Annotated in this window: 38 protein-coding genes and 1 pseudogene; 15 read left to right on the top strand and 24 right to left on the bottom strand. The window is 66.7% G+C overall.

Going from position 1 to position 56103, the window contains the following annotated elements; all coding sequences use genetic code 11:
* A pseudogene (locus tag NOF53_RS25590) lies at positions 1–119 on the top strand (IS630 family transposase); the annotation flags it as partial.
* 57 nt (positions 120–176) lie between these two features.
* Here the strand turns inward: NOF53_RS25590 and NOF53_RS25595 are convergent.
* The 3 genes from NOF53_RS25595 to NOF53_RS25605 form a co-directional block, all read right to left on the bottom strand.
* Positions 177–1217, bottom strand: a complete 1041-nt coding sequence (locus NOF53_RS25595) for an NAD(P)-dependent alcohol dehydrogenase (protein WP_255974154.1) — start codon at positions 1215–1217, stop codon at positions 177–179.
* Positions 1218–1326: 109 nt separating this feature from the next.
* A complete protein-coding gene (locus NOF53_RS25600) occupies positions 1327–1788 on the bottom strand; it encodes a MerR family transcriptional regulator (protein ID WP_255974156.1) in 462 nt (153 codons plus the stop codon).
* Between the two features lie 725 nt (positions 1789–2513).
* Positions 2514–2852 carry an RNA polymerase-binding protein RbpA gene (locus NOF53_RS25605; protein ID WP_005255751.1) on the bottom strand — a complete coding sequence of 113 codons (339 nt, stop codon included), beginning with the start codon at positions 2850–2852 and terminating at the stop codon, positions 2514–2516.
* A gap of 172 nt (positions 2853–3024) precedes the next feature.
* Between NOF53_RS25605 and NOF53_RS25610 the strand changes: the two genes are divergently transcribed.
* The 7 genes from NOF53_RS25610 to NOF53_RS25640 all read left to right on the top strand — a co-directional run bounded on the left by NOF53_RS25610 (position 3025) and on the right by NOF53_RS25640 (position 36006).
* Positions 3025–3357: a hypothetical protein gene (locus tag NOF53_RS25610; protein WP_255974159.1), complete on the top strand. Its 333-nt coding sequence runs from the start codon at positions 3025–3027 to the stop codon at positions 3355–3357.
* Between the two features lie 225 nt (positions 3358–3582).
* Positions 3583–30390, top strand: coding sequence for a non-ribosomal peptide synthase/polyketide synthase (locus tag NOF53_RS25615; protein WP_255974161.1), 26808 nt, complete (start codon positions 3583–3585; stop codon positions 30388–30390).
* A 130-nt stretch (positions 30391–30520) separates the two neighbouring features.
* Positions 30521–31741: a lipase family protein gene (locus NOF53_RS25620; RefSeq protein ID WP_255974163.1), complete on the top strand. Its 1221-nt coding sequence runs from the start codon at positions 30521–30523 to the stop codon at positions 31739–31741.
* Between the two features lie 108 nt (positions 31742–31849).
* Positions 31850–32539, top strand: coding sequence for an SDR family NAD(P)-dependent oxidoreductase (locus tag NOF53_RS25625; RefSeq protein WP_255974165.1), 690 nt, complete (start codon positions 31850–31852; stop codon positions 32537–32539).
* 83 nt (positions 32540–32622) lie between these two features.
* Positions 32623–34944 (top strand): ATP-binding protein, encoded by a 2322-nt coding sequence (locus NOF53_RS25630; protein WP_255974167.1) that lies wholly within the window; start codon positions 32623–32625, stop codon positions 34942–34944.
* A 339-nt stretch (positions 34945–35283) separates the two neighbouring features.
* Complete coding sequence (locus NOF53_RS25635; RefSeq protein ID WP_255974169.1) at positions 35284–35679, top strand: Zn-ribbon domain-containing OB-fold protein; 396 nt, start codon at positions 35284–35286, stop codon at positions 35677–35679.
* Between the two features lie 3 nt (positions 35680–35682).
* Complete coding sequence (locus tag NOF53_RS25640) at positions 35683–36006, top strand: hypothetical protein (protein ID WP_255974171.1); 324 nt, start codon at positions 35683–35685, stop codon at positions 36004–36006.
* An 11-nt stretch (positions 36007–36017) separates the two neighbouring features.
* Here NOF53_RS25640 and NOF53_RS25645 read toward each other — a convergent pair whose 3' ends face one another.
* From NOF53_RS25645 to NOF53_RS25670, 6 genes are read right to left on the bottom strand one after another with little or no spacing between them, the layout of a single operon-like run.
* Positions 36018–38111 carry a xanthine dehydrogenase family protein molybdopterin-binding subunit gene (locus tag NOF53_RS25645; RefSeq protein ID WP_255974173.1) on the bottom strand — a complete coding sequence of 698 codons (2094 nt, stop codon included), beginning with the start codon at positions 38109–38111 and terminating at the stop codon, positions 36018–36020.
* Positions 38111–39100: an FAD binding domain-containing protein gene (locus NOF53_RS25650; protein ID WP_255974175.1), complete on the bottom strand. Its 990-nt coding sequence runs from the start codon at positions 39098–39100 to the stop codon at positions 38111–38113. Before NOF53_RS25650 ends, NOF53_RS25645 begins: the two co-directional genes overlap by 1 nt.
* Positions 39097–39633, bottom strand: a complete 537-nt coding sequence (locus NOF53_RS25655; RefSeq protein ID WP_255974177.1) for a 2Fe-2S iron-sulfur cluster-binding protein — start codon at positions 39631–39633, stop codon at positions 39097–39099. Before NOF53_RS25655 ends, NOF53_RS25650 begins: the two co-directional genes overlap by 4 nt.
* Positions 39634–39678: 45 nt before the next feature.
* A complete protein-coding gene (gene phoU, locus NOF53_RS25660) occupies positions 39679–40329 on the bottom strand; it encodes a phosphate signaling complex protein PhoU (protein ID WP_255974179.1) in 651 nt (216 codons plus the stop codon).
* Positions 40330–40366: 37 nt separating this feature from the next.
* On the bottom strand, positions 40367–40636 hold the full coding sequence (locus NOF53_RS25665) for a DUF4235 domain-containing protein (RefSeq protein ID WP_255974181.1): 270 nt from the start codon (positions 40634–40636) through the stop codon (positions 40367–40369).
* Between the two features lie 53 nt (positions 40637–40689).
* Entirely contained in the window at positions 40690–41151 is a 462-nt protein-coding gene (locus NOF53_RS25670; protein WP_255974183.1) for an SRPBCC family protein, read from the bottom strand.
* Between the two features lie 135 nt (positions 41152–41286).
* Here NOF53_RS25670 and NOF53_RS25675 point away from each other — a divergent pair, with 135 nt between their 5' ends.
* Genes NOF53_RS25675 through NOF53_RS25685 form a run of 3 tightly spaced genes read left to right on the top strand, consistent with a single transcriptional unit; the run spans position 41287 to position 43197 of the window.
* Positions 41287–42609, top strand: coding sequence for an NAD(P)/FAD-dependent oxidoreductase (locus tag NOF53_RS25675; RefSeq protein ID WP_255974184.1), 1323 nt, complete (start codon positions 41287–41289; stop codon positions 42607–42609).
* 44 nt (positions 42610–42653) lie between these two features.
* On the top strand, positions 42654–42980 hold the full coding sequence (locus NOF53_RS25680) for a GNAT family N-acetyltransferase (RefSeq protein WP_255974186.1): 327 nt from the start codon (positions 42654–42656) through the stop codon (positions 42978–42980).
* Positions 42973–43197: a hypothetical protein gene (locus NOF53_RS25685; RefSeq protein WP_255974188.1), complete on the top strand. Its 225-nt coding sequence runs from the start codon at positions 42973–42975 to the stop codon at positions 43195–43197. The genes NOF53_RS25680 and NOF53_RS25685 overlap by 8 nt, the downstream gene beginning before the upstream one ends.
* A 29-nt stretch (positions 43198–43226) precedes the next feature.
* Here the strand turns inward: NOF53_RS25685 and NOF53_RS25690 are convergent, their stop codons facing one another.
* Positions 43227–43919, bottom strand: coding sequence for an HAD family hydrolase (locus tag NOF53_RS25690; RefSeq protein ID WP_255974190.1), 693 nt, complete (start codon positions 43917–43919; stop codon positions 43227–43229).
* A gap of 134 nt (positions 43920–44053) precedes the next feature.
* Here NOF53_RS25690 and NOF53_RS25695 point away from each other — a divergent pair, with 134 nt between their 5' ends.
* A complete protein-coding gene (locus NOF53_RS25695) occupies positions 44054–44500 on the top strand; it encodes an SRPBCC family protein (RefSeq protein WP_308213872.1) in 447 nt (148 codons plus the stop codon).
* A 268-nt stretch (positions 44501–44768) separates the two neighbouring features.
* On the opposite strand, the gene NOF53_RS25700 is transcribed toward NOF53_RS25695, so the two are convergent.
* Together NOF53_RS25700 and NOF53_RS25705 are read right to left on the bottom strand one after the other, a co-directional pair.
* The gene (locus tag NOF53_RS25700) at positions 44769–45011 is read right to left on the bottom strand and encodes an acyl carrier protein (protein ID WP_255974194.1); all 243 of its coding nucleotides are present in this window, start codon (positions 45009–45011) and stop codon (positions 44769–44771) included.
* 75 nt (positions 45012–45086) lie between these two features.
* The gene (locus NOF53_RS25705; protein ID WP_255974225.1) at positions 45087–45530 is read right to left on the bottom strand and encodes a DUF4383 domain-containing protein; all 444 of its coding nucleotides are present in this window, start codon (positions 45528–45530) and stop codon (positions 45087–45089) included.
* A gap of 236 nt (positions 45531–45766) precedes the next feature.
* On the opposite strand from NOF53_RS25705, the gene ctaD reads away from it, so the two are divergent.
* Complete coding sequence (ctaD, locus tag NOF53_RS25710) at positions 45767–47530, top strand: aa3-type cytochrome oxidase subunit I (protein ID WP_255974196.1); 1764 nt, start codon at positions 45767–45769, stop codon at positions 47528–47530.
* A 191-nt stretch (positions 47531–47721) separates the two neighbouring features.
* Here ctaD and NOF53_RS25715 read toward each other — a convergent pair whose 3' ends face one another.
* Positions 47722–48150 (bottom strand): STAS domain-containing protein, encoded by a 429-nt coding sequence (locus NOF53_RS25715; RefSeq protein ID WP_255974198.1) that lies wholly within the window; start codon positions 48148–48150, stop codon positions 47722–47724.
* 174 nt (positions 48151–48324) lie between these two features.
* Here NOF53_RS25715 and NOF53_RS25720 point away from each other — a divergent pair, with 174 nt between their 5' ends.
* A complete protein-coding gene (locus NOF53_RS25720; RefSeq protein ID WP_255974200.1) occupies positions 48325–48759 on the top strand; it encodes an ATP-binding protein in 435 nt (144 codons plus the stop codon).
* A gap of 125 nt (positions 48760–48884) precedes the next feature.
* The gene (locus NOF53_RS25725) at positions 48885–49133 is read left to right on the top strand and encodes a DUF6480 family protein (protein ID WP_255974202.1); all 249 of its coding nucleotides are present in this window, start codon (positions 48885–48887) and stop codon (positions 49131–49133) included.
* Between the two features lie 18 nt (positions 49134–49151).
* Here the strand turns inward: NOF53_RS25725 and NOF53_RS25730 are convergent, their stop codons facing one another.
* The 11 genes from NOF53_RS25730 to NOF53_RS25780 form a co-directional block, all read right to left on the bottom strand.
* Positions 49152–49301, bottom strand: coding sequence for a hypothetical protein (locus NOF53_RS25730; RefSeq protein ID WP_255974204.1), 150 nt, complete (start codon positions 49299–49301; stop codon positions 49152–49154).
* 52 nt (positions 49302–49353) lie between these two features.
* Entirely contained in the window at positions 49354–50418 is a 1065-nt protein-coding gene (locus NOF53_RS25735) for an NAD-dependent epimerase/dehydratase family protein (protein WP_255974206.1), read from the bottom strand.
* Between the two features lie 39 nt (positions 50419–50457).
* Positions 50458–51480 carry an NAD-dependent epimerase/dehydratase family protein gene (locus tag NOF53_RS25740; RefSeq protein WP_255974208.1) on the bottom strand — a complete coding sequence of 341 codons (1023 nt, stop codon included), beginning with the start codon at positions 51478–51480 and terminating at the stop codon, positions 50458–50460.
* A 141-nt stretch (positions 51481–51621) separates the two neighbouring features.
* Positions 51622–51864 carry a microaggregate-binding protein 1 gene (gene mbp1, locus NOF53_RS25745; protein WP_255974210.1) on the bottom strand — a complete coding sequence of 81 codons (243 nt, stop codon included), beginning with the start codon at positions 51862–51864 and terminating at the stop codon, positions 51622–51624.
* A 311-nt stretch (positions 51865–52175) separates the two neighbouring features.
* Positions 52176–52499 (bottom strand): hypothetical protein, encoded by a 324-nt coding sequence (locus NOF53_RS25750; RefSeq protein WP_255974212.1) that lies wholly within the window; start codon positions 52497–52499, stop codon positions 52176–52178.
* A 58-nt stretch (positions 52500–52557) separates the two neighbouring features.
* Entirely contained in the window at positions 52558–52722 is a 165-nt protein-coding gene (locus NOF53_RS25755) for a hypothetical protein (protein WP_255974214.1), read from the bottom strand.
* Positions 52723–52994: 272 nt separating this feature from the next.
* On the bottom strand, positions 52995–53237 hold the full coding sequence (locus tag NOF53_RS25760; protein WP_255974216.1) for a DUF3072 domain-containing protein: 243 nt from the start codon (positions 53235–53237) through the stop codon (positions 52995–52997).
* A 130-nt stretch (positions 53238–53367) separates the two neighbouring features.
* Positions 53368–53871, bottom strand: coding sequence for a DUF6328 family protein (locus tag NOF53_RS25765; RefSeq protein WP_374212672.1), 504 nt, complete (start codon positions 53869–53871; stop codon positions 53368–53370).
* Positions 53872–53906: 35 nt separating this feature from the next.
* Positions 53907–54623, bottom strand: coding sequence for a metallophosphoesterase family protein (locus tag NOF53_RS25770; RefSeq protein WP_255974227.1), 717 nt, complete (start codon positions 54621–54623; stop codon positions 53907–53909).
* Positions 54620–54880, bottom strand: a complete 261-nt coding sequence (locus NOF53_RS25775; protein ID WP_255974220.1) for a BON domain-containing protein — start codon at positions 54878–54880, stop codon at positions 54620–54622. Before NOF53_RS25775 ends, NOF53_RS25770 begins: the two co-directional genes overlap by 4 nt.
* Positions 54877–55467, bottom strand: coding sequence for a nucleotidyltransferase (locus NOF53_RS25780; RefSeq protein WP_255974222.1), 591 nt, complete (start codon positions 55465–55467; stop codon positions 54877–54879). The genes NOF53_RS25775 and NOF53_RS25780 overlap by 4 nt, the downstream gene beginning before the upstream one ends.
* Between the last annotated feature and the right edge of the window lie 636 nt (positions 55468–56103).

The following is a 56103-nucleotide window of genomic DNA, read 5'->3' on the forward strand; positions in this document are numbered from 1 at the left end:
GCAACTGGATCAAGACCTGGAACGACGACCCGAAGCCGTTCGTCTGGCACAAGACCGCCGAGGAGATCCTCGATTCCCTGGCCAAATATATCGCACGAATTTCTGACGCGGGACACTAGGTTGTGGTGGTGGGTGAACGCCCGCCGACCTGTCTCCGACGGGCGTTCACGGTGGGGCTAGTTCAGGGTGGTGGTGTCGACGACGAACCGGTACCGGACGTCCGAGGCGAGGACCCGCTCGTATGCCTGGTTGACCCGGTCGGCGGGGACTACCTCGACTTCGGATCCGATGCCGTGCACGGCACAGAAGTCGAGCATCTCCTGGGTCAGGGCAATGCCGCCGATCATCGATCCGGCGAAGTTGCGGCGACCGCCGATCAGCGACATCACGTTCAGGCTGAGCGGCTCGGCTGGGGCGCCGACGTTGACCAGGGTGCCGTCGACGGCGAGCAGGCCCAGGTAGGCGTTGAGGTCGATGCCGGCGCTGACCGTGTTGATGATGAGGTCGAACCGGCCGGCGAGCTGCTCGAAGGTAGTGGGGTCGGAGGTGGCGTGGTAGGCGTCGGCGCCGAGACGGAGTCCGTCCTCCTGCTTCTTCAGCGACTGGGACAGCACGGTGACCTCGGCGCCCAATGCGTGGGCGATCTTGACGGCCATGTGCCCGAGCCCGCCGAGGCCGACGATGGCGACCTTCTTGCCGGGGCCGGCACCCCAGCGGCGCAGCGGGGCGTAGGTAGTAATGCCGGCGCACAGCAGCGGAGCCGCGGCGGCCGGGTCCAGGCTCTGCGGGACGGACAGGACGTAGTCGGCGTCGACGACGACATGGGTGGAGTAGCCGCCCTGGGTGGTGGTGCCGTCACGGTCGACGCCTGCGTAGGTGGGGACCATGCCTTTGGCGCAGTACTGCTCGTCGCCGCCCTGGCAGTTGGTGCAGTCGCCGCAGGAGTTGACCAGGCAGCCGACGCCGACGCGGTCACCGACCTGGTGGCGTGTGACGTCGGCGCCGACCTCGGCGACGATGCCGACGATCTCGTGGCCGGGCACGACCGGAAAGGGTTGCGGGCCCCAGTCGCCGTTGACGGTGTGGATGTCGGAGTGGCAGATCCCGGCGTACTGGATTTCGATGAGGACGTCGTGGGAGCCGACGTCGCGGCGCTCGATGGTCGTGGGGACCAGCGGCTGGCCCGCGGCGGGAGCGGCGTACGCGTTTACACGCATGGAGGTCTTCCTTACTTCTGGGGTGGTCACTTGGGTAGTGAGTGGGGCAGGGTCGCGTGACCGGTGGCGCATCAGTCGAGGGGCGCACCGGCCGAGGCGGGATTTGGGGTTAGCGCCTCTTGGCGTTCTCGAGGTCGCCAGCTAGTGCGCTCGCCTCGGTCGCGAGGAGCGTGGCACGGGCCTCGTCGCCCGCGTCGATCGCGCGCCAGTAGTCGATCTTCACCTCGACGTAGCGTTGACGGAGTGCGATCTGCTGGGCCTCGCGCGCCAGTTGCTGCCGGCGCTCGGTCAGCAACTCGATCTGCGCGGGGGCGGCTGCGGCCCCGAGTTGTCCGTTGGCGACGTACTCCTTCATGTCGCTGACCGGCATCCCGGTCGCTGCCAGGCACGCGATTGCCAACAGCTGCCCCAGGTCGTTCTCGTCGTAGACCCTGTGTCTACTGCTCTCCCCACGGCTGATCGGCGCGATCACCCCGACCGACTCGTAGTAGCGCAGTGTGCTGGCCGGAAGTCCGGTCAGAGCGGCCGCGTCCTTGATCGTGTAGTCGCGTGGGGTGGTTCGTGCACTCACGTCATTGACGCTAAGAACTTCAAGTACTTGAAGTCAAAGGTCGGATGAGTCACAACCGTGGTCCCGGACCTCACCAGATCAGCGGTCACGACGGAATAGGAACACGAACAGTCAGAAAGCGGCGGAGGAGGAACCTGCGCGCCATCGAGGCGGTGCTCATAGGGCAGTCGTCGCCCGCGGTTAGGCGTGATGGTGCTGTGACCTGGTGATGACATGTTCCCCGGTATGCGATGTGGGGGTCGGCGACCCGGGGGAGTGCCGGCGCCGGGGGTGAGAGTGTCGGTGGAGCGTCCGGGTTCCTGTTTCGCTCGGTTTCGAGACTGTCTGTCTGCGCGGCGCCGGTAACGGTCCGGGCAAACCCCTCCTGCTTGAAATTGAAACCAAACCCTTGACTCCGCCGTACCGAATAGTAGATTGAGAGCGGTCATGTGACCTACCTCTCGAGCTGACGCAAGTCGAGTGGTCGGTCATACGTGGTGTTCTTCGACTGCGTGTTCGGGGCGTGACTCTCGGTTTGTGTGCCCGGAATGTAACGCGCCCTGCGTTCAGCAGATCGGAGTACGTGGATGAGTCCTGTCGCGACCGTTGCCACGCCAATGACCCCCAGTAGCCGGTCCATGCCCAGTTGGGCAGATCCTACTGATTCCACGTCGAAGAGGGAGCAGACGCAGCAAACGCCGCCCCAGCCGAGCCGGGACGGCGTTCGTATGGTGGAGCAGCGTGTATCAGGCTCCGCGTCGTTTGGCCTTCAACAGGTCGAGACGCTCCTTGAGCAGCTCTTCCAACTCTTCCTTGGAACGACGCTCGAGCAGCATGTCCCAGTGGGTGCGCGGCGGCTTGACCTTCTTGGCTTCGGGCGCAGTGCCTTCGACCAGGGTGCCCTCCAGGCCGTTGCGGCACAGCCAGGTGCCCGGGATCTCGGCGTCGTCGGCAAACGGGATGTCGAACACCTCACCGTTGTCGCACCGGTACTTGGCCATCCGGCGGGGTGCGAGGTCGTGGTCACGGTCGGTCTCGTAGCTCACCGCTCCGAGTCGACTCCCTCGAAGTACGCGATCTGCCATGGTTGTGTCCTCTCCTCGATCGTCTCCGCGCGAGCACGCCTGGACAACAGCCAAGCGTTCACACTCATCTACAACGCCACGGCTTCCCGATTGGTTCCCGCACGCCGCGCAGATGCAACCTCGCCATCTTACCGGGCGGGTCTCGAGGGGGCGCGCAGTAAGGTGATGGACCATGACCGGCGCATCCCGCAGACCAGATTCGTGCGTGTGGTGTGGCCGGAAAGTCTCGGAGTCCGGGATGGGTCGACGCCGACGGTATTGCCGCCAATCGTGCCGGCAGCGGGCTTACGAGCAGCGCAACCAGATCAAGGGCACCAGCATTCCGGCGGATGCCGTGGTGCTCACCTCGGAGGAAGCCTCCGCCATGGTCGATCGGATCTTCCAGGTTCGATGTGCCGCCGAGGACGTGGCGACAGCCGTTGCCGAAGGTGCGGCGGCCCATGAGGTGGAATCGTTGTGCGCCGACCTCCTGCACCTTGCACGTGAGGCCGAACGCTTCCGCTGACACCCGGCTACGGGCGGCGGGACGTGCTGCGCACCCTGCTCGATCGGTCCCATCCGGGCCGCCGTCGCAGATCGATGGCGATTCCGGCACGAACATCACGAATCGACGCACACCGGACCCACGCGTGAAGCACGATCAGTACAGCGTGGGGGACCGGCGACGCTCGGTTCGTCCCACGCGCAGGGTCTGCGCATCCACAGTTTTCACACCTGCTGGGGGAACGAGATGACGAGTTTGACTTCGCAGCAGCCGAACGAGCGCGCTGCCGAGGGGAATGTGCCCGAAGGGGCGTTTCCTCTGTCCTCGGTGCAGAGAAGCATGTGGTTCGCGCAACAACTGAGCCCCACGGTTCCCAAGTTCATCGCCCAGTACGTCGAACTGCGCGGCCACATCGACCTGGACCTGCTGAGCGAGGCCGCCGTGCGGGCCGCCCACGAGTTCCAGTCGCCGTTCCTGCGGTTGCTCGATGTCGACGGAGAGCCGTATCAGATGGTCGATTTCACCATCGATCCGTCGATCGGGTTCCGGGACTTTCGCGGTGAGGCCGATCCGATGGCCATCGCGAAGGTGTGGATGGACGAGGACTGCGCGACCCCGCTGCGGCTGACCCGCGACCGCCTCGTCGAGATGACGGTGCTGCAGGTCGGCGAACAGCACTACCTGTGGTACACGCGGATTCACCACGTCGCGCTCGACGGCTACAGCGGCATGACGATGGCCAATCGTGTCGCGGCCCTATACACAGCCCTCGTCGAGGGCACCGAGCCCGCCCCGAACCGTGCGCTCGATCTGCGCGAACTCTACGACCTCGACCAGAAGTACCGGTCCTCCAACAGGTTCGAGAACGACCGCAAGTACTGGGCAGAGCGCATCGTCGGCATCGAGCACGGCAGCACCCTGGCAACCCACGATGCGCCCGCAGCCGCGCAGAGTCGGCTCGAGAGCGCCACGCTCTCCGAGGAGGCCCTCGAACTCCTCGACATCTCGGATCAGCGGGTAGGTGCGACGTCGGCGGCCGTGATGGTCGCCGGGTTCGCCTGCTACCTCTCGCGGATGACGGGTCGAGCGGACGTCTTGATCAACCTGCCGGTGTCGGCGCGCACGACGGCCCCTCTCCAGAGGTCTGGCGGCATGCTCGTCAACGTCGCCCCGCTGCGGATCACCGTTCGTCCTGAGGACACCGTGGCGGAGCTGGTGCAGCGCGTGCAGCTGGAGCTGATGGGCGCACTGCGTCACCAGCGGTGCAGCCTCGAGGACATTCGCCGCGACGCGGGACTGTCCGGGACCGCCGAGGGGCTGGCAGGCCCCATGGTCAACGTCATGCTGTTCCACCAGCAGTTCACGCTGGGTTCGGTGGTGGGTGAATATCACATCGTCACCTCGGGCCCGGTGGACGACCTGCTGGTCAACATCTACCAGGGCGGCGACGGGGAGACCCTCCTCGACTTCCGCGGCAACCCCCACAGGTACGGGCCCGAGGAACTGCGCGCGCATCACCGGCGGTTCGCGGAGATGATCGAGGAATTCGTCACCGCCGACCCACAGACCCGGACGGCTGCCATCCACGCCGAGAGCGCCCGGCTCGCAGCACGGGTGCTCGCACGGAAGGCCGATCTCGACTTCTGGGCCCGCGAGCTGGCCGCGCTACCCGAGGTGACCGCGCTCCCGCTCGATCGGCCGCGACCGGCGAAGCGGGACGGCGCCGGGGACGAGGTCGACTTCGCCGTCGATGCCGACGTGCAGCACCGGGTGCACCAGCTGGCACAGGACGCGGGCACCGGACCCTTCACCGCCGTACACGCGGCGCTCGCGATCCTTCTCGGACGGATCGGGGACACCGACGACGTAGTGATCGGAACCCCGATCGTCGGCCGGGATCCCATCGGTTCCGACGATCCGGACAGCGGCGCGTTCTTCAACAAGGCCGTCCTGCGGTCAGACGTGGACGGAGCGTCGTCCTTCGCCGATCACCTCGCGCGGGTCCGGGACGCCGATCGCGCTGCCTTCACGCACGCGGCGTTGCCGTTCGACGACCTGGTCGCCCGGTTCGTGACCGAGCCGGACCCGTCGCACGCACCGCTGTTCCAGGTGATGCTCGAATTCACCGACGGCGGTCATCCGCACGACACCGCCGGGGATGTGCGCATCAATCCCATTGCGCGCGAACACCGGCCGCTGGGTCTCGACCTCGTTTTCTCGCTCACCGAATCCGAAGCGGGCGGGATCGACGGTCGAGTGCGGTACGCGACGGATGTGTGGGACCGCAGCAGCGCCGAGGCGCTGGCGGGGCGGTTCGTTCGCATCCTGCGGGCCGTGACGACCGATCCGATGGCACCCATCGGGGACGTCACCCTGCTCGAACCGGCCGAATACGCGGAACTGAGTCCTGTTCGCGGGGATGGCTCGGTGGAGCCTCTGACCCTGCCCGCGCTGCTACAGCACGCGGCGGCGACCGGAGGCGACGGTGCGGCGCTGGTCTTCGAAGGTCGTACCCTGACCTATGCGGAACTCGACGAGCAGTCCGACCGTCTTGCGCGCATGCTCATCGGCCGCGGCGTGGGGCCGGGTACGGTTGTGGCGCTGGCGATTGCGCGTTCGATCGAATCGGTGTCGGCCACCTGGGCGGTCGCTAAGTCCGGCGCCGCTTTCGTGCCGGTCGATCCGCACTATCCACCGGACCGCATCGAGCACATGCTGACCGACTCCGGCGCCCTCGTCGGACTGACAGTCAGCGCACATCGCGACGCATTGCCGGAGACGGCACCGTGGTTGGTGATGGACGACGCCGAGTTCGGGCAGGCGCTTGCCGCCGAGTCCGCAGGCACCGTCACCGACGAGGATCGCGTCCGTTCGCTACGGCTGTCCGACCCGGCGTACCTCATCTACACTTCCGGCTCCACCGGCGTCCCCAAGGGTGTCGTCGTCACCCATGTCGGGTTGGCCAACTTCGCTGTCGACGAACGCGAACGTTTCGGTGTCACACCGGACTCCCGGACACTGCACTTCTCGTCGCCGAGTTTCGATGCCTCCATCCTGGAACTCCTGCTGGCGGTCGGTGGCGGAGCGACGATGGTGGTGGCCCCGTCCACGGTGTACGGCGGTACCGAACTCGCGGAACTGCTGCGCCGCGAACAGGTGACGCATGCGTTCGTCACGCCGGCGGCGCTGGCGTCGGTGGATCCCGACGGCCTCGACTCGATCCGGTGTGTCGTCACCGGTGGCGAGAGTTGTCCCCCCGCCCTGGTCGAGCAGTGGGCACCGGGACGGGTCATGTTCAACGCGTACGGGCCCACCGAGGCGACGGTGGTGGCCAGTGTCGCCGGACCGCTCGTCGTGGGGGAGCCTGTCACAATCGGCCGTCCTTCGCGGGGTGTGGCTTTGCTGGTGCTCGACCCACGTCTGCACCCGGTCCCTCGGGGTGTGCCGGGCGAGTTGTACATCACCGGAGACGGTGTGGCACGGGGGTACCACAACCGTCCGATTCCGACCGCGGAACGGTTCGTCGCCGACCCGCACGGAGGTGCGGGACAGCGGATGTACCGTACCGGCGATCTGGCACGGTGGAACTCGAGCGGTCAACTGGAATACCTGGGCCGCACCGACTTCCAGGTGAAGATTCGCGGGTTCCGCATCGAACTCGGTGAGATCGACGCCGTCGTACGCTCGCATCCGGCCGTGGCCTTCGCGACCACGGTCGGGCGTACCGCCCCGTCCGGTGACACAGTGCTGGTGACGTACGTGCTGCCCGGGGACGGGGTCGAACTCGTCGTCAACGACGTCCTCGAACACGCGGCGGCCGCGCTGCCCGCGCACATGGTGCCCGCGCGCATCGTGATGCTCGGCGAGGTCCCACTGACTCCGGCCGGCAAGCTCGACCGGAAAGCGTTGCCGGAACCGCAGTTCGAGGCCACCTCGACGGTGTACCGGGCGCCGGCAACTCACACGGAGATGCGGGTCGCCGAGGTGTTCGCGGACCTGCTGGGTGTCGAACGTGTCGGTGTGGACGACAGCTTCTTCGACTTGGGCGGTGACTCGCTGGTCGCCACGCGGGTGGTCTCTCGGGTCAACACGGCACTCGGCACCGAGATCGGGGTGCTGGACCTGTTCGAGGCGCCGAGCGTGGCGCTACTCAGCGCCCGCGTCGACGCCCTGGGGCCCCGCACGTCGGTCCGGCCCCCGCTGGCGCCGCGCACCACCGCCGGGCCGGTGCCGGTGTCGCTGGCACAGCAGCGGATGTGGTTCATCAACCAACTCGACACTGCGTCCCCGGCCTACAACATTCCCGTGGCCATCCGGTTGCGCGGCACACTCGACGTGGAGGCCTTGCGCGCCGCGGTCCGCGACGTCCTCGACCGGCACGAGTCGTTGCGGACCGTGTTCCCCAACACCCCCAATGGGCCTCTCCAGGTGGTGCTTCCGGTCGCGGACGTCAGCCCGGACCTCGACGCGGTCGAGGTGGCTCCCGACGAACTCGACATCCACCTGCTCGCGGAGGCGGCCACCGGGTTCGACGTGACCGTGCAACCGCCGATCCGCGCCAAGCTGTACCAGACGGCGACAGAGGATCATGCACTCGTCTTCGTGGTCCACCACATTGCGGCCGATGGACTGTCGATGACTCCGTTGACACGGGACGTCATGGTGGCCTACCACGCCCGCGCCGCCGGCGAGGTCCCACAGTGGGCGCCCCTCGAGGTGCAGTACGCCGACTTCTCCGTGTGGCAACGTGAGCTGCTCGGCTCCGCCGACGATCCCACGAGCGTGCTCTCCCGGCAACTGTCGTTCTGGGCCCGCACTCTCGACGGTGCCCCCGAAGTACTGGACCTGCCGACCGATCGCCCGCGCCCGGCGCGACAGTCGATGGTGGGGGGCACAACCGATTTCACCATTCCGGCCCGTCTCCACGCCGCCCTCCTCGGCATCGCCGGCGCCCACGACGCCAGTCTGTTCATGGTTGTGCACGCTGCTCTGGCCGTCCTGCTCTCCCGGTCCAGCGGCTCGTCCGATGTATCCATCGGCTCCCCGGTGTCAGGTCGCGGTGAGCGGCAACTCGACGACGTCGTCGGCATGTTCGTCAACACCGTCGTCCTGCGCACGGAGGTCGATCCGGAGCGCAGCTTCCCCGAAATCCTGACCGGTACCCGGTCCGCAGACCTTGCGGCTTTCAGTAACACCGATCTGCCGTACGAGTTGCTGGTCGACGAGCTGAAGCCGACCCGCTCCGAGGCGCATTCGCCGCTGTTCCAGGTGATGCTCGTGCTCCAGGGCTTTACGGACACCCGGCTCGAGCTTTCGGGGCTCGACGTCGAGGTGCAGGGGCTCGAGACTGGTGCGGCCAAGTTCGACCTGCAGGTGATCCTCACCGAGCACACCGAAAATTCCGGGGAACCCGGCGCGATCGACGCCCAGTTCTCCTACGCCGCGGAATTGTTCGAGCCGTCCACGATGGCCGCCCTCGCGGAACGGTTCCTCACCCTCCTCGACACCGTCACTGCGCGCCCGGAGGTGAAGGTCGGCGACATCGACCTGATCGGACAGGAAGAGAACCGCCGGATCTTGCGGGAGTGGAACGACACCGCCGCGGCGATACCGTCCTCGGCCACCTTGGTGGACCTCTTCGAGGCGCAGGTGAGGCGGACACCGGATGCAGTGGCAGTGGTGTTCGGTGAAGACGAATTGTTGTACGCGGAGTTCGATGCCCGAGCGAACCGGCTCGCCCGCGAACTCCTCGCCCGCGGAGTCGGACCGGAGTCCCGGGTGGCCGTGTCGTTGCGGCGTTCGCTCGAACTGATGATCGCCATCTACGCCGTGGAGAAGGCGGGGGCCGCGTACGTTCCCCTCGATCCCGACCATCCTGCGTCACGGATCGCGTACGTTCTCGACAACTCCTCCCCGACGTGTGTCCTTACCTCATCCCGTGATCGATCCGAGGGGGTGACGAGTGAAGCAGGCAGTGCCGCGATCGAAATCGACACACTCAATCTGTCGGCCAGGGCGAGCACGCCCATTACCGACGCCGAGCGTGGCGGAGCCGTCCATCCCGACTCGACGGCCTACGTGATCTACACCTCTGGTTCCACCGGCAGGCCCAAGGGTGTCGCGATCAGCCACCGGTCGATCGTGAATCGGTTGCTGTGGATGCAGGACACCTATCGCATGGACCACACGGATGTGGTGCTGCAGAAGACGCCCGTCACGTTCGACGTGTCGGTGTGGGAACTGTTCTGGCCGCTCGAAGTCGGTGCCCGGCTGGTGCTCGCGGCGCCGGACGGTCACCGCGACCCGACCTACCTCTCGCACGTGATCGCCGACCACCAGGTGACGACCATGCACTTCGTGCCGTCGATGCTCGCCGTGTTCATTGCGGGTGCCGAGCCCGACCTGTGTGGTTCGCTGCGTCAGGTGTTCTGCAGCGGTGAGGCGCTCCCACCCGCCACCGCCGACGCCTTCCGGGACTTCGGATCGACAGCGCTGCACAATTTGTACGGCCCGACAGAGGCCGCTGTCGACGTCACCTACTGGGAATGCACCGAAGCGGACCGGGTGTCGGTGCCGATCGGCGCCCCGGTATGGAATACCCAACTCTACGTGCTCGACGCTCGCCTGCATCCGGTGCCGGTCGGCGTCCACGGCGAGCTGTACCTGGCGGGTGTCCAACTGGCCCGCGGATACGTCGGGCGTCCCGACCTGACCTCGGATCGCTTCGTGGCCAACCCGTTCGGCGAGCCCGGTCAGCGCATGTACCGCACCGGTGACATCGTCCGGTGGCGCGCGGACGGCAACGTCGAGTACATCGGCCGGCGCGACTTCCAGGTCAAGCTGCGCGGCCAGCGGATCGAACTCGGCGAGGTAGAGGCCGCCTTGCTGGCGCATCCGTCGGTGGCGCAGGCCGTGGTGACCGTGCATCGCAGCGAGGCCACCGGGGAAAGCCTGGTCGGATACGTGATTCCCGGGCCCGGCGTAGAAATCGACACCGCCGACATCCGCGACACCGCGGCGGAGTCGTTGCCCGCGTACATGGTGCCCACCCGCATCATCGTGCTCGATCGCTTCCCCCTCGGCGCCACCGGGAAGCTGGATCGCGGTGCGCTGCCGGAGCCGGAGTTCCTCAGTCCGTCCACCGAATTCGTGACCCCGCGTAATCCGATCGAGGAGATCCTGGCCTCGATTTTCGCGGACCTCCTGAGCGCACCGCGGGTCGGCGTGTACGACAGCTTCTTCGATCTCGGCGGCAACTCCCTCGTGGCCACCCGGTTGGTGGCGCGGGTGAACGCGGCACTGGGCAGCCGCATCGGTGTCCGGGAGATCTTCGACGCCCCGAGCGTGGCCACGCTGGCGACGCGGATCGAGTCCGAGGCCGTCCATAATGCCGAGCGTCCCCCGCTGGTCGCCGGAGTTCAACCGGGCCGGGTGCCGGTGTCGCTGGCTCAGAAGCGCATGTGGTTCATCAACCAGTTCGACATCGATTCACCCGCCTATAACATCGCGCTCGCGGTTCGATTGACCGGTGACCTCGACGACGCCGCGATGCAGGACGCCGTCGCCGACGTCTTGGAACGGCACGAGTCGCTGCGCACCCGGTTCCCGATGGTCGACGGCGAGCCCGTCCAGGTCGTTCACGATACCGAGGACGTGGTTCCGGACCTGACCCCGATCGATACCTCCGAAGATGAACTGCCGCAACACATTGCGCGTCTGGCTGGCGCCGGATTCGACGTGACGGTCGCGGTACCCGTGCGCGCGGCGCTGTTCTGCACCGCGCCCGAGGACCACGTGCTCGTCATCGTCGTGCATCACATCAGTGCGGACGGTTTCTCCATGGCGCCCCTCGCCCGGGACGTGATGACCGCGTACGCCGCCCGCACCGGTGGCCAGGCGCCCGACTGGGCGCCGCTGACCGTGCAGTACGCCGACTTCGCGCTCTGGCAGCACCGGGTGCTCGGTAGTGCCGACGACCCCGACAGTCTGCTGGCCGCCCAGCTCGACTACTGGACCCGCACCCTCGCCGGACTCCCGGAGCTGCTGGCGCTGCCCACGGACCATCCCCGGCCGACCCAGCAGTCCTTCCGCGGTGGTGTCCATTCGTTCAGCATCGACCCCCAGGTGCACAGCCGGTTGATCACCACGGCGCGAGAACACAATTCGAGTGTCTTCATGGCCGTGCACGCCGCACTGGCCGTGCTGCTCGCCCGGCTCGGTGACACCGACGACGTAGCGGTGGGAACGCCGATCGCCGGTCGCGGCGATGCCGCCCTCGACGACATGGTGGGCATGTTCGTCAACACCCTCGTGCTCCGCACCCCGGTGAAGCCGAACTGCTCGTTCTCCGAACTGCTCGCCACGGTGCGGGACACCGACCTCAGCGCGTTCCATCACTCGGACCTTCCGTTCGAACGACTGGTCGATGCGATCTCGCCCGAACGCGCCACGTCCCATTCGCCGCTGTTCCAGGTGGTGCTCGAGTTCCGCAACAACGAGCGGCCCCGTCTGGAGCTGCCCGGTCTGACCGTCACCGGGCTCGACCTCGCCACCGACATCTCCAATTTCGATCTCCAGCTGACCCTCACCGAGGAATTCGGTGTGTCGGGGGAGCCGGCAGGCATCTCGGCCGCGTTCACGTACGCGTCGAGTCTGTTCGACGCTTCGACGATCGCGGGTTTCGCCGATTACCTGCAGCGGATCTTCGACGCTGCGACCACGGATCCGGAGCGGGCCGTCGGTGACATCGAGCTGATGGTGGCCTCCGAGCGCGCCGCGCTCACCCCGGTGATGGACGCACCCGACACCGAGCTGCGCACACTTCCCGAACTGCTCGCGTCGGCGGCCACGGATCCGGAGGCGGCCGCACTGATCTACCAGAGCCGGGAAATGTCGTACCGGGATCTCGATCAGCAGTCGAACCAGCTGGCCAGACTGCTCATCGGGCGAGGCGTCGGCCCCGAATCGGTGGTGGCGCTGGCGATGGGGCGGTCCGTCGAATCGGTGCTGTCCCTATGGGCGGTGGCCAAGGCCGGCGCCGCGTTCGTGCCGGTGGACCCGGATTACCCGACCGACCGCATCGTGCACATGCTCACCGATTCCGGTGCGCAGCTGGCCCTGACGGTGACCGAGTTCCGGTCCGCCCTCCCCGAATGCGTCGACTACCTGGTGGTCGACGCACCCGAGCTCGGTGTCGAGGTGGCTACCCAGTCTTCTTCCGCCGTCACCGACGCAGACCGCAGGTTGCCCCTCGCACTGGAGAACACGGCGTATCTGATCTACACATCGGGATCGACCGGAATGCCGAAGGGCGTCGCCGTCACCCATCGGGGCCTGGCGAATTTCGCCGCGGACGAACGCACCCGATTCGGCATCACCTCGGCCTCGCGCACCCTGCACTTCTCCTCGCCGAGTTTCGACGCCTCGATCCTCGAGTTGCTGCTCGCGGTCGGGTCCGGCGCGACGATGGTCATCGCGCCGTCCACCGTCATCGGCGGCACCGAACTCGCCGATGTGCTCCGTGAGGGCCGGGTCACCCACGCCTTCATCACCCCCGCCGCGATGGCGTCGGTGGAACCCGTGGGCCTTCACCACCTCGAATGTGTTGTCACCGGTGGTGACGTGTGCCCGCCCGAGCTGGTGGCCCAGTGGGTCACGGCGGACCGGCGGATGTTCAACGCCTACGGCCCGACCGAGGCGACCGTGGTGTCGAGCGTGACCGGCCCGATGGTGCCGGGCGATGCCGTCACCATCGGCAGGCCACCACTGGGGACGGGCGAAATGGTGCTCGATTCGCGCCTGCACCCGGTGCCGAACGGTGTGACCGGCGAACTGTATGTCACGGGTTCGGGACTCGCGCGGGGCTACCGGAACCGGGCTGGGACGACGGCCGAACGGTTCGTGGCCAACCCCTACGGCGGCCTCGGCGCCCGGATGTACCGGACCGGCGACCTGGCGCGCTGGAACCGCGACGGGCAACTCGAGTACCTGGGCCGCAGCGACTTCCAGGTGAAGATTCGCGGATTCCGCATCGAGCTCGGCGAAATCGAAACGGCCCTCGCCCGGTATCCGGGCGTGGCCCATTCCGTGGTGTCGGCGCACAAGGGCACCACCGGAGTGAACCGGCTCGTCGGCTACGTCGTCCCGACGAGCGGCACCGTCCTCGACCCGGAGGCCGTCCTCACATTCGTCGGCAGCTTCCTTGCTCCCTATATGGTGCCGTCCACGTTGGTCGTTCTCGACGCGCTGCCGTTGACCCCGGCGGGCAAGCTGGATCGGCGGGCGCTGCCCGAGCCGGACTTCGGTGCCCGGGTGTCGTCGGGGCGCGCACCGGTCTCGGAGATGGAATCGGTACTGGCCGACCTGTTCGCCGAGGTCCTCGGGCTCGAGTCGGTGGGCGTGGACGATTCGTTCTTCGCCCTCGGCGGCGACAGCATCATGTCGATCCAGCTGGTTGCCCGTGCCAAGTCGGCGGGTGTGGTGCTCACCCCGAGGGACGTGTTCGAGGCCAAGACGGTGGCCGGGTTGGCCGCGGTGGCGTCGTGGGCGGGCGACGCGGACGTGGCGGTGCTCGAGGAGCTTCCCGGCGGCGGCGTGGGCGCCATGCCGACCACGCCCATCACGGCGTGGCTTCTCGCGCGCGGGGGCGAGTTCAACCGGATGTCGCAGTCGATGTTGCTCACCGCGCCCCCGAATCTGCGGGCGATCGAGCCGTTGATCGATACGTTCCAAGCCGTACTCGACCGGCACGACATGTTGCGTGCACAGCTGATCGTCGGGGTCGACGAGTCGCATCTCGAGGCCTGCCCGGTCGGCTCGGTGGCGACGCGCAACATCCTGCGGCGGGTGGCCGTGGCCGCTGCGCCCGGAACCGCCGAGTTCGCGAGCGCCGTCATCGCCGAACTCGATGCGGCACTGGACCGGCTCGACCCGGCGGCGGGTGCGATGCTGCAGGTGGTGTGGTTGGACGCCGGTGACGCCGGCGGCCGGCTGCTCGTGGTGGTGCACCACCTTGTGGTCGACGGCGTGTCGTGGCGAATTCTGGTGCCGGATCTCGCGACGGCGTGGGCACAGGTTTCGGCGGGTCAGGAGCCGGCCCTCGAGCCGGTCGGCACTTCGATGCGGCGCTGGGCACACGGCCTGGTGGACCAGGCGGGCGAGCGGTCGGGCGAACTCGACCTCTGGCAGCGAATCCTCGACTGCGAGGACCCGCTCGTCGGTAGCCGCCCCCTCGACCCGGACATCGACGTGAACGCCACGGTCGGCCGGGTCACCGTCGAGTTGCCGGCCGAGGTCAGCGAGGCCCTCCTCACGACCGTGCCGGATGCGATTCACGGCAGTGTGAACGACGGGCTGCTCACCGCCCTCGCGATGGCTGTCACGCAGTGGCGGCGTTCCCGGCTGGTCACCGGTGCCCATGGGCGGCCCGTCGACGGGACACTCGTCAGCCTCGAAGGCCACGGGCGCGAGGACCAGGTGGTCCCGGGCGCCGATCTCGGTCGCACGGTCGGCTGGTTCACCGCGATGTTCCCGGTGCGCCTGGACCTGTCGGGCATCGATCTCGACGACGCGTTCGACGGCGGCCGGGCCGCGGGCTCTGCGATCAAGGCGATCAAGGAACAGCTTCTCGCGATCCCCGACCACGGCATGGGCTACGGCATGCTGCGGTATCTCAACCCCGACACCGCACCTGTGCTCGCGGACCGCTCGCTGCCTCAGATCAGCTTCAACTACCTGGGGCGCTTCGCAGCCGACCTGTCCGAGGCCGCCACCCGCGCCGGCTGGGCACCGACCGGTGAAGTCGACATGGACCGCGCCCAGGACCTCGACACACCCGTCACTTCCGCCATCGATATCAATGCCGTCACCACCGAGGTCGAGGACCGTCCGCAGCTGCGGGCGACGTGGGCCTACGCGGCCGGTGTTCTCGACGCCGCCGAGGTGAGGGAACTTGCCGAACTGTGGGTGCGGGCGCTGACCGCACTCACCGCCTACGCGGCCCGCCCCGACGCCGGCGGTGTCACCCCGTCCGACCTCGACCTGGTCTCCCTCGACCAGGACACGATCGACCGTGTCGAAGCCCGCTTCCCGGCGCTCTCCGACATCTGGTCCCTGTCGCCGTTGCAGTCCGGTCTGCTGTTCCACGCACTCTTGGCGGAAGAGTCGATCGATTCGTACACCGTGCAGATGACCATCGAGCTCCGCGGGGCGGACTCCGCGCGGCTGCGGTTGGCCGGGCAGGCATTGCTCGACCGGCACGCGAATCTGCGTGCGTCGTTCGTCTACGACGAGGGCGGCACCCCGATCCAGGCCATTTCCCGGCACGCGGAGCTGCCGTGGACGGAGATCGACCTGTCGGGCCTCGACGCCGACGCGCGCGCAGCCGAGATGGACCGTATCGCCGACGCCGACCGGCGACGGGGTTTCGACATGTCCACGCCGCCACTCATGCGGTTCATGCTCATTCAGGTGGGGCGGGACGAACAGCACCTGATGGTCACCAACCACCACATCCTCCTCGACGGCTGGTCCATGCCGTTGCTGATCCGCGACCTGCTGACGTTGTATGCCACCGCGGGCGACGCCGACGCGCTGCCCCGGGTGAACCCGTACCGCGACTACCTCGCCTGGATGTCGCATCGCAGTACCGAGGAGTCGCTCGGCGTGTGGACGCGAGCCCTCGCAGGTCTGGAAGGACCCACGCTGCTCGCGCCGGCCGACGCGTCCGCCCAGAGCACGGAGGAGTCGAGTGAACTGGTCGTCGAACTCGACGACCATCGCACCGAACTTCTCAGCGCCCTCGCCCGCGAGCGTGGCATCACGCTCAGCACCCTGATTCGCACGGCGTGGGGAATCGTGTTGGGCGGCTTGACCGGCCGAACCGATGTGGTCTTCGGTGGCACCGTGTCGGGTCGGCCACCGCAGATCCCCGGCATCGAGTCGATGATCGGCTTGTTCATCAACACGCTGCCGGTCCGTGTGGTGCTCGCGCCGTCGGAGACGCTGGGGGAGTTGCTCGAGCGCATCCAGAGTGAGCAGGCATCGCTGCTCGACCACCACTATCTGGGGCTGACCGACATTCAGGGTGTGGCCGGTGGCGGCGCCGTCTTCGACACGCTGACCGTGTTCGAGTCGTATCCGGTGGATCGGGAGGGCCTCACCGAGAACACCGACATTGCCGGTATGAATGTGGTCGACGTGCACGACCGCGCCAACGCCGCGCATTATCCGCTGGCGGTGATCGCGTCCGCGCACGAGCGTCTGCAACTGAAGTTCGAATACGTCCCCACCTTGTTCGACAGTGACACCGTCGCACGCATCGGTGACCGGGTGGTTCGGGCCCTGATGGCGCTCGCCGAGCGGCCGGAGCTGCGGTTGGCACAGTTGCGTCTGCTCACCGAGGCCGAGGAGACCGCGCTGGTTCCGGCCCGGGGCCTGCCGGGTAGTTCCGTGCGGACACTGCCCCAAATGTTCGCGGAGACCGCCGCGGCCGCCGGGGACGCCATCGCCGTCGTCATCGGAAACCGCCGGCTGTCCTATCGTGAACTCGACGAACGGTCCAATCGCATTGCGCGCCTGCTCCTCGACCGCGGCGTCGGACCGGAGGACTTCGTCGCACTGGGAATCTCGCGGTCGCTCGAATCGATCGTCGCAGTATGGGCGATCGCCAAGACGGGGGCGGCGTTCGTGCCGGTCGATCCGAATTACCCGCGTGAGCGAGTCGAACACATGCTCAGCGATTCGGGATGCACGTTCGGCGTGTGCGTGAGTGCGGACCGTAACCGGTTGCCGGCCGATTCGACCACGTGGTTGACGCTCGATGACCCCGAAACCGTTTCTGCCGCAGGCGAAGTTCCTTCTGGTCCAGTCTCGGACGACGAGCGTGTCGTGCCACTGCAATTCGCACACCCGGCGTACATGATCTACACCTCCGGTTCCACCGGTACCCCGAAGGGGGTGGTGGTCAGCCACCGTGGCGTCGACAACTTCGCCGAAGAACAGCGCACGCGTTACGGGACCGACTCGACGTCGAGGACACTCCACTTCTCGTCTCCGAGTTTCGACGCGTCGGTCCTCGACTATCTGATGGCCTTCGCGGTCGGTGCAACCATGGTGATCGTGCCGACGTCCGTGTACGGCGGTGACGAACTGACCGAGCTGATTCGATCCGAGCGCATCACTCACGGATTCATTACCCCGGCGGCGCTGGCGTCGGTGGACCCGGAGGGCCTCGATGTCTTCCGGACCGTGGCTGTCGGCGGCGAGGCCGTCCCACCTGAACTGGTGAGCCGCTGGGCTCCGGGCCGTGAGCTTTTCAACGCCTACGGCCCGACCGAGGCGACGATCGTCGCCAACCTCAGCGACCCCTTGGAGGCCGGCAACCCGGTAACGATCGGGGGGCCAATCCGCGGTAACGCGGAAGTCATCCTCGACGCATGGCTGCGGCCGGTCCCCATGGGTGTCGCAGGGGAGCTGTACATCAGCGGCGAGGGTCTTGCCCGCGGTTACCATGCACGGGCGGGGCTCACCAGTGAACGGTTCGTGGCCGATCCGTACGGTGATCCGGGGGAGCGGATGTACCGTACCGGTGACCTCGCACGCTGGCGTTGGGATCGATCCGTGGAATACCTCGGCCGCAGCGACTTCCAGGTCAAGGTCCGCGGTTTCCGTATCGAACTCGGCGACATCGACACTGCCCTCGCCGGGCATCCTTCGGTGGCGTTCGCCGTCACAGTGGGGCGCCCCGGACCGGCCGGTGACACGGTGCTGGTGTCCTATGTGCTCCCGGAAGCCGAGACGACGCTCGAGCCGCCGGAGCTGAAGCTGTGGACGGCGGAACTGCTGCCGGCCCACATGGTGCCGTCGAGCATCATGATCCTCGACGAAATTCCACTCACCCCGGTGGGCAAGCTCGACCGAGCGGCTCTACCGGAACCGCAGTTCTTGCCGACGACGGACGAATTCCGGCCGCCGTCCACGGTGCTCGAGCACACCATCGCCGATGTCATCACCGCCGTGCTCGGGATCGAGCGGGTAGGCATCGACGACAACTTCTTCGATATCGGCGGAAACTCGCTCATCGCCACCCGTGTCGCCGCCCGGCTCACCGCCGAACTCGACACCGAGATCGGGGTGCGCGCCCTGTTCGAGGCGCCGACGATCCACAGACTCGCCCGCATGATCGAGTCGACGGCGTTCGCCCCGGCCCAGGTTGGCGACCACGCCAGAGTTCCGCTCGGCCCGCGGCCGCGCCCCGCGCACGTGCCGGTGTCGCTCGCGCAGAAGCGCATGTGGTTCCTCAACCAGTTCGACACCTCGTCCGCCGCGTACAATATTCCGCTCGCGGTGCGGCTGGCCGGACGGTTGGACGTGGACGCACTGCGCGCGGCCGTCACCGATGTCTTCGCCCGGCACGAATCGCTGCGCACCGTGTTCCCCTCCCACGACGGGGAACCGACGCAGGTGGTGCTCTCACCCGGACAGTGGACACCGAACCTCGAGATCGCCGAAGTATCGGAGAGTGGACTCCGCGAACACATCGCCACGCTCGCGACCGCAGGTTTCGACGTGACGGCCGACGTGCCGATCCGTTCGGCGCTGTTCGCTCTCGCACCGGACGAGCACGTGCTCGTCATCGTGGTGCACCACATCTGTGCCGACGGTTTCTCGCTCACTCCGCTCGCCAGGGACGTGATGGCCGCGTACGCGGCACGCATTGCGGGCAGCGCTCCGCAGTGGAGTCCCCTGTCGGTGCAGTACCCCGATTACACGCTGTGGCAGCTCGAACAACTGGGCAGCGAAAGCGACTCCGAATCGCTCGTCTCTCAGCAACTGCGGTACTGGACAGAGCAACTCGGGGACCTGCCCGAAATTCTGCAGCTGCCCGCCGATCGGGCCCGGCCCGTCCAGCAGTCGTTCCGCGGCGCCCAGGTCGACTTCGAGATTCCGGCCGAGATGCACCGCGCGCTGTCCGCACTGGCACGCAAACACAACTCCACCATGTTCATGGCCGTGCACGCGGCACTGTCCGTGTTGTTGTCGGCGTTGTCCTCCAGCGAAGACATCGCGGTGGGCACCCCGATCGCCGGCCGCGGTGATGCGGCCCTCGACGAGATGGTCGGCATGTTCGTCAACACCCTGGTCCTTCGGGCCGCCGTCGATCCCGCCGGGGGATTCGGCGAACTGATCGATCAGGTGCGGGCCACCGATCTCGCCGCATTCCATCACTCGGATCTGCCGTTCGAGCGGTTGGTCGACGCGCTGGCACCGGAACGGTCCACCGCGCATTCCCCGCTGTTCCAGGTGTTGCTCGAGTTCCGCAACAACGAGACCCCGCGTCTCGAGCTACCGGAGCTGACCGCAACCGCCGTCGATTTCGATCTCGAGGTCGCAAAATTCGACCTGCAGCTGAGCGTCGAGGAGCGCTTCGAAGAGGACGGGACGGCGTCCGGTATCACCGCGGCGTTCGTCTACGCCACCGATCTGTTCGACGCCGGAAGCGTGCGGATCTTCGCAGACCGATTCCTGCGGGTCCTCGGTGCGGTGACCGCTGATCCGCACGCCCCGGTCGGTGACATCGAGCTCACCGACGCGGCCGAACGGGCCGCGATGGCGAGCGAGTGGAACACAGTCGGCGTCGATGCCGGTACCGACACGCTGGCGGATCGTTTCGCGCAGAGCGTCGCCCGGTTCCCGCAGGCCACCGCAGTCACCTCCGAGGATGTGGCGTACACGTACAGCCAGCTCGACGAGCGGTCGAACCGGCTGGCACGGTTGCTCATCTCTCGCGGAGTCGGGCCGGAAACCCTGGTAGCGGTAGCACTTCCGCGCACCTGTGACCTGATTGTCGCCCTGCTCGCCGTGATCAAGTCGGGTGGTGGATACCTTCCGGTCGACATCACCTACCCGGCGGACCGGCTGGCGTTCGTCTTCGAGGACGCCGCACCGAACTGTGTGATCACGACCGTCGGTGACGCGTCCGCGCTGCCGGAGTCCGGGACGCCCGTCATCCTGCTCGACGACCTCGAGACCGACGCGGACCTCGGTCGGCAGTCACCGGCAGCGATCACCGACGAGGATCGGGTCGCCCCCCTCGATGCGTCGTCGGTGGCCTACGTCATCTACACGTCCGGGTCGACAGGCCGCCCGAAGGGTGTGGTCGTCTCGCACCGCAACGTGCTCACCCTCTTCGCGAACACGCAGCCGCTGTACGGGTTCGACGAGAACGACGTCTGGACGATGTTCCACTCGTATGCCTTCGACTTCTCCGTGTGGGAGTTGTGGGGACCGCTGCTCTACGGCGGGCGACTGGTGGTCGTCGATTACTACACCGCCCGGTCACCGGAAATGTTCCACGAATTGCTGCGCAACGAGCAGGTGACGGTGCTCAACCAGACGCCGACCGCGTTCTACCAACTGGCCGAGACCGACCGGATCGTGTCGGAGATCGACGTGACCGCGGCGGCGTTGGCGCTGCGGTACGTGATCTTCGGCGGAGAGGCCCTCGACCTCGGTCAGCTGGGCCGCTGGTACTCCCGGCACGACGACTCCGCGCCGACGCTGGTGAACATGTACGGCATCACCGAGACCACCGTTCACGTCAGCTACCTGCGGCTCGACCGAGCGTTCGCCGAGTCCGCCTCGGCCAGTGTGATCGGTCGCGCCGTCGCCGGGCTGCGGGTACACGTTCTCGACCGGCGTCTGCATCCTGTGCCGCCGGGCACCATCGGCGAAATGTATGTGTCGGGTGAGCAGGTCACCCGCGGCTACCTCGGCCGTGCAGCGCTCGGCTCCACCCGGTTCGTCGCCGACCCGCTCGGCTCCGGCACACGCATGTACCGGACCGGTGACCTGGCGCGCTGGAATGCCGGGGGCCAACTCGAATACCTCGGGCGCAGTGACTTCCAGGTCAAGATCCGCGGTTTCCGCATCGAACTCGGCGAGATCGAGTCCGCGTTGCTCCGCTACCGCGGAATTGCGCAGGCCGTCGTCCTGACCCGCGACGACGGCCACGGCGGCAACCGGCTGATCGGATACGTGGTGCCCGAGTCGGGTGCCACCGTGGAGGTGTCGTCGGCCCTGGAATTCCTCGGCACCCAGCTCACGTCCTACATGGTGCCTGCGACCCTCGTGGTGCTCGACGCCCTGCCGCTCACCGGCAACGGCAAGCTGGACCGCCGCGCCCTGCCCGAACCGGACTTCGGCGCCCGCGTGTCCGCGAGCCGGGCGCCCACCACCGACATGGAAACCGTGCTGGCCGGGCTGTTCGCCGAGGTCCTCGGACTCGAATCGATGGGGGTGGAGGATTCCTTCTTCGCACTCGGCGGTGACAGCATCATGTCGATCCAGCTGGTGGCCCGCGCCAAGGCTGCGGGTGTGGTGCTCACCCCGAGGGACGTGTTCGAGGCCAAGACCGTGGCCGCCCTGGCCGACGTGGCGTCCTGGGCCGGTGCCGCCGACGTGGTGGTGCTCGAGGAGCTGCCGGGTGGCGGAGTTGGCGATATGCCGACCACACCCATCGCGTCCTGGCTGCTCGAACGCGGCGGCGACTTCCGCCGCTACACCCAGACGGCGCTGCTGTCCCTGCCCCCGTCAGCGGACAGCGCGACCCTCGAACGCACGATCCAGGTGGTCGTCGATCACCACGACATGCTGCGAGCACAGCTGGTCGGAGCGCCGCCGCAGTGGCATATCGACGTGCGCGGTCCCGGGGCCGTCGACGTCCGCGACATCCTTCATCGTGTCGAGGTGCCCACGGTGACCGGCTCGACCTTCGCCGAGATCGCCACTCGCGAACTCGATGCGGCCGCTGGGCGACTGGACCCGGTGGCGGGTGTCATGCTGCAGCTGGTGTGGTTCGACGCCGGGGACGGCGGCGGACGGTTGCTGGTGGTCGCGCACCACCTGGTGGTCGACGGGGTGTCCTGGCGGATCCTCGTTCCCGACCTGGCTACCGTGTGGGCCCAGATCTCGGCGGGGCAGGAACCGGTACTCGAGCCGGTCGGCACGTCGATGCGCCGTTGGTCCCACGGTCTCGCCGGCGCTGCCGTCGACCGCGCCGGCGAACTCGACCTGTGGCGTGGGGTGCTCGGTGGTGACGACCCGCTGATCGGGTCGCGGCCGCTCGACCCGGATGTCGACGTCGCGGGCACCGTGGAGAAGCTGACTGTGGAGGTGCCCACCGACATCACCGACGCCCTCCTCACGACGGTGCCCGAGGCGTACCACGGCGGAGTCAACGACGGCCTGCTGACCGGACTGGCGCTGGCCCTGGCGCGGTGGCGTGCGCAGGCGGCGCAGCGCACACACGGGGAGAGCTTCGCGCAGTCACTGGTCAACCTCGAAGGCCACGGCCGTGAAGATCAGGTCCTGCCGGGTGCCGACCTCGGTCGCACCGTCGGCTGGTTCACCGCGATGTTCCCGGTGCGCCTGGACCTGTCGGGCATCGACCTCGACGATGCGTTCGACGGCGGCCGCGCCGCAGGCTCGGCAATCAAGGCGATCAAGGAACAACTGCTTGCGATCCCCGACCACGGCATCGGCTACGGCATGCTGCGGTATCTCAACCCCGAAACCGCAGACGAGCTGCATGCGCTGCGCCAACCACAGGTCACGTTCAACTACCTCGGACGCTTGGGCGGTGCAAGCTCGACCGATATCCACGGACACCCCTGGGTCCCGGTCAGCGACACCAAGCTCGACGACGTTCCCGCCTCCGACATCCCAGTCGCCTCGGTACTCGACATCAACGCCGTCACCGAAACCGCTGCCGGCGGAAACCGGCTGCGCGCGACGTGGGCGTTCCCGGCCGGTGTCCTGACAGCGGCCGAGGTCCGCGAACTCGCCGAGCTGTGGGTGCAGGCGCTCACCGCGTTGACTGTGCACGTGGCGCGGCCCGACTCGGGCGGTGTGACGCCGTCCGATCTCGACCTCGTCACTCTTGATCAGGCCGCAATCGACGGACTGGAGCACCGCTTCCCGGCCCTGTCGGACATCTGGTCGCTGTCGCCTCTGCAGTCCGGCCTGCTGTTCCACGCGCAATTCTCCGACGCCGCCGTGGATCCGTATATGGTTCAGCTGACACTCGAGCTGCGCGGGGAGGTCGACCCCGACCGGATCCGCCGCGCTGGCCAGGCCCTCCTCGACCGGCATCCCAATTTGCGGGCGGCGTTCGTCCACGACACTGCGGGCGCCTCCGCCCAGATCATTCAGAATCAGGTCGAACTGCCGTGGTCCGAGTTCGACCTCTCTGATCTGGATCCGGCCGAGGCCGAGCAGGAATACGACCGGATCCTGGGGCGGGACCGGTCGGTCAAATTCGACATGTCGCGGGCACCGCTGCTGCGGCTGGCGCTGATTCGGCTGACGGAACAGGACTACCGACTCGTCCTGACCAATCACCACATTTTGCTCGACGGCTGGTCGACGCCGCTGGTCATTCGTGACCTGCTCACCCTGTACGCGACCGATGCGGACGGCAGCTTGCTGCCGCGGGTGCACTCGTACCGCGACTACCTGTCGTGGATGCGACGTCACGACATCACCGAGTCGCTCGCGGCCTGGCGCGCCGCGCTCGACGGGGTCGACGAACCGACTCTGCTCGCGCCGATGGATCGGGCCGAAGCGCATTCGGCGATGGCCGAGGAAACCGCGTTCACCTTGTCGAAGGAGCAGACCACCCGTCTGCGTGAGCTGAGCCGCGAGCGCGGACTGACCCTCAACACTGTCGTGCAGACGGCCTGGGGAATCGTGCTCGGCGGCCTGATCGGGCGCACCGATGTGGTGTTCGGCGGGACGGTGTCGGGCCGGCCGCCGGAGATCGCCGGTATCGAGTCGATGGTGGGCCTGTTCATCAACACTCTGCCGGTCCGGGTGGCGCTGAACCCGCGGGAACCGCTGGGGGATCTGCTCGCCCGGGTCCAGAGCGAGCAGGCAGCCCTGCTCGACCACCACTACGTGGGGCTCACCGACATCCAGTCGGTGGCCGGACTCGGTGCCGGCTTCGATACGTTGACGGTGTTCGAGTCGTATCCGGTGGACAAGGACGGACTGACGGAGCACACCGACATCGCCGGCATGTTCGTTACCGGAATCCGCGGCAAGGACTCTGCGCACTATCCGCTCGCCGTCGTTGCGTCAGGTGACGAGCAATTGAACCTGAAGTTCGAATACCTGCCCGAGGTGTTCGACGAGAGCGCGATCGACGAGATCGCGGACCGACTGCAGCGAGTTCTCGCCGCACTCGCCGATCGGCCCGAGATTCCCTTGGCGCACATGCAATTGCTCACCGAGACCGAACTCGCCGAGTTCGCTCCGGTGCGCGGGCGCCCCGGTTTCTCGGTGCGGACTCTCCCGCAGATCTTCGAGGACGCCGCCGCGCTCGACCCGAACCGGACGGCCCTCACCTTCGAGGGCCGGAACGTCTCCTACCGCGAACTGAACGAGCGTTCGAACCAGCTGGCGCGGGTGCTGATCGCGCGCGGTGCGGGTCCCGAGGCGTTCGTGGCGCTGGGCATTCCCCGGTCCATCGAATCCGTTCTCGCAGTGTGGGCGGTAGCCAAGACGGGCGCCGCGTTCGTCCCCATCGACCCCAACTACCCGTTGGACCGCATCGAGCACATGCTGTCCGATTCAGGCGCCACGATCGGCCTGACCATGACCGCCTACGAGAAAGACCTCCCCGACACGGTGCCGTGGCTGCTGCTCGACTCCCCGAAATTCGAGAAGGCATGCCAGTCGAAAGCCGCACTGCCCGTTGCAGATGCGGACCGAAAGTCCCCGATCAGCCTCGACAACGCCGCATACATCGTGTACACGTCCGGTTCGACGGGCAAGCCGAAGGGTGTCGTGGTCACCCACGAGGGACTCGACAACTTCGCCGAGGATCAGCGCCAGCGAATGGCGGCCGCACCGACCTCCCGCACACTGCACTTCTCCACTCCGAGCTTCGACGGGTCGGTTTTCGAATACCTGCAGGCCTTCGGCGTCGGCGCAACCATGGTGATCGCCCCGCCGACCATGTACGGCGGTGCCGAGCTGGCCGAACTGATTCGCTCGGAGCACGTCACGCATGCGTTCGTGACCACCGCTGCCCTGGCCACGGTCGATCCCGCAGGACTCGACGAGTTCCAGCACGTGACCGTCGGCGGTGAAGCGTGCCCGCCGGAACTGGTGACGAGGTGGGCTCCCGGTCGAGAACTTTTCAATGGGTACGGCCCCACCGAAACCACCGTGATGGCCAACATCAGCGACCCGATGACGGTGGGGGAGCCGATTACGATCGGCGGACCCATCCGCGGTGTCGAGGAGCTGGTTCTGGACTCTCGACTCCAGCCGGTAGCGGTGGGCGTTCCCGGTGAGCTGTACATCACCGGCGCCGGACTGGCCCGGGGCTACCACCGGCGCCCGGCTCTCAGCAGCCACCGTTTCCTCGCGAACCCGTACGGTGAGCCGGGGGAGCGGATGTACCGCACCGGCGATATCGTCCGCTGGCGTGCCGACCACTCCGTCGAATACGTGGGCCGCAGTGACTTCCAGGTCAAGATCCGTGGCTTCCGCATCGAGCTCGGTGAGATCGACGCCGAGATCGCCACTTTCCCCGGCGTGAGCTTCTCCGCCACCCTCGGGGTACCCGGTCCGTCCGGGGACACCGTTCTGGTCTCCTACCTGTTGCCCCTGACGCCGGACACGGTCGACCCCGCCGCACTGACGGCGCACCTGTCCACGCGGCTGCCCGCGCACATGGTGCCGTCGAGCATCATGTTCCTCGACGAGATCCCGCTGACACCGGTGGGCAAACTGGATCGTTCGGCGCTGCCGGCGCCGGAGATCAACGTCCACACCAAAGAGTTTCGTGCTCCTTCCACAGCTCTGGAGTGGGCGATCGCGGACATCTTCGCCGACGTCCTGGGACTCGAGCGGATCGGCGTCGACGACAACTTCTTCGACCTCGGTGGCAACTCGCTCGTAGCGACTCGCGTCACCGCCCGGTTGCGCGATGCGCTCGACACCGACATCGGCGTTCGGGCACTGTTCGAAGCGCCCGACGTGCGATCGCTGGCGGAGCGGATCGGGGAGGGTACGGCTCCCGGCGGCGGTGCCCGCCCGCCGCTCGCCCCGGCCGAGCGGCCCGAGCTGATTCCGCTGTCCCTTGCGCAGAAGCGGATGTGGTTCCTCAACCAGTTCGATCCGTCGTCGCCCGCCTACAACATTCCGCTCGCGGTGCGGCTCATCGGAAGGCTCGACGAGGACGCGCTGCGGCTGGCCATGTCGGACGTGCTCGGGCGGCACGAGACGCTGCGCACGGTGTTCCCGACCGTCGGCAAGGAGCCGACCCAACGGATCCTCCCGGCCGAGGTGGTCCGGCCGGAGTTCACCACCGCCACGGTGACCGCCGAGGAGCTGCCGACACGCATGCGGGACGTGGTGTCGCGGGGATTCGACGTCAGCACCGACCTGCCCGTGCGCGCCGCCCTCTTCGGGACCGACCCCGACCATCACGTCCTCACGATCGTGGTCCACCACATCTGTGCGGACGGGTTCTCGCTCGCCCCATTGGCGCGGGACGTCATGGTCGCGTACAGCGCGCGGCTCGAGGGAGACGGTCCGCAGTGGGCTCCGCTGCAGGTGCAGTACGCCGACTACACCCTGTGGCAACATGCCGCACTCGGTTCGGAGGACGATCCGACTTCGCTGATCAACCGTCAGCTGCGCTTCTGGTCGCACACTCTGGCCGGACTGCCGGACGTCATCGCGCTGCCGACCGACCGGCCGCGCCCCATCCAGCAGAGCTTCGAAGGCGATCGGGTGGAATTCGCGATCGATGCCGACCTGCACCGGCGGATGACGGCCCTTGCCCGGGAGAACAACGCCACCATGTTCATGGCGGTCCATGCCGCCCTCGTGATACTTCTCGCCCGGCTCGGCAGCACCGACGATGTAGTCATCGGAACACCCGTCGCCGGCCGCGGGGAAACCGCGCTCGACGACATGGTCGGCATGTTCGTCAACACTCTGGTGCTGCGTAGTCGCATCGACCCTGCGACGACATTCACCGAGTTGGTGCGGCAGATTCGGGAATCCGATCTGGCCGCGTTCGCGAACTCGGACCTGCCGTTCGAACGGTTGGTGGAGGAGTTGAACCCGACGAGGTCCACGTCCTACTCACCGCTGTTCCAGGTGGCGTTGGAATTCCAGAACAACGAGCGTGCGACGCTCGAGCTGCCGGAACTGCGGGTCGAGGGGGTGGATCTCGAGACGAGGGTGGTCAAGGAAGACCTGGAGGTGATTCTCGCCGAGCAGTTCGATCCGGACGGTGCACCCGCCGGGATCAGCGGCGGCCTCGACTTTGCTGTGTCGCTCTTCGACGAGGGAACCGCCCGTGGGATCGCCGGCCGGTTCGTCCGCATCCTCGCGGCGGTCACCGCCGACCCGGAGCAGTCCATCGCCACCCTGCCGATCCTCGACGAGGTGGAGCGGGAGGAGCTGGCTCCTGCCCGCGGCAGGCCGGACGTCCGTCCCGACCTGTGGCCCGACATCTTGGCCGGTGCGGCAGCCGTGGACCCCGAGGCCATTGCACTGACCTTCGAAGACCGTCACGTCAGCTACCGGGAACTCGACGAATGGTCCAACCGGTTGGCGCGGGTCCTGCGCGCTCACGGTGTGGGCCCGGAAACATTCGTCGCACTGGGCCTGCCGCGGTCCATCGAAGAGGTCGTGTCGATCTGGTCGGTGGCCAAGTCGGGCGCGGCATTCGTGCCCGTCGATCCGACCTATCCGCGTGATCGCATCGAGTACATGCTCACCGACTGCCGCGCATCGGTCGGGATCACCGTCGCCGAGCGCCGGGACAATCTGCCGGAATCCGTCCCGTGGCTGGTGCTCGACGACGAGGAATTCGCGGAGCAGGTGGCGGTGGTGTCCTCGGATCCGATCACCGATGCCGACCGGACACGCCCCCTGCACCTCGGGCATCCCGCCTACCTGATCTACACCTCGGGTTCGACGGGCAAGCCCAAGGGCGTCATCGTCACCCATCGGGGCATCGCCAACCTCACCGCGGAGGAGCACGAACGTTTCCTGGTCTTCCGCGACTCGACGGTCTCGCATCTGGCGTCACCGAGCTTCGACGCCTCGGTGTTCGAGCTGATGATGGCGTTCGGCGCATCGGCTCGGCTGCTCATCGTTCCGCCTACCATCTTCGGCGGCGACGAGCTGGCGGACCTATTGCGCCGGGAACAGGTGACCCACGCGTTCATCACCCCCACCGCACTGTCCTCGATGGAGGACCGCGACCTCGACACGGTGCGCATGCTGGCCGTGGCCGGCGAGGCATGCCCGCCCGAGCTGGTCGAGGTGTGGGGCCGCAACCGCCGCATGCACAACGGTTACGGTCCGACGGAGACGAGCATTCAGGCCAGTGTCAGCGCCCCGATGCGTCCCGGTGGGGTCGTGAACATCGGTGCTCCCGCCATCGGCTTCGAGTACCTGGTTCTGGACGAACGGCTGCAACCCGTCCCGGCGGGTGTCCCCGGTGAGCTGTACATCGCCGGGCCCGGCTTGGCGCGGGGGTACCACAACCGTGCGGCTCTCACCTCGGAACGCTTCCTGGCCTGCCCGTTCGGTGAGCCCGGACGGCGCATGTACCGGACGGGCGACGTCGTGCGGTGGCGTGGCGATCACACCGTCGAATACATCGGGCGCACCGACTTCCAGGTGAAGGTCCGCGGTTTCCGCATCGAGCTCGGTGAGATCGATGCGATCCTCGCCCGCCATCCGGCGGTGGCTTTCGCGGCCACGATCGGGCACACCGGGCCGTCCGGCGACACCCTGCTCGCGGCATACGTGCGCGCCGTCGAAGGCCGTGACCTGGGGCCCGCGGAGTTGCGCACCTACGCCGCCGAGCGGCTGCCCGCCCACATGGTCCCGTCCGCTGTGGTGGTTCTCGATCAGGTTCCGATGACTCCGGTCGGCAAACTCGACCGCAAGGCGTTGCCGGCGCCGGAGTTCGGGACCACCGCTGCCGCGTTCCGAGCCCCGGATACCGAAACCGAACGCATCGTCGTGGAGGCCTTCGCGGAGGTGCTCGGGGTGGAGCGGGTGGGTACCGCCGACAGCTTCTTCGACCTCGGCGGCAACTCGATCGTCGCCACCAGGGTCATCACGGTTCTCCAGGAACGCCTGGGCCGACGGATACCGCTCCAGTCCATGTTCCTCGATCCCACACCGGCCGGACTGGCGCGGCGGATCGATACGGACGGCGGTGGTGAATCGGCCGTCGACGAGGCATTACGAGTCGTGATTCCGCTGCGCCCGACGGGGGAGAAACCGCCACTGTTCTGCATCCATCCGGGGATCGGGCTGTCGTGGGGTTATGCGGGGCTGCTGCAACACCTGTCGCAGGACCGCCCCGTCTACGGTCTCCAGTTGCCGAGTATCAGCGGCGGACCGTCCTTCGACTCGATCGAGGAACTCGCCCACCACTACGTGCTCGAGATGCGACGCATTCAAGGCTCCGGGCCGTACCACCTGCTCGGCTGGTCTCTCGGCGGGATCATCGCGCAGGCGATCGCGGTGGAGTTGCTGCGGGAGGGCGAATCCGTCGCCACCCTGGCCCTGATGGACAGCTACGTCATCGGTGACGCGGACGCGACCCCGGACAGCCTCACCGTCTCCGAATTGCTGCACGGCCTCGGGCTCGACCTCGAGTCCGTCGCCACGGACGGAGAACTCACCTACGAGCGCGCCGTCGAACTCCTCGACGAGGCGTTCGGTCAGAAGACGGGGCTCACACCGCAACATCTCGAACGCATCAGCACCGGGTTCACGAACTCATCGAGAATCATGAACGAGTTCCGTCCGCAGCAGTTCGACGGGGATCTGTTGTTCTTCACGGCGGCGTCGTCACCCGCAGAGCACTCACCTGAGGAGTGGACGCAATCGGTGACCGGTCGAATCCGGGAAGTGAAGCTCGAGTGCGAGCACAACCAGATGATCGAGCCGGAGGTCCTTGCTGTCATCGGACCGGTCCTCGAGGAGTACCTCGATACACCCTGAAAAGCCCGAGCGAGCCCGCCGCCCGACTGTGACCGAGGGCCGGTCCGATTGCAGTGCCGTAACGGACCGGCCCGAATACCGATAACACCCGGGAACTCGGTCACACTCGAACTCGATTACAGGAGGCGATATGGGGCGCTCGCGCAGCAAGGGCCTGTCTGCACGCGCCGCGTGCGGGGTCTTCATCGCATGCATCGCCGTGGCGAGCGCGGGAGGTGCGGGCGCAGCGCCGATCTATCCTGCCTCCGAGGCGGACCCCTTCTACGTGCAGCCGCAGAACCTCGAGTCCAGCGCTGCCGGGCAGCCGATCGCCATCCGGCCCATGCCTCCACTGCTCGCGTTCCCCGACACCGACGTCTGGCAGGTGAAGTACCGCACCACCAATTCGCAGGGAAGCCCGATCTCCTCGGTGAGTACCGTGCTGGTGCCGCACGACCGGACCGCGAACGGTCCACTGTTGTCCTATCAGCACATCATCAACGCTCTCGGACCACGGTGCGCGCCGTCACGCACCCTGTATTCGAACGACCCGGACCTCCAGATCAAGGAGGCACCGGCACTGAACCTCGCACTGCGGCGGGGATGGACGGTTGCCCTTCCCGACCATTTGGGCCCCAACAGCGCCTACGGTGCGGCCAAGCTCGGCGGGTACATCACTCTCGACGGTATTCGCGCGGTGCAGCAGGTCCCGGAACTGAACGTCGCGGCCAGCCCTGTCGCGCTGGCCGGCTACTCCGGTGGCGGCATGGCGTCGGCCTGGGCAGCGGCGCTCGCGCCGACGTATGCGCCGGAGCTGAACATTGTCGGGGTCGCCGAGGGCGGTGTGCCCATGAACATCGGGAAGATGGCCAACGGCCTGGGCATGCAGCCGCATCCCGCGTTCGGCCTCGCGATGGCGGCGGCACTCGGCCTCGAACGGGAGTATCCGGACCGGCTGCCGATCAGTGAGCAGCTCAACGATCGTGGGCTGGCCATGCGCAGCGAGATGGCGAACGCGTGCACCAACGGCATTCTCGCTGCCGGGGCCGGTCGGAGCGCGACCGAGGTTGCCAAGACCACCAATCTCATGAGCAGCCCGCAGGCGTGGGAGGTACTCGACGAGAACAGTGTCGAGCTGTATCCCGGTGTCCCGTCCGCTCCGATTTTCGAATGGCACAGCCCGACCGATGTGCTCATTCCGATCGATTCGATCGAGACAACGATCGCGCGGTATTGCGCCGCCGGAGTTCAGGTGCAGTCGGAACTCTTCCCGAGCCCCGACCACCTGTCGACGGCGGTACTGGGATTGCCCGCCGCCATGGACTACCTGGACGCCCGATTCCGGGGGGATCCCGCGCCGAGCAACTGCTGACCGATCGGACCACCTGGCCGCGCAACGACGTCACCGGATTGTGTTCTGCCTGAACGACGTCCGGACAAGGCGGCGTTTGAGTCGCGGAACCCACGGGTACCCGGAAACATGCATGCCAGCGCGCTCAACGCCGTAGTGACGGGGTCGGACTCGGGGATCGGTCGGGCCGTCGCTCTGGCACTCGCGGACGACGGATTTCACCTCGGGCTCGCGTACGCCGCGGACCGGGACAGCGCGGAGGCCACGGCCCTCGAGGTGAGGTCCATGTCGGTTCGCGCGGTGGTGCGGAAGATGGACCTGGCCGAGCTGCCCCACTCCGCGACCGCGGTCGACGAGTTCGCCCGGGAACTCGGCGGAATCGGTGTCCTCATCAGTTGTCCGGGCAGCACAGCCGTCGAATGCATGCAACGCGGCGTCCGTTACATGATCGCCGGCGGACAAGGGGGCCGCATCGTGAACATCACAGCGTCGGTGTCGGCGCTCGGTGCACTGACGGGGCTCCTCGCCAACGAACTGTCGCGCTACTCGGTCACTGTCAATTCCATCGTCGTACCGGCCGCGGATTCCGCTTGCTCGTCGCCTTGCCACGACGACGGGGAAGCCGCCGCGGTCGCGTCGTACCTCACTGCGCCGGCCGCGATGTTCGTCACCGGTGCCGAGTACAAGGTGGAGGGTCGCCGAGTCACCATGACCCCGCACAGCCTGGCCGATCCCGGGTCGCGGCGTCCCGATCCGCGGGGAAACCGCCGCATCCGCTCCTACGCGGGCCGCTGGGCGCCGACCCGCTGGACTCGGTGACTTTCCGTTTTCCGAAAACTCGGTGAAGGCCGACTGTCGCTGTACCGTTGTTCCAGGGGGCGTGAGATGAGAGTGACGGTTTCATGCAGCCCGCAGCGAAGATCAAGATGGGGAATTTGCCTCACGAGCTGACGAGTTTCGTCGGCCGGCGCCGAGAGATTGCGGAGGCGCGCGGTTTGCTGGCAACGTCACGCCTGGTCACGCTCACCGGGATCGGGGGAGTGGGCAAGACGCGGTTGGCCCTGAGGGTTGCGGTCGATTCGTGCCGTGCTTTCGAGGACGGAGCATGGCTGGTCGAACTGGGTGAGCTGGAGGAAGACTCGCTGGTCGTCGGAGCCGTGGTGGCAGCACTCAAGCTCCGCGAGCAGCAATCCGAGGCGCCCGAGGTCGTGTTGCAAGAATTTCTGGAACCACGGCGCGTGCTGCTGGTCCTCGACAACTGCGAACATCTCGTCGACGCAGTCGCCGGATTGGCCGACTTTCTGCTGCGATGTTGCCCCGACCTGCGAATCCTCGCGACCAGCCGCGAACCTCTCGGAATTTCAGGGGAGGCCACCGTCCGGGTGCCGCCGCTCACCCTGCCGCAGTCGGGTCGTCCTGCTTCGGTGAAGAGCCTCGCCCAATACGAGTCGGTCGCGCTGTTCGCCGAGCGCGCCGCCGCTGCGGTTCCCGGATTCCGTCTCACCGAGGACAATCACGAGGCAATCGCGCAAATCTGCCACCAACTCGACGGTCTGCCCTTGGCGATCGAGCTGGCGGCGGTGAGGCTCCGGGTGATGTCGGCCGAACAAATTCTTCAGCGGCTCACGGACCGCTACCAGTTGCTCACGACCGGAAGCCGCGGCGCCCCCGCGCGCCAGCAGACGCTGCTGTGGTGCATTGACTGGAGCCACGAACTGTGTTCGCCGCAAGAACGGGAACTGTGGGGACGGCTCGCCGTCTTCGCCGGCGGTTTCGAATTGGACGCGGTCGAGAACATCTGTTCAGGGTCCTTGCGCCCGGCCGAGGTCGTCGACGTGGTCGCCTCGCTCATCGACAAGTCGATCCTGATCCGGGAGGAGGCGAGGGGTGCGGTGCGTTACCGGCTCCTCGAAACCCTCCGCGAGTACGGCCGCGAGAAGTTGCAGGAGACTTCGGAGTTCGCGTCCCTGCTGCGCCGGCACCGAAATTTCTACGAGCAGCTGGCGGTGCAGGCACAGTCCGAGTGGGTCAGTTCCCGGCAGCTGAGGTGGATCGAGCGCCTGGACGCTGAGCAACCGAACTTGCGAGCTGCGCTGCATTTCTGTCTCACGTCACCGAAGGAGGCGGCGGCAGGGCTCCGCATGGCCGCGGCTCTGTACCCGTTCTGGCGATCGCGGGGCCTGCTGAGAGAGGGCAGACGATGGCTCGACCAACTGTTGGCTGTCCGCGGCGCGGGTTCTGCAGAGGAGCGGATCCGCGCCCTCTACGTCGCGGTCATGTTGTCCGAATTCAACAGCGACGTCGAGGCCTCGGCCGCGGCGATCGAGGAGGCCCATGCACTGGCCCGCGGGGTGGCCGACCCGATCTTGCATGCCCTGATCACCCATGCCGAAGGAAGCAGGGCAATGTTCGCCGGAAACCTCGGCGCGGCCCGCGCGAATTACGAGGCCGCACTAGCTGTGTTTCGCACCGACGACAATCTCTTGCACCTGATCTGGGGTCTTCTCGGACTCGCGCTGGCGGCCGGTTCGACTGATCCCGTTCGGGCGGCACAATGCCAGAACGAGATCCTCGCCCTGACCGAAGCGCGAGGGGAGTCGGTGTATCGCAGTTGGTCGCTGTGGGCGGCGGGGATGGCGGCTTGGCAGCAAGGTGACTTCGAGGGTGCGGACGGTCTGCTGAAGCAGGGTCTGCAACTGGCAGGGACGGTCGACGATCGCATCATTGCTGCGGGATGCCTGGAAGTGCTGGGTTGGATCGCCGTGGGCCGCGGGGACAGCAACCGGGCTGCGGAACTGATGGGTGCGGCACACGCGCTGGCGCATGTAGCCGGCAATCCGAACATTGTCTATCCCAAACAGCGCATCCATCACCTCGACTGCGCTGAGCAGGCGCGACGAAACCTCGGTGACCGCGCCTTCGACGCCGCCTTCCACCACGGGATGAACACCTGTCTCGAGGAGGCCTCGGCGGCTGTGCTGGGGACGAAGCAGCGAACCGTTCCGGACACCGATGCGTCCCCGACCTCCCTGACGCGACGGGAATGGCAGGTGGCCGAACTCGTCGCCGACGGGCTCACCAACAAGGCGATCGCCGCCACCCTGGTCATCTCGCAGCGCACCGCCCAGGGACACGTCGAACACATCCTGGCCAAACTCGGCTTCACCTCCCGCACCCAGATCGCGGCGTGGGTCGTGGAGCACGCGCAGGACCGGCACGGCTGACAACGCCGGCCCAGTCAGTCGGGTCGGCAGGCGTCGCGGGGGCCGAAACAGGTATGTGCCCGGGTCGATCGGCCGCTGCACTTTCCGGCGTCGAGAGTCAAGCTCATACGCGTCCCCTTCCAGCCGGAACCACCCCGAGGCCCCGATGTCCCCTACACCGCGAACGCACCGAACGCCCGACGCCCTTCTCGCTCGGCCCCCGATCATCCATCGGGTTCACCCGATCGACCGGTGTCAACTCCGAAACAGGGGCGGACGGGGGCTGCACGGCCTGATGGGGCGGGGGACACCGCACAGCCGGCCGATCGACGATCCGTTCACCCGCGGACAGGTGGCGGTATGAGCTCGGAACGGCACACCCGCGGACATGCTCTTGCGAAGGCGTGCGCGCTGATGATCCAACGCTGCCGCAGCTGCACGGCGCTGCTCGCCCCGCTGATGGCGACCTGCTCGACGTGTCAAGGTTCGGATTTCGAGCAGGTACCCTCCTGCGGCTTCGGATCGATCGTGTCCTCCAAATCGGTCGAACGAGAACGGCACGGCCGGGACCGTGCCCAGGCCCCGTGCACGATCGCGATCGTCGAACTCGACGAAGGGCCCTGGGTGTACACCTGGATCGACGGCGAGGTCCCGGCGCCGACTCCCTCCGAGCGGCCGATCCGTGTGGAGTTCCGGCCGGCGGCCGCGGCCGAGCAGCTACCCGTGTTCGCGATTCGGCACTCCAACGAGGGTTGACCGATGCAGACACGTCCCGCAGTCGAGCCCGCCGAGGTGTACGACGCCGAGTGGATACGGTTCTGGCTGGGCCGGTGTGAGTGGCTCGAGCGAACCCATTCGCTCACTTCGGACGGCCGATGGATGACCGTCTTCGCAATCCAGTGGGCCCCGTTCGGGGGTGCCGGCACGGCGGAGCTGATGGAGCGCTTCGGCGTCGGGCGGGAGCGCTTCCTGGAACTGGTCCTTGAAGCACTGGCACCGCGCGGCACCGATCTACAGCGGATTCGTGCGGTGAAAAGTCGTTTGCGGGTTTCCCTCGAGTACGCGTGGCGGCGGATCGAGTAGCCGCGGCACGGTCAGTCGTGCAGTAGATCATCGAGATGGATCGGTACCTTCCGAACCCGGATACCGGTCGCGTCCCGCACAGCGTTCGCCACGGCGGCGGCCGCGCCGACGATCCCGATCTCTCCGGCGCCTTTCGAGCCCATCGGATTGGCGTGCTCGTCGACGTCGTCGAGACAGACGGCGTCGAGGTAACGAATGTCGGCGTGCGCGGCGATGTGGTAGCTGGCCAGGTCGTGGCTGACGATATGGCCGAAGCGGGGATCCCCGACGCTTTCCTCGTGCAGGGCCATCGATACTCCCATCGTCATTCCGCCGATGAGCTGAGAGCGCACCGTGCGCGCATTGACGACCCGGCCGATGGCAAATACACCGACCATGCGCTCCACCCGAATCTCGCACGTATCGCGATGCACGTGCGCCTCGACGAAATGGGCGCCGAACGAATGGAGTGCGAACTTCTCGGCGTCGGGATTTTCCGGTGTCTCCGCACTCGACTCTGCCCCTGGCTGCGGCGCCGTTCCGTGCGCGTCGCGGAACGCTCGGGCCGCCGCAACGACGGCACTGCCCCAGGAACTGATACCCGTGGAACCTCCCGCCACTGTGGCGGACGGAAGGTCGGTGTCGCCGATCTGCAGGTCGATCGCGTCGAGGGGGCAGCCGAGTGCGTCGGCCGCGATCTGGGTGAGGGCGGTCCACGTTCCGGTCCCGATGTCGACGGAACCGATCTGCACCCGGTAGATACCGTTGCCGTAGCGGATTCGCGCAACCGACCCTGGTGACGTGTTCGCCGGATAGGTCGAGGCAGCCACCCCGTACCCCACCGACCAGTCCGAATCCGAGCGAAGTCGCGTGTTCGTGCGCCGGTCGGCCCAGCCGAAACGGTCGGCGCCGTCACGGAGGCAATCGACGAGGCGCCGGCCCGACCACGGGTGGCCCGACTCCGGGTCGGTGGCAGGTTCGTTTTTGATGCGCAGTTCGATCGGGTCGATTCCGCACACTTCGGCAAGTTCGTCCATCGCGACCTCGGCCGCGAACATCCCGGGGGTCTCGCCGGGGGCCCGCATCCAGGACGGGGCTGGCACGTCGAGGGCAGCGAGGCGGTGGGAGGTGTACCGGGCGGGGGAGGAGTACATCATCCGCGATGGCACGGCCGCCTGCTCGGCGAATTCCTTGATCCTCGCGGACTGTGTCAGCACCTCGTGGGAGACGGCGGTCAGGTGCCCGTCGGTGTCCGCGCCGAGCCGGATGTGCTGCAGTGTCGGGGCACGGTAGGCGGACAGCGAGAACATCTGCTGCCGGGTCACCGCGAACTTGACCGGTCGCCCCGGTGCCTTCTGCGCTGCCAAGGCCACCAGCACATTGTGCGCGTGCGGCAACCCTTTCGATCCGAATCCGCCGCCGACGTGCGGTGCGATGACCCGGATGTCCTCGGGTGCGAGACCGAACACCGGTGCCAACGTCTTCCGGGCCGAGTGAACGCCTTGCGTCGAATCATGCAGCGTCAGAACAGGACCGGGCCCATCAGATCGCCACTGGGCGATTGTGGTGTGCGGCTCCATCGGATTGTTGTGCTCCATCGCCGTGAAGTACACCTGGTCTACCGTTCGCGGTGCGGCGGTCAACGCCGCCTCGACGTCACCGTGTCGCGTGTCGGTGGGAAAACCGGCGTTCACTGTCTCCGGGGCGTAGAAGTCGCTCCGGTCGGCGCGGAAATCGGTGTCGTGGTCGCGCACGCCGTACTCGACGCGGATCAGGTCGGCAGCCTCACGGGCTGCTTCGGGGGACTCGGCGACCACCGCGCCGAGGTACTGGCCCCGGAAGTGAACCTCGGGGTCTTGCAGGATCGCGAGTTCGCCGTCGGAAGTGTCCGCGAGCCGCGGCGCGTCGAACACCGTCAGGATTGCGATCACCCCGTCGACAGTCCGCGCGTCTTCTACATCGATGGCGGTGACCGTCCCGCGGGCAATGCTCGAGAGAACGGGGTGCAGATAGGTCGGATCCGGCACCGGGTGCTCGAAGGCGTACAGCGCCGCACCGGTCACTTTGTCGTGGCCGTCCAGGCGTTCGACCGGCGTCCCGACGACCTTCGGCTCGAGCAACGCCATCAGCGCGCCTCCTGGGTGAGGGAGCGGAGTGTGGCGGTCAGTACCCGCCTGGTGAGGGTGACCTTGAATTCGTTGCCCGGCAGGGGATTCGCCGCGGACAGTTCGGCGTCGGCTGCCGCCGCGAATGTCTGTTCCGTGGGTGGGGAACCGATCAGCACCTCTTCGGCCCGCTCTGCGCGCCACGGCCGATGCGCCACCCCGCCGAGCGCGATCCGTGCGGAATCGATGCGGTTGGTCGCGACTGTCAGATCCGCGGCGACCGACACGAGTGCGAACGCGAACGACGCCCGGTCGCGCACCTTGCGGTACGCCGACCGGCTTCCTCGAACCGGCGGCGGTAGCTCCACCGCGGTGACGAGTTCACCGTGCGCGAGATCGGTGTCCCGGTCCGGACTGTCCCCGGGGAGCCGATAGAACTCGCTCAGCGGAATCCTCCGGTTGCCGTCCGTGTTCCGCACGAGCACCACTGCGTCGAGCGCCGCCATCGCGACGGCCATGTCGGACGGATGCACGGCCACGCAGTGCTCGGAGGCACCGAGGATGGCGTGATAGCGCACATACCCGCCGAGCGCGGAGCAGCCGGTACCCGGTTCACGTTTGTTGCATGGTGTGGTGATGTCCTGGAAATACACGCACCGAGTTCGCTGAAGAAGATTTCCGGCGGTGGTCGCGAGGTTGCGGAGCTGACCCGACGCGCCGGACAGCAGTGCCCTAGACAGCATCGGGTACCGGGATCGGACGAGTTCGTGTGCGGCCAGATCGCTGTTGCGGACGGCCGCACCGATCCGGAGTCCGCCGCCCGCAAGTTCGTCCACGTCACCGAGGGGGAGCCCGCGGACGTCCACGAGTCGAGCCGGTTGCGCCACACCGAGTTTCATGTGGTCCACCAGGTTGGTGCCGCCGGCCAGGAATCGAGCCTCGGGGTCGGCTGTGACGGTGGCGACGGCACCGTCGACGTCAGTGGCGCGTTCGTAGTCGAACGGAATCATGCTTCTGCGGCCTGACGAATAGCGGCGAGGATATTCGTATATGCGCCGCAGCGGCACAGGTTCCCGCTCATCCGTTCACGGATTTCGTCGTCGGTCAGTTCGGGCGGTGCCATCAGATCCTCGGTGACGATGCTCGGGTGCTGCGACCAGTACTCGTCGAGCATCCCGACGGCGGAGCAGATCTGGCCGGGTGTGCAGTAGCCGCACTGCAAACCGTCCTGCTCGACGAACGCCTGCGCAACCGCGTGCAGTTCGTCCCCATCGGCGAGCCCGTGCGCCGTCGTGATCCGGGCACCGTCGTGGGCGACGGCGAATGTCAGGCAGGAGGTCGCACGTCGGCCGTCGAGTAGTACGGTGCACGACCCGCATTGGCCGTGATCGCATCCCTTCTTGGGTGCCGTGACACCCAGATTCTCCCGCAGGGCGTCGAGCAACGTCGTACGAGTGTCGACGTCGAGGGTGCGATGTTCGCCGTCGACGTCGAGGACGATCTTCGTGTGTCGTGCGCCGCGCGGACCACCAGGGTGATTCATGTGGGGAGGCTACCCACTAGCCGAGTTCCCGAACCGCTTTCGCCGCTACCCCTGTTCCGGGAGGACTCCGGTCTCCAGGAAGATCACCCGCCTGCCGATTTCGACGGTGTGGTCGCAGAACCGTTCGTAGAAGCGGCCGAGTAGGGTGATGTCGACAGCTGCCGTGACACCGTGCGGCCAGTCGTCGTCTTGGGTGATCGCGAAGAGCCCCCGATGAAGGTCGTCCATCGTGTCGTCAGCGGTCAACAGCCCGAGGGCGCGTTCGGGATCGCGGTGCTGCAGGACCTGCTCCGTTTCCTCCGCTTGGGCGACCGCGACCGCGCCCATCCGGGTGAACACCTCGAGCACCTCCTCCGGAACGACGTGCTCGGGATGCCGACGGCGGACGATCTTCGCGATGTGCACCGCGAGGCCACCCATCCGGTGCAGGTCGGCGGAGATATGGAGACCACCGACCATGAACCGGAGGTCATGGGCGACCGGTGCCTGCAACGCGAGCAGCGAGAACGCGCGCTGCTCCCAGCGGGAAGCGGCCGCGTCGAGTTCGCTGCTCACATCGATGACATGCTCGGCGAGTCCGAGGTCCGCCTGTAGCAACGCACCACTCGCCTCCCTCATCGCCGTCACGGTGAGGCGGCACATCGCGGCCAGCTCGCCGGCGAGACTGTCGATGTTTTCCGCGAATCGAGTACGCATCGGATCAGCCTAGATAGGTTCTGTAGCAACTGCGCTGCTAGCGGGGGTCCGCGTGTGCGAGCTTGCGGTATCCTCGCGCCCCCGCTCGGTCCACCGCGGCTCTGATCAGGCCGAAAATGGTGCCCTGCACTGCGGCGGCGATGAGTACCTCACGATTGGAGCGGGAGAGATCCTTCGGGTCCGGAGCCTCCGGCTCGCCCGCCACGCGCTTCCACACCTGGCCGAACACCGCCCCGGCCAAGAGCCCACCACCCACACTCGCAGCGAGGGCCAGCGGTTTGTACATCACTTTCGATACGGAACTCATGTCCTCGTCCTCTACGGTGTCGTCGATGGTCGCGGTCGTCGGGAGTCCAGTCCTCAGGAGCCGGGGCGATCGACCTCGCCGCGCCACGCATCGGTTTCGGTGCCACGGGACTCGATGAACTCCTTGAACCGGGACATATCACCTTTCACTCGCTTCCCGAGGACTCCCAGCTTGTCCGCCACGTTCTCGACGAACCCCTCGGGGTCGACGTCCATCTGTGCCGTGACGCGGGTCTTGTCATCGTCCAGCCGGTGAAAGGTGATCACCCCGGCATGATTGGGGCCGCCATCGGACGTCCACGCCACCCGCTCGTCGGGGTGCTGCTCGGTGATGGTGGCATCGAATTCGCGTTTCACACCGGCGATCGAGACGACCCAGTGGATGTGCGTCGGATCGATCTGCCGGATCTCCTCGACACCCTCCATGAAGCGAGGGAACTCCTCGAACTGCGTCCATTGGTTATAAGCCGTGGCGACCGGAACGGACACGTCCACGGCCTCGGTGATGGTACTCATATCGTCTCCTGTCGGTCGGTGTCGCGGTGAACGCGTACCCCGAGTGGGTTCGGGTCAATCCGGTTGGCGGGGCCGGGTCCGCACGAATCGGCGGCTCGTGTTTCGCGGGTGCCCGGGTTGGGGAATGCCCCCTATATGACCTACGAATCAGCTGGAGAGCCGCCGCGCATCGTCGTGGTGGGAAGCGGCTTCGCCGGTTTCGAATGCGCGCGGCGTCTCTCGCGTTCACTGCGCGGCACCGGCGCCCGCGTCATCATGGTCTCACCCAATGACTACATGCTCTACACCCCGCTGCTCCCGGAGGTGGCGGGCGGCATTCTGGACGCCCGGTTCGTGACCGTCGCACTGTCGGACGCGATGCCCGCCGTCGAGCTCGTCCGAGGTGCCGTCGATTCTGTCGACCTCGACAAGCAGACGGTCCACGTCACCGACTGCGAGGAGGGCGAGGAGGAGGTGTCGTGGGACCGGCTGGTGTTCACTCCCGGTTCTGTCACGCGACTGTTCGACATCCCAGGTCTCCTCGAACACGGCCGCGGCCTCAAAACGCCCGCGGAGGCGCTGTACTTCCGTGACCAGCTCCTCACCCAACTCGAGCTGGCCAGCCGTGACACGGACCCCCGGGAGTCGCAGGCGCGACGGACATTCGTCGTGGTGGGTGCGTCCTATGCCGGGACGGAGCTGATTGCCCAGTTGCGCGCTCTCGCCGACAAGGCGGCCGCCAGACAGCACCTCGATCCGGCGGCGGTCAGATTTTTACTCCTGGACACCGCTGACACAGTGATGCCGGAAGTGGGGGAGAAGCTCGGTGCCAAGGTGCTCGACGTGCTGAGCTCGCGGGGTATCGATGTGCGGCTCGAGACGACCCTGACCGAGCTCAGCGAGAACAGCGTGACCCTGAGTGACGGCACCGTAGTCCCCACTCGCACAGTCGCCTGGGTCACCGGAGTGGCCGCGAATCCTCTCGTCGAGACGCTCGGGCTGCCCACCGAAAAGGGCAGGCTGAAGGTCGGTGCGGACCTGTCCGTCGAGGGGCACCCCGGGGTCTTCGCCGGTGGGGACGCCGCGGCCGTCCCTGATCCGCGCCACAGCGGGTCCATCACCCCACCGACGGCGCAACATGCGGTGCGTCAGGGCCGCACGCTCGCCCGCAATGTCGCGGCCAGTCTGGGGATCGGCGAGGCGAAACCCTATGCGCACCGCGACATGGGTCTGGTGGTCGATCTGGGTCCGGGCTTCGCGGTCGCCAACCCGCTGGGAATTCAACTGTCGGGATTACCCGCGAAGGCGGTGACCCGCCTGTACCACCTCTTTGCCATGCCCTCGCCGGTCAACCGGTGGGCGGTCGGCCTCGCCTATCTCACCGATCTGCTGTTCGACCGGCCGCTGGTGTCGATCGGATTGGTCGCCGAATCGCCGTCACAGTTCGCGGCCAGCGAGGGCGTCGGTGCGCGAAACTGACCGTGGAGCTGAGTGGAAACGGTCGCCGAGGAGAAAGGAACAGGATGACATCGCAGCAGGCTCGAGATAATCCCCAGCGGAATCGCTACGAACTGATCGAGGATGGTGATGTGACCGGGTTCATCGAGTATTCGGCAGGCGACGGGGTGCTCGCTCTCACCCACACCGAGGTCGGTGACGCGTTCGAGGGCAAGGGGTACGCGAGCCGTCTGGTGAAGGACACCCTCGACGACGCCCGAGTCCGTGGACTCGCCATCCTCCCCGAATGCACCTACGTGCAGCAGTGGATACGCAAACATCCGGACTACCGAACCGTGGTACCGGAAAACGATCGGGGGCGGTTCGACCTGGAACGGAGCGAAGATGAGTGAGGACAAGAGAACGTTCGTGGCGCGGCGTCTCGACGAGGTGATCCACGAGTGGGAGGCGGATGCTCCGCCCGGTTCGGGCACCGGTCAGTCGGATGGTCCGCTGGTGACCGCTCAACGTCACCGCGCCGAAATAGACACGGCGACCGACGAGCGTGTCGACGAGATCGCCGCCTCGTACCCCGACATCGACGCGGCGTGGCCCACGCACGGGAACTGATTGCCGAGAAGCGCACTCGCCGGCGAAGGTCACGGCCCGAAAAGGCTTGCCAATGCACTCGATTCGAGGCCGTCCAGGAGAGTCTGCGCGTCGTCGTACACCTCTTTCGCGCCGGCCTCGGCCAGCTCGCCGCGAGAGATGCCGCCGCTGAGCAGGCCGATGAACTGCACTCCGGCTTCGGCAGCGGCCTTCGCATCCCACACGGCGTCGCCGACCATCACCGCCGTATCGGGTGACGTGGACGATCGCTCGAGCGCGGTCTTCACCACATCGGGGTCCGGTTTCGCCTGCTCGACATCGCCCGAGGATGTGGTGTGGGCGATGCAGGAATCGATGTCCAGGACCTCGCGGAGCACCGACAGCTCGTCCTCGGGTGCGGAGGTCGCAAGCACCACCTGAACTCCGCGACGGTGCAACTCCCGGATCAGGTCACGGGCACCGGCGAGCGGCCGCATCCTCGGCCTCAGATCCAGGTAGTACTGCTTGTGCAGCTCTTTCGCCCGATCACCCACCTCGGCGGCAGCGTCACCCAGTAGCGTGTCGAGCAGCAGTTGTGAGTCCAATCCGATGGCACGGTGCACGCGCCACGCGTCGATGTCGTGCCCCACTTCGGCAAACGCACGTTGCCACGCGTCGACGTGAAGGTAATTCGAATCCACCAGCGTGCCGTCGACGTCGAACAACGCCGCCGTGGTGCCGGACCGTGACTCGGAAGCTCCCACGATGAACCTCCTCGAAATCGGGACGTGTGGTCGAGCAAACCACACGGATACCATCGCGGCCAGCCGTAGCGCGCATGGTTTCGTGGGCTCGGGCGCCGGGTAAGCGGCTGTCACCGGTGCACCAGTGCGAGGGAGTGATTGTCATCAAGGCTCAATGGGATACAACAGCTTCGGTTTCCGCCGTGTGGTCCGTTCTCGCCAATGGATGGTTGTACCCGTCCTGGGTGGTGGGAGCGTCCCGCATGCGTGCCGTCAACGCCGAGTGGCCCGCGGTGGGCAGTCAGCTGCACCATTCGGTGGGTGTCTGGCCGGCCCTCATCGACGATTCCACGGAAGTCCTGGAAGCCGAGGAGGAGAAGGAGCTCCGATTGCTGGCCCGAGCTACACCCGCGACCAAGGCGATCGTGCATCTTCGACTCGAACCGAGGGGCTCCGGCTGCCACATGGTGATGGATGAGAAGGTGGCGACGCCACCGCTGAAGTGGATTCCGCGGTCGGTACAGGATGTGGCCGTCTACCCCCGCAATCGCGAGTGTCTGCGCCGGCTCGCCTTTCTCGCCGAGCAGACTGCCACACCCTGACGGGCATGGCGCCGTCGACCGCAAAAGCGCCGGCCGTCAACGCGGGACGAGTTCGAAGAATGCGCTGCTTTCGTCGCCGGATCGACATCCCGATCGCGGAACGCGAGCGAGAACCGGTCGAAGGGCGGAGAACCACTCGTCCTGCAGGTCGGCCCACTGCCGGATTTTGGTGTGGTCGGTGGCGGTTCGGACGTTCATCACGGCCTTCGGGTCGTCGACAGTCTTCCTTCCATCCAGGTGCGCGCGCCGGTCATCTACTTCCCGACGGTCAACTCATAGCCGGGCCCGCGTCGGCGGCCCCGGTCATATCTTTGAGAAATTCGTGGCAGCGGCGCGCGCGGTCGGAATCTTCCGCCATCACCTGCTCGAAGAACGACGCGATGTCGTCGCGGCCGGCGTTCTTCGCGTCTCGTACGTACTGCCCGTAGTCGTGCCCGGCCTTGAGCGAATGGTATTGAACGGACACCAGGTCGTAGCTGACGTCGTCGAAGCCGGTTTCTCCGGTAGCCATGATGCTCTCCTCAGTTCTCGGTGAAATCCCGCCACCCCGGGTGCGGCGGGCGATCGGTGTCAGCCCGCGGCAGGGTTACCGCGGGGGGACCGCGGTGGTGTGCCCGGTCGACCTCAGACGGGGAGTCAGAAGGCCGAGCGCGACCATCCCGACACCCAGGGCGAAGTGCAGCCAGTTGTCCGCGGTGTTCACGGGGACGAAGTTGGCCGAGCTGTCTTGGTCGATCAGGAGGCCGTAGATCCACAGGACGAGGTAGATGACGCCGCCGCCGACGAGGAAGGCCTTCGCCGTGTTGATTGCGCGTGCCATGGCAATGCCGGCGATGCCGAACAGCAGGTGCACGATGTTGTGCAGAATCGACACCTCGAAGATACCCAGAAGCTTGGCCTCGGACTCGTGGCCGGCGGCAGACATCATGTCGTAGTCGGTGGTCACGCCGGGGATGAACCCGAGAATGCCCACCAACAGGAATACCGCTCCGACCACCAGCGCCGCGATCTGTACCGGTGTGGCGGTCATAGAGCCGCGGGTTGAGCTCGGTCGTGTCATCGCCCTACTCCTTCTGGTCGTAACAGGTACTGCGCGGACTACCCGCCGTGTACCTCGCGGACACAACCTCAAACAGGGAACTCGGCCCGATTTTGCGGCGTCCCCGGCCACGACGAGAGCGGGTGACCGTCGCCGCCGCAAACCCTGCAGACCCGTGAGTATGGGGTTTACGCTGTAGTCCAATAGTGTCGACCGTGGAGTTGGACATGACGGCAACTGGTGTGCGCTCGATCGAAGCTCGCAGGCCCTATCCGCCGCGTTATCGCCGCAAGGGGTCGTTCATCTACGACATGATCTCGACGACAGACCCCAAGACGCTGGGTCTGATGTACCTGGTCACAGCGTTCGGGTTCTTCCTCGCCGGCGGATTGATGGCGATGCTCATTCGCGCCGAACTCGCAGTGCCGGGCCTGCAGTTCTTGTCGAACGAGCAGTACAACCAGCTGTTCACGATGCACGGCACGATCATGCTGCTGCTGTACGCGACCCCGATCGTGTTCGGCTTCGCCAACTACATCCTGCCGCTGCAGATCGGCGCCCCCGATGTGGCCTTTCCCCGACTGAATGCCTTCTCGTACTGGGCGTTTCTGTTCGGCGGGCTCATCGCGTTCGCAGGGTTCATCACTCCCGGTGGCGCCGCGGACTTCGGCTGGACCGCGTATTCACCGTTGACCTCGGCCATCCATTCTCCCGGGCTCGGAGCGGACCTGTGGATTCTGGGCCTCGCCCTGTCCGGGCTCGGTACCATCCTCGGCGGCGTCAACATGATCACCACCGTGATCTGCCTGCGCTGCCCCGGCATGACCATGTTCCGCATGCCGATCTTCACGTGGAACATCTTCATTACCAGCATCCTTGTGCTGCTTGCCTTCCCGATCCTCACCGCCGCGCTCATGGGGCTGGCGGCTGACCGGCATCTCGGATCTCATGTGTTCGACCCGGCCACAGGCGGCACGATCTTGTGGCAGCACCTGTTCTGGTTCTTCGGGCACCCCGAGGTGTACATCATCGCGCTACCGTTCTTCGGCATCGTGACCGAAATCTTCCCCGTCTTCAGCCGCAAGCCGATCTTCGGGTACAACGGACTGGTTTTCGCGACCATGGCCATCGCTGCCCTGTCGATCGCGGTGTGGGCGCACCACATGTACGCCACCGGCGCGGTGCTGCTGCCGTTCTTCGCATTCATGACGTTCCTGATCGCGGTGCCGACCGGGGTGAAGTTCTTCAACTGGATCGGCACCATGTGGAGGGGACAGTTGACGTTCGAGTCGCCGATGCTGTTCGCCGTCGGGTTCATCATCACCTTCCTCTTCGGTGGCCTCTCCGGCGTCATCCTCGCCAGCCCGCCGCTCGACTTCCACGTCACCGACAGCTACTTCGTGGTAGCGCACTTCCACTACGTGCTGTTCGGCACCATCGTGTTCGCCACCTACGCCGGAATCTACTTCTGGTTCCCGAAGATGACCGGGCGGATGATGGACGAACGCCTCGGCAAATGGCACTTCTGGACCACGTTCATCGGCTTCCACGGCACGTTCCTCGTGCAGCACTGGCTCGGGGCCGAAGGTATGCCCCGGCGGTATGCCGACTACTTGCCGTCGGACGGGTTCACCATGCTGAACACAATCTCCACGGTCTTCGCGTTCGTCCTGGGCATCTCCACGTTGCCGTTCTTGTGGAACGTCTTCAAGAGCTACCGGTACGGCGAGGTCGTCACCGTCGACGACCCGTGGGGGTACGGCAACTCGCTCGAGTGGGCCACCACCTGCCCGCCCCCGCGACACAACTTCACCGAGATTCCGCGCGTCCGATCCGAGCGTCCCGCGTTCGAGCTGCACTACCCGCACATGGTCGAGACGATGCGCGCCGAAGCGCACATCGGCCCGGGGGGCCACAAGCAGACGGCCGTGGACGTCGAAGACACCGCCCAGCGCTCGGCCGAACCCGGAGGGCCGGCAGGGGACCGGTGAGGCACCGCCGCCCCATCGATAGGGGCGGTCAGATCGGACGGGCACCACCCGAGGGTGGTCGTGCAGATAGACGGTGTCCGCGCCTTGCCGCCCGTCCATCGTCACCGAGAGCCCGGGTCAGCTGCACGTCGTCCTTCGAGAGGGCAGTCGATTGCACTTCGCCAAGCCCGACGGGCACGAGAACCGCTGCGTCACCCCTGCCCGCGGGCATCTACCAACTCGAGAGCCTCCCGGACGGAGTCGCACGTGGGAATCATCGTGTGGAGACCGGTGGCCTGGATGGGACGCAGCACCGCGCGGTTCCCGGCGAGTGCCCAGGTCATGTGCCGTTGCCGCGCGGACTCGGCGAACGTCGAGAGTACCGACAGCGCTGAGGTTCCGACGAAGTCGACGCCGGTCATGTCGATGACGAGTGCGGCACCGTCCTGCGCCAGGTCGGCCAACGCCAATGCGAACGATGGCGCGGCGAGCACGTCGAGGTCACCAGATATTCGGCTGATCGTGGCGTCCCCGGGCGCGGTGGCTTCGACAGCGACTCCGATTTCATGATCGAGGGTGAGACCGGGTGCCTGGTCGCAGTGCGGTGCGGCCACCGCGCTGATGCTGCGTGATGATTTCATGACCCTCCGATCGCACGCAATCTATGGGTGTCCGTGCGCGTCTGCGGCTGCCTTCTCAACCACGCGCGATCAACCCTACGTCCACTCCCCGCGCGCTTTCAACCGATTGACGGCTCCGATCGCTGGGTACGCTGCGCGAAGATCAACACACCTTGATCGAAACGTGGAGTGCAGATGGCCGAGATCGGCGAATTCGGGAAGCTTCGAGCAACGCCGGGTTCGCTTGTCGAGCTACGGGTGACGGCCGAGTTCGATCAGCTTCCTGTCATCAGGGCGGTAGCCGAAACCCTTGCCGCTCTCGCGAATTTCGGTGCCGACGAGGTGGCGGACATCAAGCTCGCTGCCGACGAGATCGCCTCCGAATTGATCGGCGCCGTAGTCTCCGATGTCGACTATGTGACCCTCTCCTTTGTGACCTCGGATTCCGCACTCGCCGTCACGGTTGCGGCGCGGATTGCGGCCGGGCATGTACCGGACCGCGGCGCCTTCGGCTGGCACGTCCTGGAGACGGTGACCGACAGCGTGACGGTCACCGAGAGCGCGTCCGATTCGGCGCTGCCGGGACAACAGGTGTCCGTCGAATTCGTCAAACACCGCACCGCACAATAAGCCCCGCGCCGCCAGTACCCAGGTGGGGAAGTCCTCGTGTGGACGGGACGCGGTCGGGTACTCGGCCAGGGTAATGCTCGGCTCGTACTGTGCGAGCCCGAACCAGGACAGGGAGGTTCGCTGCCATGACCGCTCAACCCCCGGATCCGGACCCGGCAAACACCCCCGATCTCGAATCGGGGGGAGGCCTCAGCCCCGGTTCCACGCCACCCGAGGCGGCGCAGACGTCGGGGACCTCGTTCTCCGAGCCCCGGACCGGCAAGCATTTTCCGCCCACTGGCATCGCGACAATGGTGGCAGTCGGTGCGATCGCCGTTGTGTTCCTGGCGATCGCGGTCCTGCTGATTCTCGACCTCGCGGGCGTGTTCGACTGAGCCCGAACGAAACCCGCATCAGCTGGGGTCGTCGTCCTCGCCCTCGGCCTGATCCGGTTGGTGCGTGCCGGAAAGCAGATTCTCCGGGTCCGAATCGGGGTCTTCTGCCGGATCGTAGGGCTTCTCGGACTCACTGTTCGTGCCTGGAGTCTGCGCGTCTTTCGTCATGGCAGGTACTCGATCCTTTCATTGTCTCGCATGGCGTCGTTGTCTCGCAGGTTCACGGCCGCTGCCCGATTCCGGTCGCGAGTTCCCGGAGCCGGCCACCGACCGTGTCACCCTGCAGTGGTGGCGTGGGCATTCCGGCACCGTCACGCAATCCGCCGAGAAATTCCTCGAGGGTTTCCCGGGGCGTAAGTCGCGGCTGCCACCCCAGCTCCGTCCGAGCTCGGGTGGTGTCCATGATCGGCAGGTGCAGGACGGTGTCGAGGAGGCCCGGCGACGCGGGGACCGCGTGTGCGTGCCACGCTGCCCACAGGGCACCACGGATCGCGGGCCGCGGAATGGATACTTGACGCGCGCCGAGGAGTTCGGCGAGAAATGCGCTGTCGACCGGCGGGTCGGCTGCGATGTTGAAGGCACCGCGCACCGGTCTGAGCACCGCCCGGACGAACGCCGCAGCCACGTCGGTGGAGTGCAGAATCTGCGCCCGCAGATCTTCGACCGCGGGAACGGCCGGGATGAGTCCGGCCCGGACCAGCCGCCCGGCGAGCAACGGCCCGACGAACAACCGGCGCTGCGCGGTAGCCGATTCACGTTTGAAGATAAAGCCGGGGCGCATCCGCACCACCCGCATGTCCGGGTTACGGAGCTCGTACGTGTCCAGCCACCGCTCCAGATATGCCTTCTCCCGCGGGTATGCGGCGCCGGGCCAGCCGTGAGTGGGCCAGTCTTCCGTGACCGCGGTGTCGGAGGGCCCCGGCGAATACGCCGCGACCGAAGAGGCGTACACGAGGGCCGGTACCCGTTCCTCTGCCGCGGCCTCGAATACGCGGATGGCACCCAGGACGTTGTTCATCCAGGTGACGTCCGGCTTGCGAGTGGGCTGGAACAACCAGGCTAGGTGGACGACGGCGTCTGCGCCGCGCACGAGGGGCCGGAAGTCGTCGACGCTGGAATCCGCGAACATCAACCGTGTCTTCGAGCAGGTCCAGTCGGTGTGGCGGCGCGCCACTCCGACGATCTCCCTGACCGCGGGTTCCCCGCTCAACGCTTCGACGATGCTCGTCCCGACATTGCCAGTTGCCCCGACGACGACGACTTTCAGGCCCTGATCCTCGCTCATGGCAGCCGAATACCCACCGGGCGTACTCGTAATCCGGGGTCACCGGGTCCCGTCGAAGGGCGAGCGGCGACGCAGCACCGGACTGTCCCCGGCGTCGCCGCCGATGAAACCGCGTACCGCCTCGTCGAGAGTTTCCTGCGCGGAATACCGGGGTTCCCAGTGGAGTTCGCGGCGAGCCCGAGCCGAATCGAGCAGGGGAACCGAGTATGCCAGATCGATCCAGCCGCGGTGGATGGGTTGCGCGTGTACTCGCCAGGTGGCGTCGATCAGAAGCGCCAGCAGGGAGCGCGGGACGTGAACGGGGCGGGCATGCAGTGCCGCACCGAATTCCTCCGTGCCCAGTGGGGGATCGACCGACAGGTTGTAGGCACCGGTGGCACGCTCGAACACAATTTTGGTGAGTGCGTCCGCGACATCGTCCGCATGCACGGCCGGGATTGCCAGCGAGCGGTCCAACGGGAGGAGGGGAAGGAACTTCAGGACGCCCGCCGGAATGCCGCGGGGCAGTGTGTAGCGCCCGAGTTCACTACCTGCTGCCTGCTGGCCGATGAATCCCGGCCGCACCCGAGCGACGACCACCGACGAGTCCTCCTCGAAGGCGTCGAGGCCCGCCTCGGCGGCCGCCTTGTCGACGCTGTACACCGAACCCTGCACACCTTCGCGGGGCGCGGACTCGTCGACCGTCCGTCCCCGGGCTGGGGAGTACACCGCACCGGACGACATATGGACCAGGTGTGCCACACCGGCCGCCTCGGCTGCGGTCGCCACGGCGAGGGTGCCGTCCACGCCCACGCGTCGCAGATAGTTCCGGTCGTGAGTGGGCTGGAACGCCCACACGAGGTGGATCACCGCATCGGCTCCCTCGAAGACCGGCCGCAACAGGTTGACCGCATCGGGGTGGGCGACGTCGATCGCGTGCCACTGGAGTCCGTCGTACGGTGGGACCTGGGCGGGGGGTCGTCGTGCGACACCGACCAGCTCGTGATCCTCGGATCCGGCCCGGAGCCGGTGGAGCAGCGCTGTACCGACGTTGCCGGTCGCCCCCGTGATGATCAGCCGCATCGCTGTGCCTTTCCGTCTCCGAGTCCATTCGACACGATGTGATGCCATACCGGCTCATCGCCGCGGCGCTTGTCGGCGCACGGCCACGCAGCCGCAGGCCCCGCGCCTTGCGGCCCGGGGCCTGCACCCGATCTGCTGCGTCTATTTGCCCTGCTCTGCGCGCTGCCGCGCTTCTTCGGCTGCGGCCTGGCCGCGTGCCTTCTCGGCTGCGGCTTCCTTCTCCGCGACCTCGCGCTGAGCCTCGGCCTTGTCCTGCTGGGCCTGCCCTTCGCGAGTCAAGCCGTCGCTGCCGGTCACAGCTCCCGCCGCTTCCTTCGCTTTACCCTTGACGTCTTCGACAACACCCTTGACACCCTCGGCCGGACCTGACTTGTCGTCTGCCACTGAGATACCTCCTGGTCGGTGGACGCGTGCACGGAAGTTCACGCACATACGGCCCGACTACCCGGCCGCCGTGCGTGCCAAACGACACCACTCGCGAGCCGAGGGCGGCAACCCCTGTCGAGCACCTCCATCAGTGCCCGCACGTCGCTGGTGGGACGGGGGCCATGAACTTCGCGACGGCCACCTGCTGTGGGCTCGATCCACCTGCATCCGCGGCCGCCGCGCCGCAACATGCTCGTAGTCACGGTGCGCGATCTGCCGGACCGTAGCAAGGGGACCTGTGGTCAACGGGTAGACGGCCGCAAGGTAGGTCAGTGGCCTTGCTGGTCGGTGAGCGATTCTCCGTCGAGGGCCTTGACGCGCTTGCGCTCGAGTAGCACGAGTGTTGCGCCGCCGATGAGACACACCACGCAGATGATGGCGCCGATCACGGCCCATCCCTCGAAGCCGTAGCCTGCTCCGACGAGGGTTGCCCCGAGCGCGGCGATTCCGGCTGCGATCAGGAAGTACCCCGGCCAGTTTCGGCTGTCGGTGATTGCTTCTCCGGCGTGGCCGCGGATGGTGCGCGCATCATCCTGGGGGCGCTCATTTTCGGAAGGTCCGTTGCCACCCCCGGTGTCCGGCCGATAATTCACTGCAGACCTCCTGTGCTCGTGGCGTCCTGTGTTCGGGTGATGCGGTGCTGTCCCTTGCTCACTTGCCGGTGTCATCGGACCTTTTCGACTCCTCGACCAGTTCGGGAGCGTTTTCCCGGGTTGCCATGCCACCGTCCTTGCCCTGATCTGCAGGCCCGGGTCGACCACCCTTGGGTGCGTCCCGGTCTTCGCTCGACTCGTTCGACCTCGACTCGTTCGACACTGTGAAAACCTTCCTTCTACTCGGGATCTCAATGCGCGTTCCGCCGCCGCACCACCAGGAGCACGAGAAGGAGGGAGGCGACGACCCCGATGGCCATGCCTCACCTCGGTGCGTCGACGCTGTCCGAGTTACTCGGGGGGTGGTACCCGGCGACCCGCCCGATGCGCGCCACCGCGATGGATGTCCGTCATTCGCTGCTCCTTTCGTACTCGGACGCCTACCCGGCTGCAGCCAGCGCGAAACGCCGAGGCAGGGCGCACGCCCTCACACCCTCACGTGTCCGGGGTATCTTCGCCTCGGGCGCCCCGCCCCGACCGTCGCTGCATGTCGTCGATCAATCTGGATGCCGTGACCTTCGTCAGGTCGTCGGGGACGGTCTCACCCAACTCCCGGGCGAGAGTATGCAGACAGGACGGTTGTGGTCCTGTCATTGGTTCGTCTCCGGTGATCCAGTCGTCCGGATCCTTCTCGGGAGTCGGCGACGGATCCGGACCGGAGGATTGAGGGTCAGCCATGAAATTCCTGTCTGCTCGTTCGGTTGAGTTCGGGCTTCTTCTTCCGCAGGACATGGCATCCGAACGATTGCCCGTGGGCCCAGTTTCGAAACGACCGCGTCACCGGGGCCGTGTCCCACCCGCTGCAGGGTCACTTCCGGTAGCGCGCCTGCAATATGCGGGCCAAGAACCACAATCCGAGAAACAGTGCGACGGCCACGGCGGCGGCGATAATTCCGACGACGGGCGAGACCACGAAGCTGAAGATGAGCAGCACCACACCGATGAGCGCCATCGCGAGGGTGGTGATGCCGCAGATCGCCAGCCGGTGCGCGACAGCGACGAGATCATAGAGGGCGTGTAAGCGGAACAGCATCCGATGAATACCCACCGGCGCGACCAGCAGCATGGTCGACGTCACCGACAGGGCGACGGTGACGAGATAGATCAGAACCTCGGCGTCCGTGAGCTCCTCGAACCGTTCCTGGAACGGCAACGTGAGAAGAAACCCGGTGAGCAGCTGAACGCCGGTCTGCACGACGCGCAGTTCCTGGAGCAGACCGATCCAATTCCGGTCCAGCCGCTGCGTCTCGGTTTCGTTGCGGGCTCGGAAGTTCCAGTCCGCGTCATCGCGCCCCATTCGGCCACTGTCCATCCGTCATCAATACTCTCTGGCCGTACCGAATTGGTTCATTCCGTGTGAATCCCGTAGACCGCGTAGGCGGAGTGGATCACCGGTTGTGCGACATTGCGTACCCGAACGCCACCGGGGGTGGTACCGCGTTCTCTTCCCGCGTGGGCGTGGCCGTGCACGGCGAGGTCGATGCCGAATTCGTCTATCGGTTCGCCGAGAAGATACGACCCCAGGAACGGGTAGATTTCGGGCGGCTCACCGTGCAAGGTGTCGGAGATCGGCGAGTAGTGGGTGAGTGCCACGCGGATATCGGTATCGAGGATGGACAGGGCACGGCGTAACTCCGCCGCGACCTCTACGGTGTGACCGGCGAAGTCCTTCATCTGCCGCTCCCCGAATGCGCTTGCGCATTTACCCGCGAACCCGCCACCAAACCCTTTGATCCCCGCTACGCCGAGGGTCTGGCCATCCACCGCAACCGTCGCGGTCGTTCCTTCGAGAACGGTGATGTCGCGGCTTTCGAGAAGCGCGGTGATCTCGTCGGCAGCATCGCAGTGGTGATCGTGGTTTCCGAGGACCGCGATCACGGGGACACCGAGATCGCGGAACTCGTCGGCGACTACCGAGGCTTCTTCGACGGTGCCGTGGCGCGTGAGGTCACCGGCGAGCAACAGAACATCGGCATGTTCGTGGAGCTTGTCGAGTGCGGGACGCAGCCGACCGCGCGCGTCCTCGGCCAGGTGTACGTCACCGACAGCTGCGATGCGCATCAGTCGAGTTCCTCTCGGCCGGCCGGTTCACGATTGTCCACGACCTGGACGTCGTTGCGCACCGACATGGTGGGGAGATGCTCGCGCACAACCATTTCCAGAACGTCCCGGCGGTGTGCGCAGCTCACTTCCCCGCTCAGATAGACCTGGTTTGCGCGTACCGAGATTCGCACACCGAGCTCGGAGGTCCGTGGGTCCTCGGCGAGCGCGCGCCGGAGATGCGCAACAAGGTACTGGGGTGGCTGCTCTTCTGGATTCATGCGCTCTCCTCAGCTGCCGGCGGCGAGGTATGGCCACTGCCCGTGCCATCGGAAATGTGAAGGTCACCGAGCAGGGCCAAAAAAGCACGCGCGTAGGGAGACTCGCCCGCGCTGAGCTCCACTGTCTGCCAATCGACCTGCTCGCGCAAATCCCGAGCAATTCGCAGCAGCGGGACGAAGTCGCACCGGTGCGCGTCCAGTACGAGAAGTTTGTCGACCATGAGGTCCGTGGCGCTGATCACCAGTGCCGCAGTGGGGCCGACGCGCATCCACGTCGCTCGCTCGAAGAGTTCGTCGGTGACGGGCTGGTAGTTGGGCCGGAATACCAAATCGACGAGCACCTCGCCGTCGTAGACCTTGACGAGCCAGTCCTCGGGCGGGACGACGCGGACCATTCCGGCGGCTTCGAGGGCGCCCAGCGCGGCCTCGGCCTCCTCCTCTTTCAGGAAGATGTCGACATCGTGATCGGACGGCGGACCACCGCGCGCGTAGACGGCGCAGCCGCCGGCGACGGCGAAGGTGATTCCGGTGGCGTTCAGCGCGCTCACCACCTTGGTGAGCGTCTGGAGAAGCTTTGTCTCGTCCATGTCGATCGGGTCGCTTTCTGCCCGGGCGGAGCCTCCCATTTCTGAGATCGGCGTGCGTGCAATTCACACGTTCTATCCGCTAACCGGGTGCCCCGACTCGCTCCGCACGAAACGTGCGACGGGGTGAACCGGCCCGGCCGCCAGTACCGCGGAACTCCTCGTAGCCAGGGCACTGACCTTTGCACAAGTGACATCGAGGGAGTACATGCGGTTGCGGCACAGTGACCCTTCCGGGCCGGGTCGGGCCGGGCCGGGCGGGTCGGGCCTTCGCCGGCGCCGCAGAGGACGAGGCTCTTCGTACGAGGCGCCGGGCGGCGAGTACGGGGTGTCGGACAGAGACTGAGCACGGGTCGACGCACTCGTCATCCCGCTGGATGCCGACTCGAAACGGGCGCGCGCCTGCCAGTCGGGACGGACGACACAAGGGGCGCTCGCGCGGGCACGGAAAGCCAAATCGGAGGAAGCGGAGCGGGCGGTCGTCGAACGTGCCGTTATCCGTCTTCTCGGCCGTTGACACCGAAAAGACATCCCATGAGCTTTGGGTGTCAAGCGGCAGCCTTCTCGACGTGATGTGCCCAGGCCGTCGTTTCGTCGTAGTGGGTGCGGGTCTTGAGGCATCCGTGCAGGATGCCGACG

This window comes from Rhodococcus tibetensis, assembly GCF_024438035.1.
Taxonomy (GTDB): Bacteria; Actinomycetota; Actinomycetes; order Mycobacteriales; family Mycobacteriaceae; genus Rhodococcus_F; species Rhodococcus_F tibetensis.

Excerpts from the sequence above, each read along its gene's own strand:
- NOF53_RS25760 (WP_255974216.1), bottom strand. The coding sequence starts at position 53,237 with ATGGCTGACCCTCAATCCTCCGGTCCGGATCCGTCGCCGACTCCCGAG.
- NOF53_RS25650 (WP_255974175.1), bottom strand. The coding sequence starts at position 39,100 with ATGATTCCGTTCGACTACGAACGCGCCACTGACGTCGACGGTGCCGTC.
- NOF53_RS25775 (WP_255974220.1), bottom strand. The coding sequence starts at position 54,880 with ATGAATCCAGAAGAGCAGCCACCCCAGTACCTTGTTGCGCATCTCCGG.
- NOF53_RS25640 (WP_255974171.1), top strand. The coding sequence starts at position 35,683 with ATGCAGACACGTCCCGCAGTCGAGCCCGCCGAGGTGTACGACGCCGAG.
- NOF53_RS25715 (WP_255974198.1), bottom strand. The coding sequence starts at position 48,150 with ATGAAATCATCACGCAGCATCAGCGCGGTGGCCGCACCGCACTGCGAC.
- NOF53_RS25615 (WP_255974161.1), top strand. The coding sequence starts at position 3,583 with ATGACGAGTTTGACTTCGCAGCAGCCGAACGAGCGCGCTGCCGAGGGG.
- NOF53_RS25735 (WP_255974206.1), bottom strand. The coding sequence starts at position 50,418 with ATGAGCGAGGATCAGGGCCTGAAAGTCGTCGTCGTCGGGGCAACTGGC.
- NOF53_RS25705 (WP_255974225.1), bottom strand. The coding sequence starts at position 45,530 with ATGACCGCCACACCGGTACAGATCGCGGCGCTGGTGGTCGGAGCGGTA.
- NOF53_RS25665 (WP_255974181.1), bottom strand. The coding sequence starts at position 40,636 with ATGAGTTCCGTATCGAAAGTGATGTACAAACCGCTGGCCCTCGCTGCG.
- NOF53_RS25655 (WP_255974177.1), bottom strand. The coding sequence starts at position 39,633 with ATGAATCACCCTGGTGGTCCGCGCGGCGCACGACACACGAAGATCGTC.
- NOF53_RS25700 (WP_255974194.1), bottom strand. The coding sequence starts at position 45,011 with ATGGCTACCGGAGAAACCGGCTTCGACGACGTCAGCTACGACCTGGTG.
- NOF53_RS25725 (WP_255974202.1), top strand. The coding sequence starts at position 48,885 with ATGACCGCTCAACCCCCGGATCCGGACCCGGCAAACACCCCCGATCTC.
- NOF53_RS25680 (WP_255974186.1), top strand. The coding sequence starts at position 42,654 with ATGACATCGCAGCAGGCTCGAGATAATCCCCAGCGGAATCGCTACGAA.
- NOF53_RS25595 (WP_255974154.1), bottom strand. The coding sequence starts at position 1,217 with ATGCGTGTAAACGCGTACGCCGCTCCCGCCGCGGGCCAGCCGCTGGTC.
- NOF53_RS25740 (WP_255974208.1), bottom strand. The coding sequence starts at position 51,480 with ATGCGGCTGATCATCACGGGGGCGACCGGCAACGTCGGTACAGCGCTG.
- NOF53_RS25610 (WP_255974159.1), top strand. The coding sequence starts at position 3,025 with ATGACCGGCGCATCCCGCAGACCAGATTCGTGCGTGTGGTGTGGCCGG.
- NOF53_RS25605 (WP_005255751.1), bottom strand. The coding sequence starts at position 2,852 with ATGGCAGATCGCGTACTTCGAGGGAGTCGACTCGGAGCGGTGAGCTAC.
- NOF53_RS25685 (WP_255974188.1), top strand. The coding sequence starts at position 42,973 with ATGAGTGAGGACAAGAGAACGTTCGTGGCGCGGCGTCTCGACGAGGTG.
- NOF53_RS25730 (WP_255974204.1), bottom strand. The coding sequence starts at position 49,301 with ATGACGAAAGACGCGCAGACTCCAGGCACGAACAGTGAGTCCGAGAAG.
- NOF53_RS25635 (WP_255974169.1), top strand. The coding sequence starts at position 35,284 with ATGAGCTCGGAACGGCACACCCGCGGACATGCTCTTGCGAAGGCGTGC.
- NOF53_RS25620 (WP_255974163.1), top strand. The coding sequence starts at position 30,521 with ATGGGGCGCTCGCGCAGCAAGGGCCTGTCTGCACGCGCCGCGTGCGGG.
- NOF53_RS25765 (WP_374212672.1), bottom strand. The coding sequence starts at position 53,871 with ATGGACAGTGGCCGAATGGGGCGCGATGACGCGGACTGGAACTTCCGA.
- NOF53_RS25625 (WP_255974165.1), top strand. The coding sequence starts at position 31,850 with ATGCATGCCAGCGCGCTCAACGCCGTAGTGACGGGGTCGGACTCGGGG.
- NOF53_RS25645 (WP_255974173.1), bottom strand. The coding sequence starts at position 38,111 with ATGGCGTTGCTCGAGCCGAAGGTCGTCGGGACGCCGGTCGAACGCCTG.
- ctaD (WP_255974196.1), top strand. The coding sequence starts at position 45,767 with ATGACGGCAACTGGTGTGCGCTCGATCGAAGCTCGCAGGCCCTATCCG.
- NOF53_RS25670 (WP_255974183.1), bottom strand. The coding sequence starts at position 41,151 with ATGAGTACCATCACCGAGGCCGTGGACGTGTCCGTTCCGGTCGCCACG.
- NOF53_RS25780 (WP_255974222.1), bottom strand. The coding sequence starts at position 55,467 with ATGGACGAGACAAAGCTTCTCCAGACGCTCACCAAGGTGGTGAGCGCG.
- NOF53_RS25630 (WP_255974167.1), top strand. The coding sequence starts at position 32,623 with ATGCAGCCCGCAGCGAAGATCAAGATGGGGAATTTGCCTCACGAGCTG.
- phoU (WP_255974179.1), bottom strand. The coding sequence starts at position 40,329 with ATGCGTACTCGATTCGCGGAAAACATCGACAGTCTCGCCGGCGAGCTG.
- NOF53_RS25675 (WP_255974184.1), top strand. The coding sequence starts at position 41,287 with ATGACCTACGAATCAGCTGGAGAGCCGCCGCGCATCGTCGTGGTGGGA.
- NOF53_RS25720 (WP_255974200.1), top strand. The coding sequence starts at position 48,325 with ATGGCCGAGATCGGCGAATTCGGGAAGCTTCGAGCAACGCCGGGTTCG.